This window comes from Bacteroides caecimuris, assembly GCF_001688725.2.
Lineage (GTDB): Bacteria > Bacteroidota > Bacteroidia > Bacteroidales > Bacteroidaceae > Bacteroides > Bacteroides caecimuris.
On sequence record NZ_CP015401.2, the window covers coordinates 3,905,344 to 3,963,014 of the forward strand.

General features: G+C 42.3%; 46 protein-coding genes, 3 tRNA genes and 2 pseudogenes (2 of these 51 only partly in view). 12 read left to right on the forward strand and 39 right to left on the reverse strand.

The annotated features are described in order from the left end of the window. The 9 genes and pseudogenes from A4V03_RS17040 to A4V03_RS17080 form a co-directional block, all read right to left on the reverse strand. Positions 1 to 83, reverse strand: the 5' portion of a protein-coding gene (locus A4V03_RS17040) for a hypothetical protein (protein WP_065539705.1). 637 nt of this gene lie to the left of the window's left edge; 83 of the gene's 720 nt are visible here — the first part of the coding sequence; it begins with the start codon at positions 81 to 83; its stop codon lies beyond the left edge, outside the window. 4 nt (positions 84 to 87) lie between these two features. Next, on the reverse strand, positions 88 to 1,014 hold the full coding sequence (locus A4V03_RS17045; RefSeq protein WP_055221611.1) for a relaxase/mobilization nuclease domain-containing protein: 927 nt from the start codon (positions 1,012 to 1,014) through the stop codon (positions 88 to 90). Then, positions 980 to 1,363, reverse strand: coding sequence for a MobC family plasmid mobilization relaxosome protein (locus tag A4V03_RS17050; protein WP_055221609.1), 384 nt, complete (start codon positions 1,361 to 1,363; stop codon positions 980 to 982). Before A4V03_RS17050 ends, A4V03_RS17045 begins: the two co-directional genes overlap by 35 nt. Before the next feature lie 146 nt (positions 1,364 to 1,509). Further along, the gene (locus tag A4V03_RS17055; RefSeq protein ID WP_065540485.1) at positions 1,510 to 2,475 is read right to left on the reverse strand and encodes a toprim domain-containing protein; all 966 of its coding nucleotides are present in this window, start codon (positions 2,473 to 2,475) and stop codon (positions 1,510 to 1,512) included. Between the two features lie 163 nt (positions 2,476 to 2,638). Beyond that, positions 2,639 to 3,712 (reverse strand): AAA family ATPase, encoded by a 1,074-nt coding sequence (locus A4V03_RS17060; protein WP_057098942.1) that lies wholly within the window; start codon positions 3,710 to 3,712, stop codon positions 2,639 to 2,641. A 5-nt stretch (positions 3,713 to 3,717) separates the two neighbouring features. Next, positions 3,718 to 4,005 (reverse strand): helix-turn-helix domain-containing protein, encoded by a 288-nt coding sequence (locus A4V03_RS17065; protein WP_005944327.1) that lies wholly within the window; start codon positions 4,003 to 4,005, stop codon positions 3,718 to 3,720. A gap of 124 nt (positions 4,006 to 4,129) precedes the next feature. Beyond that, positions 4,130 to 4,972: pseudogene (locus tag A4V03_RS17070) on the reverse strand (hypothetical protein); the annotation flags it as partial. 11 nt (positions 4,973 to 4,983) lie between these two features. After that, positions 4,984 to 5,961 (reverse strand): IS982 family transposase, encoded by a 978-nt coding sequence (locus A4V03_RS17075; RefSeq protein WP_065537559.1) that lies wholly within the window; start codon positions 5,959 to 5,961, stop codon positions 4,984 to 4,986. Between the two features lie 348 nt (positions 5,962 to 6,309). Then, positions 6,310 to 6,393: transfer RNA gene (locus A4V03_RS17080), tRNA-Leu, on the reverse strand. 164 nt (positions 6,394 to 6,557) lie between these two features. On the opposite strand from A4V03_RS17080, the gene A4V03_RS17085 reads away from it, so the two are divergent. Then, positions 6,558 to 7,640, forward strand: a complete 1,083-nt coding sequence (locus A4V03_RS17085; RefSeq protein WP_065539707.1) for a mannose-1-phosphate guanylyltransferase — start codon at positions 6,558 to 6,560, stop codon at positions 7,638 to 7,640. 164 nt (positions 7,641 to 7,804) lie between these two features. Here the strand turns inward: A4V03_RS17085 and A4V03_RS17090 are convergent, their stop codons facing one another. The 3 genes from A4V03_RS17090 to rpsO form a co-directional block, all read right to left on the reverse strand. Beyond that, positions 7,805 to 9,454 carry an AMP-binding protein gene (locus A4V03_RS17090; RefSeq protein WP_065539708.1) on the reverse strand — a complete coding sequence of 550 codons (1,650 nt, stop codon included), beginning with the start codon at positions 9,452 to 9,454 and terminating at the stop codon, positions 7,805 to 7,807. A gap of 63 nt (positions 9,455 to 9,517) precedes the next feature. Next, on the reverse strand, positions 9,518 to 10,093 hold the full coding sequence (locus A4V03_RS17095) for a helix-turn-helix domain-containing protein (protein ID WP_065539709.1): 576 nt from the start codon (positions 10,091 to 10,093) through the stop codon (positions 9,518 to 9,520). 185 nt (positions 10,094 to 10,278) lie between these two features. Continuing rightward, a complete protein-coding gene (gene rpsO, locus A4V03_RS17100; protein ID WP_004296393.1) occupies positions 10,279 to 10,548 on the reverse strand; it encodes a 30S ribosomal protein S15 in 270 nt (89 codons plus the stop codon). Between the two features lie 155 nt (positions 10,549 to 10,703). Between rpsO and typA the strand changes: the two genes are divergently transcribed. Then, complete coding sequence (gene typA, locus A4V03_RS17105; protein ID WP_004317549.1) at positions 10,704 to 12,503, forward strand: translational GTPase TypA; 1,800 nt, start codon at positions 10,704 to 10,706, stop codon at positions 12,501 to 12,503. Positions 12,504 to 12,593: 90 nt separating this feature from the next. Here the strand turns inward: typA and A4V03_RS17110 are convergent, their stop codons facing one another. The 3 genes and pseudogenes from A4V03_RS17110 to pckA form a co-directional block, all read right to left on the reverse strand. Then, complete coding sequence (locus tag A4V03_RS17110) at positions 12,594 to 13,118, reverse strand: chromate transporter (protein WP_004317547.1); 525 nt, start codon at positions 13,116 to 13,118, stop codon at positions 12,594 to 12,596. Beyond that, positions 13,115 to 13,240 (reverse strand): annotated as a pseudogene (locus A4V03_RS21725) (chromate transporter); the annotation flags it as partial. The pseudogene A4V03_RS21725 and the gene A4V03_RS17110, both read right to left, overlap by 4 nt. Positions 13,241 to 13,586: 346 nt before the next feature. Beyond that, positions 13,587 to 15,194, reverse strand: coding sequence for a phosphoenolpyruvate carboxykinase (ATP) (pckA, locus tag A4V03_RS17120; RefSeq protein WP_065539711.1), 1,608 nt, complete (start codon positions 15,192 to 15,194; stop codon positions 13,587 to 13,589). 286 nt (positions 15,195 to 15,480) lie between these two features. Here pckA and upp point away from each other — a divergent pair, with 286 nt between their 5' ends. Further along, entirely contained in the window at positions 15,481 to 16,134 is a 654-nt protein-coding gene (gene upp / locus A4V03_RS17125) for a uracil phosphoribosyltransferase (RefSeq protein ID WP_024987958.1), read from the forward strand. Between the two features lie 4 nt (positions 16,135 to 16,138). Here upp and A4V03_RS17130 read toward each other — a convergent pair whose 3' ends face one another. From A4V03_RS17130 to A4V03_RS17145, 4 genes are read right to left on the reverse strand one after another with little or no spacing between them, the layout of a single operon-like run. Then, the gene (locus A4V03_RS17130; RefSeq protein ID WP_065540486.1) at positions 16,139 to 17,014 is read right to left on the reverse strand and encodes a helix-turn-helix domain-containing protein; all 876 of its coding nucleotides are present in this window, start codon (positions 17,012 to 17,014) and stop codon (positions 16,139 to 16,141) included. A gap of 38 nt (positions 17,015 to 17,052) precedes the next feature. Further along, the gene (locus A4V03_RS17135; protein WP_065539712.1) at positions 17,053 to 18,690 is read right to left on the reverse strand and encodes an efflux MFS transporter permease; all 1,638 of its coding nucleotides are present in this window, start codon (positions 18,688 to 18,690) and stop codon (positions 17,053 to 17,055) included. 49 nt (positions 18,691 to 18,739) lie between these two features. Next, complete coding sequence (locus tag A4V03_RS17140) at positions 18,740 to 19,831, reverse strand: HlyD family secretion protein (RefSeq protein ID WP_065539713.1); 1,092 nt, start codon at positions 19,829 to 19,831, stop codon at positions 18,740 to 18,742. A 22-nt stretch (positions 19,832 to 19,853) separates the two neighbouring features. Continuing rightward, positions 19,854 to 21,185: a TolC family protein gene (locus A4V03_RS17145; protein WP_024987955.1), complete on the reverse strand. Its 1,332-nt coding sequence runs from the start codon at positions 21,183 to 21,185 to the stop codon at positions 19,854 to 19,856. Between the two features lie 287 nt (positions 21,186 to 21,472). Between A4V03_RS17145 and A4V03_RS20880 the strand changes: the two genes are divergently transcribed. The 3 genes from A4V03_RS20880 (at position 21,473) to tnpC (ending at position 24,065) form a co-directional block, all read left to right on the forward strand. Further along, positions 21,473 to 22,042, forward strand: a complete 570-nt coding sequence (locus A4V03_RS20880) for a hypothetical protein (RefSeq protein WP_065538285.1) — start codon at positions 21,473 to 21,475, stop codon at positions 22,040 to 22,042. After that, a complete protein-coding gene (gene tnpB, locus A4V03_RS17155; protein WP_065538284.1) occupies positions 22,029 to 22,385 on the forward strand; it encodes an IS66 family insertion sequence element accessory protein TnpB in 357 nt (118 codons plus the stop codon). The genes A4V03_RS20880 and tnpB overlap by 14 nt, the downstream gene beginning before the upstream one ends. Before the next feature lie 78 nt (positions 22,386 to 22,463). After that, positions 22,464 to 24,065: an IS66 family transposase gene (gene tnpC, locus A4V03_RS17160; protein WP_084081121.1), complete on the forward strand. Its 1,602-nt coding sequence runs from the start codon at positions 22,464 to 22,466 to the stop codon at positions 24,063 to 24,065. Between the two features lie 134 nt (positions 24,066 to 24,199). Here the strand turns inward: tnpC and A4V03_RS17165 are convergent, their stop codons facing one another. The 4 genes from A4V03_RS17165 to A4V03_RS17180 form a co-directional block, all read right to left on the reverse strand. Continuing rightward, positions 24,200 to 26,713 carry a YfhO family protein gene (locus A4V03_RS17165; RefSeq protein ID WP_065539714.1) on the reverse strand — a complete coding sequence of 838 codons (2,514 nt, stop codon included), beginning with the start codon at positions 26,711 to 26,713 and terminating at the stop codon, positions 24,200 to 24,202. Between the two features lie 168 nt (positions 26,714 to 26,881). Next, a complete protein-coding gene (gene ahcY / locus A4V03_RS17170) occupies positions 26,882 to 28,300 on the reverse strand; it encodes an adenosylhomocysteinase (RefSeq protein ID WP_024987950.1) in 1,419 nt (472 codons plus the stop codon). Between the two features lie 163 nt (positions 28,301 to 28,463). Continuing rightward, a complete protein-coding gene (locus tag A4V03_RS17175; RefSeq protein WP_065539715.1) occupies positions 28,464 to 30,152 on the reverse strand; it encodes a S41 family peptidase in 1,689 nt (562 codons plus the stop codon). A gap of 45 nt (positions 30,153 to 30,197) precedes the next feature. Continuing rightward, the gene (locus A4V03_RS17180) at positions 30,198 to 31,187 is read right to left on the reverse strand and encodes an adenosine kinase (RefSeq protein ID WP_065539716.1); all 990 of its coding nucleotides are present in this window, start codon (positions 31,185 to 31,187) and stop codon (positions 30,198 to 30,200) included. Positions 31,188 to 31,264: 77 nt separating this feature from the next. On the opposite strand from A4V03_RS17180, the gene A4V03_RS17185 reads away from it, so the two are divergent. Beyond that, positions 31,265 to 31,338: transfer RNA gene (locus A4V03_RS17185), tRNA-Asn, on the forward strand. 28 nt (positions 31,339 to 31,366) lie between these two features. After that, a tRNA-Asn gene (locus tag A4V03_RS17190) sits at positions 31,367 to 31,443 on the forward strand. Between the two features lie 251 nt (positions 31,444 to 31,694). Here the strand turns inward: A4V03_RS17190 and A4V03_RS17195 are convergent. The 15 genes from A4V03_RS17195 to A4V03_RS17265 form a co-directional block, all read right to left on the reverse strand. Next, positions 31,695 to 32,402 (reverse strand): ComF family protein, encoded by a 708-nt coding sequence (locus tag A4V03_RS17195; protein ID WP_065539717.1) that lies wholly within the window; start codon positions 32,400 to 32,402, stop codon positions 31,695 to 31,697. A gap of 43 nt (positions 32,403 to 32,445) precedes the next feature. After that, the gene (locus A4V03_RS17200; protein WP_065539718.1) at positions 32,446 to 33,249 is read right to left on the reverse strand and encodes an inositol monophosphatase family protein; all 804 of its coding nucleotides are present in this window, start codon (positions 33,247 to 33,249) and stop codon (positions 32,446 to 32,448) included. 240 nt (positions 33,250 to 33,489) lie between these two features. Then, positions 33,490 to 35,019 carry a hypothetical protein gene (locus A4V03_RS17205; RefSeq protein ID WP_065539719.1) on the reverse strand — a complete coding sequence of 510 codons (1,530 nt, stop codon included), beginning with the start codon at positions 35,017 to 35,019 and terminating at the stop codon, positions 33,490 to 33,492. Between the two features lie 13 nt (positions 35,020 to 35,032). Next, the gene (locus A4V03_RS17210; protein WP_065539720.1) at positions 35,033 to 35,812 is read right to left on the reverse strand and encodes a hypothetical protein; all 780 of its coding nucleotides are present in this window, start codon (positions 35,810 to 35,812) and stop codon (positions 35,033 to 35,035) included. A gap of 7 nt (positions 35,813 to 35,819) precedes the next feature. Then, positions 35,820 to 36,593, reverse strand: coding sequence for an endonuclease/exonuclease/phosphatase family protein (locus A4V03_RS17215; protein ID WP_065539721.1), 774 nt, complete (start codon positions 36,591 to 36,593; stop codon positions 35,820 to 35,822). A gap of 31 nt (positions 36,594 to 36,624) precedes the next feature. Further along, positions 36,625 to 37,581, reverse strand: a complete 957-nt coding sequence (locus A4V03_RS17220; protein ID WP_065539722.1) for a FecR family protein — start codon at positions 37,579 to 37,581, stop codon at positions 36,625 to 36,627. A gap of 108 nt (positions 37,582 to 37,689) precedes the next feature. Beyond that, positions 37,690 to 38,271 (reverse strand): RNA polymerase sigma factor, encoded by a 582-nt coding sequence (locus A4V03_RS17225; protein WP_004317492.1) that lies wholly within the window; start codon positions 38,269 to 38,271, stop codon positions 37,690 to 37,692. Positions 38,272 to 38,389: 118 nt separating this feature from the next. After that, the gene (locus tag A4V03_RS17230; RefSeq protein ID WP_065539723.1) at positions 38,390 to 40,573 is read right to left on the reverse strand and encodes an alpha-N-acetylglucosaminidase; all 2,184 of its coding nucleotides are present in this window, start codon (positions 40,571 to 40,573) and stop codon (positions 38,390 to 38,392) included. 6 nt (positions 40,574 to 40,579) lie between these two features. Continuing rightward, positions 40,580 to 41,665 (reverse strand): acyltransferase family protein, encoded by a 1,086-nt coding sequence (locus A4V03_RS17235; RefSeq protein WP_065539724.1) that lies wholly within the window; start codon positions 41,663 to 41,665, stop codon positions 40,580 to 40,582. Between the two features lie 14 nt (positions 41,666 to 41,679). After that, positions 41,680 to 42,936 (reverse strand): GntP family permease, encoded by a 1,257-nt coding sequence (locus A4V03_RS17240; RefSeq protein ID WP_065539725.1) that lies wholly within the window; start codon positions 42,934 to 42,936, stop codon positions 41,680 to 41,682. A 6-nt stretch (positions 42,937 to 42,942) separates the two neighbouring features. Further along, positions 42,943 to 44,085, reverse strand: a complete 1,143-nt coding sequence (locus A4V03_RS17245) for a glycerate kinase family protein (RefSeq protein ID WP_065539726.1) — start codon at positions 44,083 to 44,085, stop codon at positions 42,943 to 42,945. 8 nt (positions 44,086 to 44,093) lie between these two features. Beyond that, entirely contained in the window at positions 44,094 to 46,250 is a 2,157-nt protein-coding gene (locus A4V03_RS17250) for an alpha-N-acetylglucosaminidase (RefSeq protein WP_065539727.1), read from the reverse strand. A 28-nt stretch (positions 46,251 to 46,278) separates the two neighbouring features. Further along, a complete protein-coding gene (locus tag A4V03_RS17255; protein ID WP_084081178.1) occupies positions 46,279 to 47,070 on the reverse strand; it encodes an endonuclease/exonuclease/phosphatase family protein in 792 nt (263 codons plus the stop codon). Between the two features lie 19 nt (positions 47,071 to 47,089). Next, a complete protein-coding gene (locus A4V03_RS17260) occupies positions 47,090 to 48,823 on the reverse strand; it encodes a RagB/SusD family nutrient uptake outer membrane protein (protein WP_009038936.1) in 1,734 nt (577 codons plus the stop codon). 20 nt (positions 48,824 to 48,843) lie between these two features. Continuing rightward, a complete protein-coding gene (locus A4V03_RS17265; RefSeq protein WP_065539729.1) occupies positions 48,844 to 52,263 on the reverse strand; it encodes a TonB-dependent receptor in 3,420 nt (1,139 codons plus the stop codon). A 493-nt stretch (positions 52,264 to 52,756) separates the two neighbouring features. Here A4V03_RS17265 and A4V03_RS17270 point away from each other — a divergent pair, with 493 nt between their 5' ends. The 4 genes from A4V03_RS17270 to A4V03_RS17285 all read left to right on the forward strand — a co-directional run bounded on the left by A4V03_RS17270 (position 52,757) and on the right by A4V03_RS17285 (position 57,074). Continuing rightward, positions 52,757 to 53,908 (forward strand): ISAs1 family transposase, encoded by a 1,152-nt coding sequence (locus tag A4V03_RS17270; protein ID WP_065538162.1) that lies wholly within the window; start codon positions 52,757 to 52,759, stop codon positions 53,906 to 53,908. A 179-nt stretch (positions 53,909 to 54,087) separates the two neighbouring features. Further along, positions 54,088 to 55,239, forward strand: coding sequence for an ISAs1 family transposase (locus A4V03_RS17275; protein WP_065538162.1), 1,152 nt, complete (start codon positions 54,088 to 54,090; stop codon positions 55,237 to 55,239). 105 nt (positions 55,240 to 55,344) lie between these two features. After that, a complete protein-coding gene (locus tag A4V03_RS17280; protein WP_065539730.1) occupies positions 55,345 to 55,944 on the forward strand; it encodes an HU family DNA-binding protein in 600 nt (199 codons plus the stop codon). 647 nt (positions 55,945 to 56,591) lie between these two features. Beyond that, on the forward strand, positions 56,592 to 57,074 hold the full coding sequence (locus A4V03_RS17285; protein WP_065539731.1) for an HU family DNA-binding protein: 483 nt from the start codon (positions 56,592 to 56,594) through the stop codon (positions 57,072 to 57,074). A 71-nt stretch (positions 57,075 to 57,145) separates the two neighbouring features. On the opposite strand, the gene A4V03_RS17290 is transcribed toward A4V03_RS17285, so the two are convergent. Next, positions 57,146 to 57,671: the 3' portion of a LacI family DNA-binding transcriptional regulator gene (locus tag A4V03_RS17290; RefSeq protein WP_065539732.1), read on the reverse strand. Its footprint extends 491 nt past the window's final position; the window shows 526 of its 1,017 coding nt (coding positions 492-1,017); its start codon lies off the right edge, out of view; it ends in the stop codon at positions 57,146 to 57,148.

Consider the following 57,671-nt stretch of genomic DNA (forward strand, 5'->3'; position numbering starts at 1 on the left):
GCTGGCGTTACCTGTGCTTCCTGCTTCTCTTTCAGTTCTGTAACCATTGAGAGAAGCCCCTCTAAAATCAAATTTTCCTCCATACTCTTATAACTTTAGTTGTTTTTTCTTTTTTTTCTTCTTCTTTCTCAAAAAGGAATCATCGGGCATTTCATCAGCCGGGGCTGACAAACCGGAAAACAGACTGCCTAAACCTGCAATAAAAGAATTATCCGCTTTGTCGGATACTGATACCGATTTCTGAATAGGTGCGGTAATCGTCTGCTTATTGCTTCCGACTGTCGTCTGCCCTACATTCCCAAAACATTTATCCAGTTTGGAAAAACTGAAATTACGGTCTATTTCCGAACCCTTGAACGTGTATTCGCCTTTGGAAAAGGAAACGCCCTGTATCTCGCCCGTCTGCCCCTTATACTTGAACAGGATAGTAATACCCTTTTCCGCTAACCGTTCCTGTAACTGCTGCCAGTTCTTGGACTTTCCGATTTCATTCTTTACAGCGTTGTAAATCTCATATTTCGATTTGTCCGGCTCTTTCAAGCGGTGCTGCTTTACTTGTTCTTTTCCACCAGCGAAATAAAGCCCGTGTTTGGCTTTCAGCTTCTTGCATACTTGTTCGTTACGGTACATATCGTTCCTGTCCGAAATAGTCTTGCCGCTGTTGTCTATACGGTTGAACACGATATGCACGTGCGGATGCTCCCGGTCTTGATGGCGCACGATGATATACTGCGTATCGGTAATTTTCATTTCACGCATATATTCCTGCGCAAGCTGTATCATCTTCTCGTCTGTCAATTTGGGTGCATCCACTGCCGAATAGCTTAACGCAATATGTCCGACTGGCTTTTTCAAGTCGGGATTCATCCCGGTCTGCATACAGAAGCTGCGGATTATATCTCCCTGACTTTCTGTCAGTACCCCGTCCGCATGGAGCAAAGCCGCCTGTTCCTTGCCCAACACATAGTTTACGCAGCCCTTAAACCCGCTTCCCTTTTTTATTTTTCCAATCATCTGACAAATGGTTTATGATTTCAATAATCCGGTTTTTGAGCTTCACCAGTTCCACCGCCACCAGTGCGAAACCTCCAGCATTCGCCCGGTGCGCCAACTGGTTGATGTTGTTGGCTTCCCCTGCCAGTTTGCGGATGGTGTCCGCATCCTGCCTGTTCAGCCGGGGTATGACCTCTGCCGAAACAACTGCCTGCCGGACATACTCACTGACACGCAACCCGGCTTCTCCGGCTCTCTTTCTGATGGCGTAATACTGCAACTCGGTCAGTTTCGTACTGACAACCCGTTGCTGCTTCTCTATCCGTTTCTTTGCCGGACGTCCCCCCGGCTTATCCTTTATATTCGTCATAGGTTTTTACATTTAAATGGTATCTTAAAAATTGCGACCAACGGGAGAAATTTTCTTTGCGGTGAGCAAAGCAAGGTAGTTTCGGTTTACCGAAACATAACCTTGCTCTCCAAATTAAACCGCCTGTCGCTGGTAATCCTGCCGGACTAAATGCCCCTGCCCCTTTTCTGTCTTGGGGCGGCACGTTGTCCGGTTTCCTGCTTTATCTCCTGCGCTTGGCTGGTGCTGTTCTTCTGTTCCTGCTTCCTGCCGCACAGGTAATCGTTCAAGTCCGAATACCCCCTGTAATTGCCCGAGAAGTCACGCACACAGTAGGAGTATTCCAATTCGATAGCCCGTGTCGCTTCATATCCTGCCTTGTCATTGTCAAGCATACAGTGGATGCGTTCATACGGGTACAGCACGTCAATAGCTTTCGGCACATTGACAGTAGAGTTGAGTATGACATAATCCTGCCTGTCAAGGTCGGGCATGGTCGGGCAGTTCTTCATCCGGAGCGTGAGGAAAGAAAGATAGTCCATAAAACCCTCGAATACCAAACACTTCTCTCTCGGCTCTCCCTGCTGCCGTATATGGGTGATGTCTTTCGGGGCGATGCAGCCTTTGAAAAAGGAATTGCGAACCTCGTAACCTCCTGCCATGTTCGGGAAACCGATAGCAAAGAACGGTCTGCCGTTATTGGTAAAATGGAGTTCCTTACATTCTCTTTTTGCCAGTTCGATATTGATACCCCGTCCCTGCAAGTAACGGAGCAATGCCGGATGGGTCAAGTCACGGACTTCCAAATGTTGGAAACTCGGTTCCGTCCTACGCTGGAGAAAAGAAAAACTGACCGGGCGGACGTGCGGTGTCTGTTCCGCTATCCGGTTTAACAGGTATGGCAGGCTGTCGGAGTAATAGAGTTCCTTTGCCAGTGCGATGATGTTGCCGCCCTTGCCTGCGCCAAAGTCATACCAAAGGTTGCGGTCAGTGTTCACCTTGAAAGACGGTTCGTGTTCCTCCCTTAACGGTGATTTGTACCATAAGCCGTTGCCCTGCTGCTTGACAGGAGAGTAGCCTAAACTGTGCAGATAGTCTGCGATGGGTATTTGTTTCACATCTTCGATATTCATAACATTTTCTTTTTTGGGGACTAAAAAATAGTTGAAAAGTGCACCAGTCCTGTTTAGTCCGTTATATATATACCCGTACCATACTAAACCTGCCTGTTCCGATACAGGGAAATAGTAAGTCCATTCCTCTTGTATATACACCCGGACTAAACCAAACTGACTTTTAATAATGGAAATCGGGATTATAGCGGTAACCCTTGCCCTCTTTCACAATCATGCGCTTGTTCACAAGAAACTTGTTAAGTGACACAAGAACATTGCGTCCACGCTCGTAGCCGATACTCGCATAACCCTGTTTCAATGCCGCTATGACATTAGAATAGCCTTGTACCACCTGCTTGCCGAAACCGTTCTCCAACGCTTCCCGGTGTTGCTGTTCAGTCAGTTCCGTAAGCGGAAAATTCCTGTCCTGCTTAGGTTGTTGGAATACATAATCATCCACGATTTCGGGTAAAGCGTTGTCATTGATACGGAATGCGAACGGGTCAAATTCCCGGTCACGTATGTGCATCGCCTTTACCTCGCTTATGTTGCCGTCCTGCTGGCTTTTCGTGATTTGCAGGACGGTTTCAGCCTTGTTGTTCAGTTCCGTACCGATATGCCCCCTTGTGTTGTCATCCCCCTTGTTCAAATGCAGTACGGTATGGATATGCAGGTTATATCCGCTTGACCAGCGCATCAAGAGGTTGATTAGGTCAGTCGATTCGCTGGGGCTGTTGATGTCATACATCAAGTCACGGATTCCGTCAATGATGAGCAACCCCACATCGGGCATATTTTCAAGCATATAACCGATAATCTGTTTCCGCTTGTCGGGTGTCTGCTCCCTTAGCACGATGAAAACAAAATCGTCCCTGTCCTTGTCGGTAGGCAGTCCGGCAAGCCGCAAAATACGCTCCATGACCTTGTGGCAATGGTATTTGCTCTGCTCGGTATCTACATAGAGGATTTTCCGTTTGTTCGGTGGCAGGTATGCCGAATACTTCAGTACCTCGTCATTCTTCAACGCTGCCGCAACGATAGCGGAAATGTTGAATGTCTTTTTGCTCTTGGCTTTACCCGTGGATGCGCTGAAATTACCCAGCGTGCCAATGGTAGAGCCGTTCACCCAAAGTATTTCGGGCGGTACTTCGTAAGTGTCCGTCACCTTTAGATGAATGGTTTTCCAAAGGGCTGCGAAATCCTCTTTCTGCATGGTGATGTCCTGCCCGGCTTCTGTCGCTTTTCTATTTTCCATAGCCGTTATTTCTTTAGAGGACGGTTAAGGATATACTTCTGCGCTTCCTGCTCTATCTGCGCCTGCGTCTTGACCGGATTCTGACGCAACCATGCTTCCAACTCCGCTTTCTCAAAATAAAGCATTTTGCCCTGCGGCTTGTAATGGGGTATCAAGTTACCCGAAGTCAGCTTGTACAGGTAACTTTTAGAAAGGTTCAAGAACTTGCTCGCTTCATCGAAGCTAAGCACGTTCTTTGAAAGGAACAACATCTTTTCGAGTTCGGAAACTCTTAACTCTAAATTTTTTTCCATATTGTTTAGGAATTTAGGTGAAACAATATGAAGGTGCGCACCCTCGTTTTTTTGTTAACGAGGGCAAAGTTAAGAGCTTGAAAATGAAGTCTAATTGACCTTTGTTTGAGCGTTCAATCTATGCTCAACCTTTTTGCAGTTGTTTGATGTATTTGTCTATGATTTCATATCCTTTCGGATAGATGTTTTTCGCTTGGTCTGTCGCACTCGACAGGTCAGTACGTGTAAGCGGTTCACCTTTTATCTTCTTCAATATCAGCTTATTGTTTGCTATGACAGACTGCCATTCATAAACGATGTAATTATAACAGCTAAGTTGCATCATAAGATAGGCTAACAGACGGGTATTATTAACTTTCAATACCCCATTCAGTTTGCAGTTGAAAAAATCGGTAAGTATTTTGGCACTGACGGTAGTAGTAAACATATTCGCTTCATTCACACAGTCGGTCAGAAGTTTGATTTCATTAGCTTTCAACGTGGACTTGAAAGGATTGCTTTTGCCCACAATCTTGGTTGGATTAGTATCTGCACTTTCCTCTTTCTCTTTTGGCAAGGCTTGCTCTTGGATGGCAACCGCATCTGTATGGTAATTGCTTTCCTGTTCTTGCAGATAGCGCAAATATTTGGAAAGCACGACAAGATTAACGATAATGGACAAATAAGGAAGCCGCCCATCATAACAGGACGGTTCATGCAAATATGCATCCATATCAAAATCAGAGCAGCGGAAACCGATATACTTTTTTCTTTCATCAGAATTCAAGTCCTCAAAATAACCGCTTTCCCACAAAAAATCGGGAATATCCATATCCAATACAATGTTACGCACGACACGGTATTTTTGTTGGATGGCTACAATATTTTCAGTCACACGGAAAATTTCTTGCCGCAAATAATCCTTTAGCTGAGCTTGCGTCAAATATTCACGTTTTAAAAATAGTGCATCTATTTTAGTTTTATAACCTGTTGGTTGAATTAAATTAGAGAATATTTTATCTGCCCAATCGGACGATGATTAACGAAATTGACATATTGCATGAACGTCATTGCAGCGATTTTGCCTGCCATTCGGGTGAAAAGACCGCAGGATTGCTTTGCGTAGTTTCGTATCATCATAAGATTGTCGTTGAGTTGAGAAAATATCGTTTCGATACGTTTACGGAACCTCTTGTATGCCCATGTGGGCGGACGCCAGTTTTTCTGATTAAGCCGATATGGAACTTCAAGAGTGATATTTGCTGCCTCAAAGAGATTCTTCTGAATCTCAGCACTGAGATAGCCTTTGTCTCCAAGCATCATGCAATCATGATATTCCCAGCGTACGTCCTTGAGATAATGAAGGTCATGGACGCTTGCGGCAGTCATGTCAAAGGAATGGATAACACCACGTATTCCGCAGACTGCATGGAGCTTATATCCATAGTAATGCAAGCCTTGCGAAGCGCAGTATCCCCAGTCAGGAGCCGCATCGGGATTGTCTTGTCCCATGGTGCATCGTTTCGCCCGTGCGTTCTGGCATACCTTTACAGGTTTGGAATCAATGCAGAACACATCTTCGGATCCATCAATGGCTCCGGCTACATCCTTGCGGATTTCTTCTGCAAGTCGTGCTGTAAACTTACGTCGGGCATTGAACTGTCTCCGACTGATCAGGTTTGGAAAATCCTCCTTACACTCATTATGCAATCGATGAAAAAGAAGATTCTCGCTGTCGAATCCGAAGGCTTCGGCGGTTATGCCGAGAGCAATTACTTCGAGGTCCGAGAACTTGGGGACAACGCCACATCTTGGGACGTTTCCGAGTTCATTAACACGATTTCCAGCGAAATCCTTGCATATTCCGAGGATTCTGACGAAATTTGCTATGAAGTTGCGCATAAGCAGTGCAATAGTACTTAGTAGTTTGGTCACCACTAATTTACTAATAATCTGTGAATTGTGCAACTTTTTCATTTGTAGATATTTAAAACTTTAATTCAACCAACGAGTTTTTATAGTCATGAGCTATACAACTATCTAATATCTTCTGTATTCCTCTGAAATTGGTTTCTATATGATTTTCCATAATCGTGTGCCTTTAAACGTTCTTACTACAAATATAAGGTAAGAATCTCACTTTTCCCGAAAACATCGGCAATAATAAGGAAGAAAAGACAGGATAAGAGTTAAGAAATTATAAAGATACAGGGAGAAAAATTATAAAAGTACACCTTTTCTTTGTATTCGTCATTCAGTACACATTTAGTACGCCCTATAAAAGCAGAAAACCCTGACAATCAGGTGATTATCAGGGTTTATTCGTACCCAGACCCGGGGTCGAACCGGGATGGAAGTGAATCCACTGGTGTTTGAGACCAGCGCGTCTACCGATTCCGCCATCTGGGCGCATACTTGATTTCTCAATTGCGGTGCAAAGATACAACATTATTTTGATTCCACAATAGTTTGGCAAAAAAAAGGAGAAAAAAATAATAAAACATGGCTTAAACACTTCTCTATTCAGAGAATAAACCGTACATTAGCAGAAACTTTAAAATAGAGTCACTGTCATGACAAACAAGGATAATTATTGCGTGATTATGGGTGGCGGCATTGGCAGCCGCTTTTGGCCGTTCAGCCGCAAAACATTGCCCAAACAATTTTTAGATTTCTTCGGAACCGGTCGCTCACTCTTACAGCAGACTTTTGACCGCTTCCAAAAGGTTGTTCCAACAGAAAATATTCTTATCGTTACCAATGCAATGTATGCAGACTTAGTGAAGGAGCAGTTGCCGGAAGTGAGCGAAGATCAGATTTTACTGGAACCGGCTAGAAGAAATACCGCCCCATGTATCGCATGGGCTTCCTATCATATCAGGGCACTGAATCCAAACGCCAATATCGTAGTCGCTCCCTCGGATCACCTGATTTTAAAAGAGGATGAATTTCTTGCCGCTATTGAAAAAGGACTGGATTTTGTTTCACGCTCAGAGAAACTGCTGACATTAGGAATCAAGCCCAACCGCCCCGAAACCGGATACGGATATATACAAATCGACGAACCTGCTGGAGATAACTTCTACAAAGTAAAAACATTCACCGAAAAACCGGAACTGGAATTAGCCAAAGTATTTGTGGAGAGCGGAGAATTTTACTGGAACTCCGGATTGTTTATGTGGAATGTAAATTCTATCATTAAAGCAAACGAAGAATTACTACCGGAATTGGCTTCCAAGCTGGCACCGGGAAGAGATATTTATACTACTGACGAGGAAAAAGCATTTATTGAGGAAAATTTCCCTGCATGTCCCAATGTATCCATCGACATAGGCATCATGGAGAAAGCGAATAATGTATATGTATCTTTAGGAGATTTCGGCTGGTCTGACCTTGGAACATGGGGGTCGCTTTATGATTTGTCGGAAAGAGATTCGGAGGGTAATGTTACCCTGAAATGCCATTCACTTATCTATAATAGTAAGGATAATATGGTGGTGCTTCCGAAAGGAAAACTGGCGGTGATTGACGGACTGGAAGGATATTTGATAGCCGAATCGGACAACGTCCTGCTGATTTGCCGCAAAGACGAAGAACACGCCATCCGCAAATATGTAAATGATGCCCAAATACAATTGGGTGATGATTTTATTTAATGGATTGAATCAAAGGCCGAGCGGAACAGCTCAAGCTCAGATTAAATAATCATACAAAAAGTAAACGGTGAACGCACTGCAAGCAATTATGCTGTTTGTTCACCGTTCTCTGTTTTTATAATCGAATAAAACTTTGTGTATCTTAACTCCTCACTCGTATATGTTTAGATAATCTCTATCCCCTGCTCTTTGCAAAGTTGCAGCCCCAGGTCTTTCAGTCTGAACTTTTGAATCTTTCCACTGCCCGTCATCGGGAATTCGTTCACAAAGAAGATATATTTTGGTATTTTATAGCGGGATATTTTATTTCTACAGAAGTCGCGCACGTCCTCCGCCTGCATCGTCACACCTTCCTGCAAGATGATAAACGCCCCGACAGCCTCACCGTATTTTTTTGAAGGGATACCCGCTACCTGAACATCTTTCACTCCGTCAAGTTTATAAAGGAACTCTTCGATTTCACGTGGATAAATATTTTCTCCACCGCGAATAATCATATCTTTGATTCGTCCGGTAATCCGGTAGTTTCCATCTTCATCTTTTATACCCAGGTCGCCGGAATGCAGGAAGTTGTTGGCATCAAGCACCTCGGCGGTTGCTTCGGGATTCTTATAATATCCCTTCATCGTGTTATAGCCACGATTGCACATCTCACCTTGTACGCCGACCGGACACTCCTCGCCTGTTTCCGGATCGAGCACCTTCACTTCCGTAAATTCAAAATCACGACCTACCGTATTGCAACGTACATCGAACGGGTCGTCAATACGGGTGGCCGTCATACCCGGAGCAGCCTCTGTCAATCCGTAGACGCTGGTCACCTTCATATACATTTTCTCTTCTACCTGCTTCATCAGTTCGACAGGACACAGCGAACCTGCCATAATACCTGTACGAAGACAAGACATATCAAAGAGATCGAACATCGGATGATGCAATTCGGCAATAAACATAGTCGGCACTCCGTAAAGAGCCGTACAACGTTCTTTATGAATAGAAGCCAACACAACCAACGGGTCAAAACGCTCAACCATCACTTGTGTACAACCATGGGTCAGACAGTTCATGGTAGCCAGTACAACTCCAAAACAATGGAACAACGGGACGCAACAGCAGAGTTTGTCATCCGCCGTAAACTTCATGTGCTCACCGGTCAGAAAACCGTTATTGGAAATATTATAATGCGTCAGCATCACTCCTTTCGGAAAACCGGTAGTCCCTGACGTATATTGCATATTTACCACATCATGGCAGCTAACCTTGCTCTTGAGTTTGTTCAAACGATCATCAGCCACATTATCCCCCAGCAACAGAATCTCAGCCGTGTTATACATTCCACGATGTTTTTCCTGCCCCACATACACTACATTCTTCATGTACGGAAAACGCTCACTCTTTAAATGTCCGCGTTCGCAAGTTTTCAACTCGGGCAGCATTGTGTAGGTCATCTGTACGAAGTCGCTGTCCTTCTCACCATTCACGATACAGAGAGTATGCATATCCGAGTTCTGGCAAAGATATTCCAGTTCGGATTGCTTATAGTTCGTATTTACAGTAACATATACCGCCCCAATCTTGGCACAGGCATATAGCAATGTCAGCCAGTCGGGCACATTAGCAGCCCAGATACCGACATGCGTACCTCGCTCCACACCGATGGCGATAAGCCCTTTTGCCATATCATCCACACGACGATTAAACTGGCTCCAGGTAAAACGGAGATTACGGTCGGAATATACAATATATTCTTTATCAGGAGTCTCTTCAGCCCAGTGTTCCAGCCACTGTCCCAAAGTACGGTCAAATAATTGCATGGAGTTCTTTCTATACTTAATACTTAATACTTGATATTTAATACTTGATATTTAATACTTAACTCAAATCGGTGTGTAAATTACTGCCAGGATTTTTGCAGCCTGTCCCTCATAAGCATGTACATGATGAGGTACAATGGAATCATAATAAATGCTATCACCTTCTTCCAGCAGATAGGTATTTTTACCATAGCTGATTTCCATGATACCTTCCATAACCATGATAAACTCCTCTCCTTCATGAGAAGAAAGCACGAAGTCAGTATCTTCTGTCGGCATCACATCAATTATAAACGGTTCCATGTGACGGTCCGCCTTCGACTTGGACAGTGAATGATATTCCATGTGTTTGCGAGAATGAATCGCATTATTGGAAAAACTGATCGCATCCTTGGCTTCTTTCTTACGGCATACTACCGGTCCCACTTCATCCTGATCATCAAGGAAAGTACCCAAACGTACTCCCAACACACGCGCAATCTTAATCAGCGGTGCGAGAGAAGGTATATCAATGTTATTCTCAATACGTTCAACCTGTTCGATAGCCAATCCTGAACGTTGTGCCAACTCTTCTATGCTTATTGATTTATCTTCGCGGAGGGCTTTAATTTTCTCGCCAACAATCTTACTTGTATCCATTTTGAAAGCATTTTAGTTATCAAAGGTGATAAATTATAATAATTAAGCTGCAAAAATAGCAAAATCTTTAGATGAATACAATTATAACCGAAGAAAATACGATTGTCAGGAAGAAAAAGAAGAAACTAAAAAAAGCCGCTCCTCTATCATGAGGAACGGCTTTAAATCTTTTCGCGGCAAGCAGATTACTTACGCAAACCGAGCTCTTTAACAATAGCACGATATCTTTCGATATCTCTTGCTTTCAGGTAGTCGAGTAAGCGACGACGCTTACCTACCAACATTGTTAACGCTCTTTCAGTACTATAATCTTTTCTGTTGAGCTTCATGTGCTCAGTCAGGTGAGAAATACGGTAGGAAAACAATGCCACTTGGGCCTCAGCTGAGCCGGTGTCAGTGTTAGACTTTCCGTACTTTCCGAAGATTTCTTGCTTTTTAGCAGCGTCTAAATACATAATTCTTAGAATTTTAATTGATAAATTATTCTTTTGAGCGTGCAAAGATAGGCATTATCCTTATATCACACAACGATTTACAAGAAAAAATTGCTATCATTGCACATATTTCTAATCCTATTTTCGTACCTTTGCAGCCAAATAATAGGTATTATATGCAAAATATTCGAAACATTGCAATCATTGCCCATGTTGACCATGGGAAAACAACGCTGGTTGACAAGATGCTATTGGCCGGAAATTTATTCCGCAGCAACCAAAATAGTGGTGAACTTATCCTGGATAACAACGATTTGGAACGCGAACGTGGTATAACGATTCTTTCCAAAAACGTATCCATCAATTACAACGGTACAAAAATTAATATTATTGATACTCCGGGACACAGCGACTTCGGTGGTGAGGTAGAACGTGTATTGAATATGGCCGATGGCTGTATTCTGTTGGTAGATGCCTTCGAAGGTCCGATGCCCCAGACTCGTTTCGTACTGCAAAAGGCGCTCGAAATCGGTTTGAAACCCATTGTGGTAGTTAATAAGGTAGATAAACCTAACTGCCGCCCGGAAGAAGTTTACGAGATGGTTTTCGACTTGATGTTCAGCTTGAACGCAACGGAAGATCAGCTGGACTTCCCCGTGATTTATGGTTCCGCCAAAAACAACTGGATGAGCACCGACTGGCAGCAACAAACTGACAGCATCACTCCGCTACTGGATTGTATCGTCGAAAACATTCCGGCACCGCAACAGTTGGAAGGTACTCCCCAGATGTTGATTACTTCTCTGGATTATTCTTCTTATACCGGTCGTATTGCCGTAGGTCGCGTACATCGTGGTACATTAAAAGAAGGTATGAATATAACGCTTGTGAAACGTAACGGCGATATGTTCAAGAGCAAAATTAAAGAACTCCATGTTTTCGAAGGTTTAGGCCGTGTGAAAACAAATGAGGTTTCTTCCGGTGACATCTGCGCGCTGGTAGGTATTGACGGATTCGAGATTGGAGATACAGTTTGTGATTTCGAAAGTCCGGAAGCACTGCCACCTATCGCAATTGATGAACCAACCATGAGTATGTTGTTTGCTATCAACGATTCTCCTTTCTTCGGTAAGGACGGTAAGTTTGTGACTTCACGCCACATTCACGACCGCTTGATGAAAGAGCTTGACAAGAACCTGGCTCTCCGCGTAAGAAAGAGTGAAGAAGACGGTAAATGGATTGTTTCCGGCCGTGGTGTACTCCACCTTTCTGTATTGATTGAAACAATGCGCCGCGAAGGATACGAGTTGCAGGTAGGTCAGCCACAGGTTATCTTCAGAGAAATCGACGGTGTGAAATGCGAACCGATTGAAGAGTTGACCATCAACGTACCGGAAGAATATTCCAGCAAGATTATTGATATGGTTACCCGCCGTAAAGGTGAAATGGTAAAGATGGAAAATACAGGCGAACGCATCAATCTCGAATTCAACATGCCTTCACGCGGTATCATCGGTTTGCGTACCAATGTACTGACAGCTTCTGCCGGTGAAGCCATTATGGCACACCGTTTCAAAGAATATCAGCCGCACAAAGGAGAAATTGAACGTCGTACCAATGGTTCTATGATTGCTATGGAAAGCGGAACAGCTTTTGCTTATGCCATCGACAAATTACAGGATCGCGGTAAGTTCTTTATTTTCCCGCAGGACGAAGTCTATGCAGGACAGGTAGTAGGCGAGCACTCTCATGACAACGACTTGGTTATCAACGTAACCAAATCGAAGAAGCTGACGAATATGCGTGCTTCCGGTTCGGATGACAAAGTACGTCTGATTCCGCCTATCCAGTTCTCACTTGAAGAAGCATTGGAATATATTAAGGAAGACGAATACGTGGAAGTTACTCCAAAGGCAATGCGCATGCGTAAAGTGATTTTGGACGAAATCGAACGTAAACGTGCCAACAAGAACTAACCATTCTTTCATTATATTATAATAGAAATCCCGGTGAAACGCTGTGTTTTACCGGGATTTCATTTTTTCCTGCAAATATTACAAACATTACTAATACAACAACAATCCTACCACACCCGCCAGACAAATCAACAGGATAGGGTGAAGATTCCATTTCCATGTAACCAAAAAGGCTGCCGCAAAAATACCGATACTTTTATAGTCCATAAAATTTTCTCTATTCATCATAAGCAATGCAGCCGAAGCAATCAGAGCAACCGACATAGGTAACAGTCCGGACATAGCCGCCTTAATATACTTGTTATCCTTACACTTCGCAAAGAAATAAGAAATGAGCAACACCAGAATAAAAGAAGGTAAACAAACCGCTACCGTAGCTAGCACCGCTCCCCACACGCTTTGCGTTACCGCATACCCTACATAAGTAGCACTATTGATACCAATCGGCCCTGGAGTCATTTGCGAAATCGCCACCACATCCGTAAACTGCTGGGGAGTCAGCCAATGATGAATATCCACTATCTCGTGTTGAATAAGGGAAAGCATCGCATATCCGCCTCCAAAACCGAACATACCTATTTTAAGATACACCCAAAGTAATTGCAAATATATCATACCTCTTTATTCATTATTTTTTCTTTCAACCACAACGTATATACCAATCCTCCCAGAATTCCTGCCAACACAATATAAATAGGAGACAGTCCAAACTGCCAAATCAAAAGAGTAGCTATGGCATAGCCACCACCAATAGTAAACATTCCAATCTTCGCAAACGTCACGAACAATTTCAAATACTCTAATACCATTCCTACTTTCTAATTTTCCGACATTTTCTATTTATTTTCTAATAAGCCCTTCAGCCACATCATATTCAATCCGGCAGTTACATTCCTTCACTGTTTTAAAGTTTGCCTGTATCCAGATACGTCATAGCTATCATTAAAAGTAAATAACTCCATTTTGACAAATATAGAAAAAAAACAAAACAGACAATATTCCTTTTCATAGAAAGACACAGTATAGCAATAAAAAAGGCGGTTCGAAATCGAACCGCCTTCCAGATTATATCTGATTCTCCAATTAGAGTTTCGGACCAGCAGCAACCAAAGCCTTACCAGCTTCGTTGCCAGTAAATTTAGCGAAGTTCTTAATGAAACGTCCAGCCAAATCTTTTGCTTTTTCTTCCCATTTGCAAGCACATTCGTAAGTGTCGCGCGGGTCAAGAATCTTCGGATCAACACCCGGAAGTTCTGTAGGAACAACAAAGTCGAAGAAAGGAATAACCTTAGTAGGAGCTTTGTCGATAGAACCGCTAAGGATAGCGTCGATGATACCACGAGTATCTTTGATAGAGATACGTTTGCCTGTACCATTCCAACCTGTGTTAACCAAATATGCCTTAGCACCAGTCATCTCCATCTTCTTAACCAGTTCTTCTGCATATTTAGTCGGGTGCAATGACAAGAAAGCAGCACCGAAGCAGGCAGAGAATGTCGGAGTCGGTTCAGTGATACCACGTTCTGTACCAGCCAATTTAGCTGTAAATCCAGACAAGAAGTAGTATTGAGCCTGTTCCGGGTTCAGGATAGATACTGGAGGCAATACACCGAATGCATCAGCAGACAAGAAGATAACTTGTTTTGCGTGAGGACCTTTAGAAACCGGTTTAACGATGTTTTCGATGTGATAGATAGGATAAGAAACACGAGTGTTTTCAGTCACGCTCTTGTCAGTGAAATCAATCTTACCGTTAGCATCAACAGTTACGTTTTCAAGTAAAGCGTCACGTTTGATAGCATTGTAGATATCCGGTTCGCTATCTTTATCCAAGTTGATAACCTTAGCGTAGCAACCACCTTCGTAGTTGAATACACCTTCGTTATCCCATCCGTGTTCGTCATCACCGATCAATTTACGTTTCGGGTCAGTAGACAAAGTAGTCTTACCTGTACCAGACAATCCGAAGAAGATAGCAGAGCTAGTTCCTTCCATATCAGTGTTAGCAGAGCAGTGCATAGAAGCGATACCACGAAGCGGGTTCATGTAGTTCATAATAGAGAACATACCTTTCTTCATTTCACCACCGTACCAAGTATTCAGGATTACTTGTTCTTTAGTCTTCAGGTTGAATACTGTAGCAGTTTCAGAGTTCAAGCCCAGTTCTTTGTAGTTGTCAACTTTTGCTTTAGAAGCGTTGAAGCATACGAAATCAGGTTCTCCGTAGTTAGCAAGTTCTTCAGCTGTCGGGCGAATGAACATGTTAGTTACGAAGTGAGCCTGCCAAGCTACTTCCATGATGAAACGTACTTTCATACGAGTAGCTTCGTTAGCACCACAGAAAGTATCAACAACGAACAAACGTTTGCCGGAAAGTTGTTTTACAGCTTTAGCTTTCAAGTCAGCCCAAGCTTCTTCAGAACATGGTTTGTTGTCGTTTTTATATTCTTCGGAAGTCCACCATACAGAATCAGCAGAAGCTTCATTTTTAACGAAGAATTTATCTTTAGGAGAACGACCGGTGTAGATACCTGTCATTACGTTCACAGCGCCTAATTCAGTAACTTGACCTTTTTCAAAGCCTTCCAGACTCGGTTTTGTTTCTTCAGCGAACAAAACGTCATAAGACGGATTGTGCAAAATCTCGGTCACACCTGTGATACCGTACTTGCTTAAATCTAAATTTGCCATTTTCTTTGAATTAATTAAAAATTGGTATTTTGTTTTATTATCTCTTTTCACCTTTAATTAAGAAGGGGATTGGGAACACCCCCTTGTAAATCCGGGTACAAAAGTAACACTTTCTTTGGAAAGGAAGAAGGTATTAGAGAAATTTTTCCCTAATTGAATCTCTTTTATAAATTCCTAACAATATCTGCAAACTGAACGTTGCAATTTGAAAGATTATCACTTACTTTGCAAGTCAGTATGCTAGCAATGCTGTGAAAATAAGATTAAAATCTGAATAAAAAATAATATGAAAGTAATTGATTTTGGCCAAACTAATTCGATTCTAAACCAGTACATATCCGAAATCAGGAATGTAGAAGTGCAAAATGACCGCCTGCGTTTCCGCCGTAATATCGAGCGTATCGGAGAAATCATGGCTTACGAAATGAGTAAAGAGTTTCAATACTCGGTAAAGAACATCCAGACACCATTGGGCATCGCTCCGGTCAGCACGCCGGACAACCAATTAGTAATCAGCACTATTCTACGTGCCGGTCTGCCTTTCCATCAAGGTTTTCTCAGTTATTTCGACGGGGCGGAGAATGCGTTTGTTTCCGCTTACCGCAAATATAAAGATACGCTAAAATTCGATATACACATAGAATATATCGCTTCTCCCCGCATTGATGACAAAACGCTGATTATCACCGACCCTATGCTGGCAACAGGAGGAAGTATGGAGCTTAGTTACCAAGCAATGCTGACTAAAGGACACCCTGCCGAAATTCATGTTGCTTCGATTATCGCCAGCCAAAAGGCTATCGATCATATAAAGAATGTATTTCCTGAAGACAAGACAACAATCTGGTGCGCAGCCATTGATCCTGAAATCAACGAACATTCTTACATTGTTCCGGGACTGGGCGATGCAGGCGATCTTGCCTATGGTGAAAAAGAATAAACGTTTAAAGATCCTTCCGATATTGCTGCGGTGAAACCCCAACCTGCTTCTTAAAGAACGTACCGAAATAGGAAGCATTGGGGAAACCGAAGGCATTTGAAATCTCCTGAATATCCTTCTGCGTATTTTTAAGTAATGAGATGCTCTTACGAATGATAGCTTTGAATACAAGTTCCTGCACGGTATATCCGCAGATACTTTTAGAAACGGCAGAAAGATATTTAGGAGACAAACACAATTTATCCGCATAAAACTCAACACCCCGTTCCTGCATATAATATTTTTCGATTAACTGGATCAAATGAATAAAGACTTCGTTTTTGCGTCCTCCCACTTCCTGCCCGTCATTGACGAGTTTGCGATTATAAATAGAGCAAATCCTGTACGTCAATGCAAGTAGAAGTAATTTCTGTTCATAAAGTTTAAATGAATTTTCCTCTGACTGTAACACATTGTCCAATAAGGACATATACTTTACTACCTCTTCTTCCTCACCAGTAGACCAGACACAAGAAGGTTCTTCGGGAGTAAGGCGGGAATACATATACATGGAAACAACCAGATTCCCCATAATATCCCGGATAGGTTCTATCTGATAGATCAAAATCCGCACCTCCATGTCTTCCGACTCTTGCAAAACCTGAAACTCACCGTCTTCGGGAATAAACAAACTTTCGCCTGCTTCTGCTAAATGCTTTTTCTGATTAAGCGAAAACTGGAAATTACCCTGGTGGCAAATAATCAGCCCTAGTCCTTTCATTTGGAAAGGTTTCTTCAGTGAGGGGGGAAAATTTATAAATATCCCTTCGGAGCTACATATATTTTTCCCACTTAACAAATCGCGATCAAACTGCAATAAACGTTCTTGTCCGCTATCCATCATACTAATATATTAACAGATCATTATCAAAAACGACGCTAAGTTAGCAATTTTCGTTTAGGATAAGGAACAACAAGCACAAATATCATACAAATTAATCCACCATAAATTGTCCATCCCGCCATCTCTTTGAGTGCAGAGAGCGTGGCCTGCACCTGAATACGCCCCTTGGTAGCTATAGCAGCCATGTTACGGGCTTCCGTCTCACTCTTTCCCTGATATTTCATACCCTGTATCGTACCAAGGTAAGAAGTGGAAGCATCCGGATTAAGCAGGTCCACATTTTGCGCATAACGGGTTATATAGTGTTGCTGCCGCTCTTGCAAAACATTGGTATAAATTGCTCCGCCAATACTCGGTCCTACCACCATACGCACGGTAAGCATAATGCAGATCCAGGTGGAAAGATATTTAAAAGGCATACGTTGATTGGCATAAGCAGCCGTCAGCGCATACAGAATCATCATGCCTGTGGCACGGATGATAACTGCATATTTCAGACGCTCGTAAACTCCTGCTGTCTGTACCTCGAAATACATGAAAACAGCTGATAAAGACAGGAAGAAGAATCCCATCGCAAACAGATACTTAAAATGTAATCCTTTACCTCCCAACGCCATAGCAATCACGGCACCAATAGCATAACCTACCATACACCAATTACCTAATGAAGCATTTTGCAAATTATCGAGATGCATCCCCACTCCTGCAAACACATTGACAAACATAGCACTGGAGTTTATCACCATCAATAATAAGTAAAGTAATGCTCCCATACGTATAGTACGCAGTTTGAACGCATCCAGCAAAACATAAGGCGACCGGCGCGTTACGTCCATATATAGAAAAATTCCCGCAAACAGAATACTTACAGCTGTCGCCCAACGGATAGATTCGTCATCATACCAGTCGAGCACTTTTCCATAAACCAGCACATACGTAAGACAAGTCAGCGAAATGCAAAATGCAGTGACATTGCCGAACTTACGGAAATTAATAGGAAACCTTCCGGGAAACTTATAATTCGGCATGGTAATCAACAAAAGCAAAATAGAAATCAGAAGAATCCCCATCATAAAGTAATACACATATTTCCATTCATATTCAAAGGACAGCCAAGCCGTCAATGCCGTGCCCGACTGTCCTAGAATCATAAAAAACAGATAAACAGCCGGCTGACTCACACATCTTTCAATGTCCAATTTATTCCAACCGGCAGTATCCTTCGGCTCCAACCCCGGAGTAATATTGCGGGTAGCTTCCATTCCACCCGCATACCAAATGAGTGTGAACAGATTGACCATCATCAGTACCATACGCAAGAAACCCGTCAAAAGACTACAAAGCGCCAGCAGAAAAACGCTGTCTGTCTTTGCACAGATATAACTGAATATATACATGAACGCAAACCCGACAATACACATCATCTTCTCCCGCCGCACACACACCAACTGATATAGGAAAGGAGCAAAGGCTGCCATACCAATAGAAGTAACAAAGTTGGCAAACTGGATATGCTCGGATATAATGCCAAGCCCGCTCATCATTTCGGTGCTATTCACCGAATAAACCCCGCCTACCGTAAGAATCGGCAGAAAGAAAAATAACAGAATGATAATGCCCAACGGTTTGGGCATCCAGCTATAGAAAGGATAATTTTTAGGATAAGAGGGCATTAATCTTTGATTTATGAATTATGATTTATGAATTATAGGTGCACGGTGGTTAGAGTTTGGCTTTCACTACTACCATCATGCCTGCTGCTAATCGTTCGTTGTCTTCTTTCGATAAATCGGTGAAGTCGATGCGTACGGGGATGCGCTGTTGGATCTTCACAAAGTTACCTGCGGAGTTATCGGTCGGCACTAATGAATATTTGGAGCCGGTAGCTCCTGATATAGAGGTGACTTTGCCTTTAAACTCTTTATCGCTAATGGCATCTACTGTGACAAATACTTCCTGTCCGATATGCAGGTTCTCGATTTGTGTCTCCTTATAATTGGCAACGATCCATTTCTGGGTATCAGGAAGAATATAGGTGATGGTCTGCCCTGCCGAAATAAACTGTCCTTCCTCTAATGAGCGACGGCCGAGTTTTCCGTCACAAGGAGCTATTACAACCGTATAGGAAAGATTCAACCGGGCCATTTCGAGCGCAGCTGTTGCTCTTTGAATAGCCGCTTCGGTATTCATGCGACGGTAGGACACTTCATCTACACCGGAAAGAGCTGCTTTTTTCTGCCTTTTCGTAGCTTCCAGCTTCTTACGCGTAGCTTCATAATCAGTGACAATCTGTTCAAGTTGGATAGGAGTAGCCGCATTTCGTTTCACGAGGTTCTCATATCGTTTCCGGTCTTTTTCCAGTTTCGCCAACCGTACTTCAATTTCGGCAATAGACGCATCGTAAACAGATGCTGTTGTCTGCGTGGTATTGAGTGTAGCATTGATGACGGTCGCACCGGCTTGCGCATCTTTCAAGGCAGCTTCAGCCTCCATTACGCGAATTTTATATTCACGATCATCCAGTACCAGCAAAGTATCTCCTTTATGTACCTCCTGATGTTCTGTAAAGTAGATTTTGTCAATGTAACCTGAAGCACGTAGATTGATAGGAGACACATATTGTTCTATTTGTGCGTCGTTACTAGTCTCCGTCTGGCTATAATTCAAAAAAAGGCAGATCACTTCAATCACTCCCCAAATAATAATAGCCACTCCAAGAAGGCTGATAGCAATCTGCCAGCGACGAAGTTTCTTCATTTTTTTTGCTTTCTCCTGATGAGCAGCGGAAGGAAGGTTATTTTCCATTGTTTCCATATTTATGATTGTTATTTGCGTATTATTTGACTAATGATTCTATTTGTCCGGTCAGTTTAAGCAGCATCAGGTTAGTCACCCGATAATTATAATGTGCGCTGATATAGTTGTTTTGAGCTTCACTCATCTGCATTTCATCTTGCAGCACTTCCGTCATAGAAGCAATGCCTTCCCGGTAACGGTCGGAAGTGACTGCGTACACATCTTCGGCAAGCAAGTAGTTATCCTTCTGTTTCTTAAAGTTACGCTGATTGTTCATCAGGTCGTTCACAGCATTCAGATATTGAGTTTGCAAATTCTTCCGGGCGTCTTCCCATGCCAATCTTTTATTCTCTATATCGATCATCGCCTTCTTTATTTTATAGGTTTTATCCAGTCCGTCGAAAATCGGAATACGCAAGGTTAGTCCCACTCCATAGGAACGAAACCATTGATTGGACGGACCGGAGTGGAACCAATGATAACCTTTATCCGTATATGCAGCATATCGCCAGCTGCCTGTCAGACTAAGAGAAGGGATATATCCATTAGTAATGATCTTCTTTTGACGTTCCGCCAGTTGCACTTGCGATTGTGAGAGTTGAAGTTCATAGATATTTTCCGACAAGCCAGTCAGGGCTACCGTAGTAATGCTATCGGCATTTACAGGTGTCAGCGCGATTTCCTTTTCAGCCGGATAATCCATAATGTATTTCAGCATATTCAACTGCTGTTTCATCATTGCTTGTGCATTGTCATATTGCACCTTCAGATTTTCCAAATTGATATTGACTCTTTTCAGATCGACTTCCATAGACATTCCGTTATCGAAGAAAGCCTGTGTAATATCTCTCAATTCTTCCAGACGGGTGATATTTGCTTTTATCAGCATGATTTGTTCGGCCGTGACCTGTCCGAGATAATACATCTTACTGATTTGAAGAATAACATCTTCCCTGGCTTTTCCATAAGACAGACGACTGATTTCTTCCATCACTTTAGCTATGGACATAGAAGTATAAAGAGTCTGATTGAAAAGCGGCATCTGCATTTCCAGTCCTGCATTAGCAGAATGTTGCAATGTTTTCGTTATATTATAGGGAACTCCGTAAGATGAACCGTCTGTGACTGACACTGGAGGATCAAAATTGTTATTATAACCGGCTATCGCATTAATTTGCGGCAGCAGCTTCGAACGGTTTTCAGATACGCCATATTTACTTTTTTGTATTTCTTTACGTTTCCCTTCTAACGACAAGTTATTGTCAATACCAATGCGGAGACAATCCTCTAATGTCAGAATCTCTACCTCCTGTGTGTTTCCACGTAACACGAACAAGAAAAAAAAGGAAAAAATGAATAGTAGTCTTTTCATAACACAATGCTCTATTATTGGCTACAAATTTAGTAGCTTACAGCATAATAAGACTATCCACAAACTATTTGTTTATATTCATATTTTCCTTTTTCAATGAACAAGCAATAGACAACCACTCTCATAAAACATCACACTTAATATGTTTCTATGAACAGCGTTTGTTTTTTCATATTTTTTTAGTGAATGAAAAATAAGGGCGGCGCCCTTTGTGAGGGTACAACCGTCCGCGATAGCGTATTGAAGCCTGCCTGTAAAGTTTCTAACTTTGCCCTAAAAATTGATTTATGGGAAAAGTTGAACTTTACAGGCAGGTTTTCTTGTCATTCAAGCAACTGTGTGCCGAAGGAAGACAGCCGTCTTCGTTCCGAGCCTATTGCATAGCCAACGGTGTAGATCAGAGTCAGATGCGGCAATTGCTCAAGAGCGAGTTTCAGGATATAAAGACCTTGCCGGGATATTGTTGCGTAAATAGTCGCCTTTACGGGGAAATTTATGAGCGGTTCAAGCAATTATGCGCACAAGGCAGACAGCCCGGGACCTTATCTTCTTATTGCAGGAGTTTTGGTGTAACATACGGTCAGTTGCATTCTTATTTGTATCGGAAGCATTTACGTGTGGCCGGATTGCCCGGATATACAGGACCGACAGGCACGGGTAACAATAAGTCTGAGGAGGTGCCTTTCGAGGATGTCATCTTTGAGGAGGCCGGTTTTCTTCCGGCTGACACGGGCAATGTGATAACAGTAAAGGTCGACGGTCATGTGGCGGTCAGCTTTCCAGCTGATACTGATGTTGCTGTCATTGCAAAGTTCGTCAGAAAGATGGGAAAGGAGGTCGGTCATGTGGGGTCTTGAGCAGGGGTTACGGCTATGGGTATGCCAGCAGCCGGTGTCGATGCGTTACGGCATACGCGGTCTGACCCAGATGGTGTGGTCGTGGAAGGGGCACTCTCCGGCATCGGGCGATGTGTATGTGTTTTTCTCCAAAGACCGCAAGTCCATGAAGGCTCTGAAATGGGATGGTGACGGATTTTTGATGTACACAAAAAGACTGTCGCAAGGTCGTTTCCGGGAGGTACTTAAAAAGGGCGATGACGGCGTGCGCAGGCTCCAATGGGACGATTTCTATATGCTGATGAGGGGGCTCACGCCTGTGAAGGTGACGGTCGAGAATCGCTTCAGAATGGCTGTAAAATAAGGCTTAATAATTTGTTAATCAAATAAATAAATGGTGTAGAAAGTTGCAAATGTCAGATATTTTTTGTAACTTTACACCATGAAAAAGAACGAGTTGATAGAGTTTTTGCAACGTCAGATCGAGTATCTTCAAGGACAACTTGACGAGGCGTTGTCCTCTGTCAGCTCTCTTACTTTATCCAATGAAAAACTCCAGTCAACCAACGACAGACTGGTGGCAACAGTAGATGAGCTGCGCAAACAGATAGCCTCGTTGGAGGATGCTGTAAAAGGGAAAGGCGCGGAACTAAGCAAAGAAAAAGCTGCTCGTCAGGCCGTGCAGCGTCTGCAGGGCTCGCCGTCAGAGCGCCAGACAAAACCGATGCCGGCTCCTGCCGTATCAGAAACTCCGGAACAGAGGCCACAGAAGAAACGCACCAACAATGGAGCCAGGAGAAAGACCCATCCCGAGTGCGAGGTAGAGACGGTTGTGGTGGAGCCGGACAGCCCCGACTTCAATCCCGAGGCGGCGACGTTTATCGGCGAGTGCGATGTCGTGCGCTACGTCATGGAGCCGATGCGCTTCAAGAAAATAATCTACAAGGTACGCAAATATGTGCAGGACGAGAAAATATACAAAGGCTCTGCTCCCGCCACGCCGCTGCTGAACTCGCAGTATACATCCTCCTTCATTGCCGGACTCGCCGAGCTACGCTATCTCCACTGCATGCCACTTGAAAATGCAGTCGAATACTTCCGTGCCCACGGCTTCGACCTTGACAAAGGCACGGCACAAAAACTGATCAGCAAGGTAAGGGTTCATCTGGAGAATCTGTACAAGGCTCTCGGGCCGGCAGTTGTCGAAGACAATTATATCTGTGGTGACGAGACCTATCAGAAAGTGCGGCTGCAGGTGGCCACTCCCTCGGGCAGGAAGATCAAAAAGGGCTACATCTGGGTGTTCGTCGGCATGACAACCGGGCTTGTATACTTCTTCTATGATGACGGTTCCCGCTCTGCCGAAGTCTTCAAGCAGCATATCAAAGGCTTCAACGGAGCGTTCCAATGCGATTGTTACTCGGGATACCGGCATATCGGAATCGGTGAGATGAGCGGGATAAAACGCTTGCCATGCCTGCAGCATATAAAGCGGAAGTTCCTCGACCTGAAAGACAATCCGCAGGCGCAGGAAATAGCAAAGCTCTTCGGACTCCTTTACCACTTCGAGCATCAGCACCGCATAGGCAAAGACGGATGGACGGCGGAAAAGCACCTTGAGTGGAGACAACGATACTCCAAAGTGATGCTCGAGAAAATCCGCATGAGACTGACAGCGGTCAAAAATCGCATCGGCGTGCCACCCGACGACCCGCTGCTTGCCGCCACCGAACATGCGCTTAAACAATGGGACGTGATACCACGCATCTTCGCCTCACCCACCTACAGACTTGACAACAACAAAGTCGAGCGAATCAACCGCTACATATCCCTGACCCGTCGCCGACTGACAATCGGCTCCCACTCCGGAGCCGAAGCCGCCGCCCTGTACCACTCGCTGGCCATCACCTGCCATCAGTGCGGAGTCAACGTCTTCGACTACTTCTGTGACATCATCGACCGATGTGCCGCATGGCCGCCAAACACCCCGATCGAAAAATACCGCGACCTGCTTCCCGACCGCTGGAAACCCTCACAAAAATAGCCGCCCAAAATCCGGACGGCTTTCTTTTTATGGCTTACCTGCTATCGCGGACGGTTGTACTTGTGAGGAGGAGTGCCGCCCTTATTTTATAACCTTACCATACATTATGAAGGTTAATGACTATTACATTTCGCTTAAGACTTCTTCGCAATCTTGTTCCGCTGCGTCCACGCAAGGACCATAACTCCGATCAGCAACAAAGCCAGTGCTGCATAAGCAATACTTTCTGTAACCTGTATGCTTTGCGGGTCAAACCACATTTCGATGGTATGTTCTCCTGCCGGTACATTTATCGCACGCAAGATATAATCTGCACGGGCAATATCGACGGGCTGACCGTCAATAGTCGCCTGCCATCCCGGATAATATATTTCGGAGAAGACAACAACTCCGTCTTTAGGAGTGAAAGCATTGTAAGCCAGACGATTCGGCTCATAACTAGTCAACTGGATGGTAGATAGAGAATCTTTATATCCTTCTGTCACACCTTTCAATTGTTCTTTAAACTTCACATCCACTACGGCTGTTTCCATTGGAAGAATATCATTCAAAGCGTCGATTTCTTCATTTGCATTATTTACATACTGTACCTTGTCTACGAACCACGCATTGCCGTATGCATAAGGATTTACCACAGGAACAGCCTGCCCTTGCTCGCCGGCAGGGAAAATGAAGTATTTTGTATTCAGCATATTCAGTACACGGAATTTGGAAGCGTCTACACTGTCCATCTGTCCGCCGGCAGTAGCCACCGCCTGATAGGTTTCCTGCATCTCGGGCATGATATGATGATCTATCATTTCCTGATAGCGACGGAGCTTCGCTGCATGATAGCCACCGACACTCTTATGCCAGTATGCCGTGTTGTTTTCATTAAACGTATTACCGGGGAAACCTATAAAGTTCAACACACGATAATTTAAAGTAGTATCCTGAAGGATCATCTCATCCGCCTGTGTTTTAACAAACGCTTCTGTCTGTTTGGATTTCGGCACAAACTGTTCGTCATTCAAATAGCGTTTATTGATGCTCCACATATCTATCAGACATAAAAGCGCAATACCAGCCAGTGTGAAAGAAGCTTTCAACTTCCGCTGTTGATAAAGGAATAAAAGCACGCAACCTATCACGATAATAAAGAAACTGCGCCATGCATCCGAAGCAATAATAGCTTTACGCATTTCAGTCAGGTTTGCCACAAGCGGAGCCAAATGTTCGGCTGGAAGTCCTTGTTTCAAGGCAGCCATCTCTTGTGTCGTAATAAAACCGGAGAAGAAAATACCTGGAGCAACAGCTAAAATCAACGCAACACCGGCAGTCAGTATCAAAGTGGCAATCGCCCCTCCACGGTTTTCTTTCAACTTCAGCGTATCCGGCTTACTCAAAATCTCTTTCAAGGCAAAAATCGCCAACAAAGGAATGGTAAATTCAGCAATCACCAGAATGGAAGACACGGCACGGAACTTATTGTACATCGGAACGTAATCAATAAAGAAGTCTGTCAGTCCCATGAAATTCTTTCCCCATGAAAGCAGAATCGAGAAGATAGTAGCTCCCAACAATGCCCATTTCAGAGGACCTTTCACTATGAAACAACCCAATATGAACAAGAACATCACAAATGCCCCGACATATACAGGACCGGCTGTCCACGGTTGCTCACCGAAATATTGCGGCAACTGCGAATAAATACTGTTATACATTGGATTGGCCTTTGCCATAGCAGCTTCGCTTTGCGACATCGTAGATCCTGATCCTCCTCCTTTTACGTTCGGAACCAGCAATGTCAATGTCTCGCCAATACCATAACTCCAATTGGTTATGTAGTCGCGATCCAACCCGCTACTTGTCTGGCTGGCCGCAGCGCCCTCCTGCTTCAATTCGCTCTTGCCGCGCATCGTCTCCTTACTATATTCATAAGTATGATACAGATTGGAGATATTGATGCAAACTCCTACCACGGCAGCCAATGCCAAAATTGCGCTGGCCTTGAAGAAATGAGGGAGTTCTTTCTTTTTATAAGCATCTTCAAAATACGCTCCCACGAAAAACAGGATCACAAACATGAAATAATAGCTCATCTGAATGTGATTCGATTGAATCTGAAGGGCAATGAACAACGCTGTAATAATTCCGCCCAACAAGTATTTTTTCCGGTAAGCCAGAACAACACCCGCAATCGTGGGCGGGATATAAGCCAACGTCACAAACTTCCAAATGTGCCCTGCCGGTATCAGAATGAAGAAATAGGAAGAAAAAGCCCATATCACTCCGCCCAATCCTGCCAGCCAAGCCGATATTCCGAAAGCGCGCAAAAGGATATAGAATCCGAGCATCATAATAAAAGTCAGCACCACATAATCCGGGAGAAAGAGGCGATAAACCTTCTCCACCCCTTTCAGTGACGTTGTTGAGTCGTAACTCGGAGACATCTGATAGGTAGGCATACCTCCAAAAATCGAATTTGTCCAACGCGTACGTTCTCCGGTACGTTCGAGATACTCTTTCGATTCTTGTCCCGCACCGACTCCGGCAGCCGTGTCATGCTGAAACAAGATACGACCTTCGATATCAGCCGGGAAAAAGTAAGCGAAAGAAAGAATGATAAAAGCCAGAATGGCTATTAAGTCGGGAAGAAACTTTTTCATTTACGATGACACGATTTACTATTTACAATTGAAGTCTGAATATAAAAATAAATACGATCTGACAATCTAACATTTACAATTAACAACGGTGGAATATTGATAACAACGAAATATCAGTATCCCACATTTATCAACCATAAATAGTAAATCGTCAAATCGTAAATCAAATTAGTATCTATAATGATCTGCTTTATAAGGTCCGTCCACTGACACACCAATATAGGCAGCCTGTTCAGGAGTCAGCTTGGTCAGTTTCACACCAATCTTTTCAAGATGCAGGCGGGCCACTTCTTCGTCCAGATGCTTCGGCAAGCGATATACATTGATATCATATTTCTTATTGAACAGTTCTATCTGTGCCAATGTCTGATTCGTGAACGAGTTACTCATCACGAATGACGGGTGTCCGGTTGCGCATCCCAGATTTACCAGACGGCCGTCAGCAAGCAGAATGATGCTGTGACCATCCGGGAAATAATAACGGTCTACTTGTGGTTTGATGTTCACACATTTGATGCCTGGATAACGTTTCAAAGCATCTACCTGAATTTCATTATCGAAATGACCGATGTTGCAAACGATAGACTGATCTTTCATTTTCTCCATGTGGTCGATACGGATAATATCAATATTACCTGTGGTAGTCACGAAAATGTTGCCTTCCGTGCAAGCTTCTTCCATAGTCACTACTTCAAAGCCTTCCATAGCAGCCTGCAATGCACAAATCGGGTCTACTTCCGTCACCAGCACTCGCGCTCCGTAAGAACGCATAGAATGAGAACAGCCTTTACCCACATCACCATAACCACATACTACCACCACTTTTCCGGCAATCATCACGTCCGTTGCACGCTTGATACCATCAGCCAACGATTCACGGCAGCCATAGAGGTTGTCAAACTTAGATTTTGTGACCGAATCATTCACATTGAATGCCGGGAACAACAGTTTCCCTTCTTCCTGCATCTGATATAAACGGTGTACGCCTGTCGTAGTCTCTTCAGATACGCCGCGCACTTCTTCCGCTACACGATGCCAACGAGTACTGTCTTCTGCCAATACTTTCTTCAAGATTGCATTCAGTTCTATTTCGTCCTCTGCATGCACTTCTTTATCCAATACGGCAGCATTATTCTCCGCATCATAACCTACGTGAATCATCATCGTTGCGTCACCGCCATCATCAACAATCACATTCGGCCCTTTGCCACCGGCAAAGCTCAATGCCTGCAACGTACACCACCAATAATCAGCAAGGGTCTCTCCCTTCCATGCAAACACAGGCACACCCGCAGCAGCGATTGCAGCCGCCGCATGATCCTGCGTTGAATATATATTACAAGAGCACCAACGTACTTCAGCTCCTAAAGCCACTAACGTTTCAATCAACACAGCCGTCTGAATGGTCATGTGCAACGATCCCATAATGCGGGCACCTTTTAACGGTTTGGATTCTCCATACTTTTCGCGAAGAGCCATCAGGCCGGGCATTTCTTTTTCTGCCAAATCGATTTCCTTGCGTCCGAAATCAGCAAGTGTAATGTCTGCCACCTTGTAGGGCAGAGTAGAGAATAATTCTGTAGACATATTGTAAATCATTTATATATAATGGATGCAAAGATAGAACATTCTGATTAGTAGGGCAAAAGCTATCCATTTTTTTTATATTATAATAACTAGGTATAAAAAACGCGACCTGTCAATGACAAAGCCGCGTTTTCTCTATGAATTATATTTGAAAAATATTTTTTTATTTCTTAGCAGCCGGGGCACTAAGCATTTCTTTGTATTTCACCGGATCATTCAGTATTTTCATCGCTTCCTTCAAACCGTCATCATCCTTCAACTGCTGGATGATATTACCACGTTGATAATAATAACGTTTGATAATTTCAGTAGCAATCATTTTCTTTATATCGGTAGAGAAATAATCCAAGTCACGGTCGAGATTATGGTTCAACTTCTTCTCTAGCGCTTTGAATTCCTCTGAAGCGTCATCCATGTATCCTTCAAACTCGACAGCTTCTTTCAATGTTTTCAGAATTTTCTCACTCTGTTGGTCATACTTGAAGTCAGCTTTCTTCACCAATGCTTTAAAATCGTTATAATCAGCATCTGTCACCTCAAACTTCTCTGGAGCAACGATAGTGGGATGTTTCAAACAATACTGCGTTGCATAATCGAAAATCAGATTATCGCGTACCAGATAGAATAGGATATTCGGCAATTTCTCCTGTTTGATCGTAATATCCGGCATTACACCCCCCCCGTCACGGACTTCACGTCCGGCAGCTGTATAGAAAACCTTAGTTAAACTGTCGGGAATAGTGCCGACACTTCCATCTTCATTACGATGTTTGTAATCAATAGCCTGCACGCAACGGCCGCTCGGAATATAATATTTGGAGGTAGTCACTTTCATCGTTCCACCGTATGGCAAAGAACGGGGAACCTGCACCAACCCTTTTCCAAAAGTACGGTTACCAACGATCACAGCACGGTCGAGATCCTGCAAAGACCCGGATAAGATTTCAGAAGCAGAAGCTGTTCCGCTATTTACCAGTACGGCAATCGGAATATCCAAATCCAACGGCTCACGCAACGTTTTATAAGTGTTACTGGCCTGTTTGATTTTTCCTTTGGTCGTCACAATTACTTTTCCACGCGGCAAGAAATAATTCGCAATTTCTACTGCTTCATCCAACAGTCCGCCGCCATTACTACGAAGGTCTATCACCAATGAAGTGGCACCCTGTTTCTTCAAATCCAAAAACGCTTTCTTAAATTCTTTGGAAGGATTGCCGGAAAAAGTACTAAGGCTGATGTAACCTATATTGTTATCCAGTACGGCAGTATAAGGTATTGCCGGATTTTGAATAGACTCACGCACAATTGTGAACTCCATCGGCGTACGTCCGCCTTTCACATTCGGACGCTCAATCTTCAACTTAAAGCTGGTACCTGCCTGTCCGCGCAACATCTGGCTGACTTCCGCATTATTCTTACCGGCAAGGTCTTTTCCGTCAATCTCCATCAGGATATCTCCCGCTTTCAGTCCGGCTTTTGCAGCAGGTGTTCCCTCGAAAGGTTCGGAAATCATCGAACGCTTTAGTTTCGTATTATAAGCAATGTAAGAACCTATACCACCGAATGATCCTTTAATCATTTGTTCCAACTCACTCTGATCTTCTTCCGGATAATATTCCGTATAAGGATCTAAGGTGTAAAGCATATTATCGATTCCTTCCCGAATCGTTTTATTCGGATCGATGGTATCTACATAGAACATATCCAGTTCTTTCACAATCGCATTAAATATATCCAGATTCTTTGCAATCTGGAAATTACGGTCGTCTCCGCTCTTGAAACTAAAGAAAGCAACTGTGGCTATCACCGCTACTGCAACAATAGCTATCTGCCTGTTCAGCAATTTTTTCATACCTCTTTCAATCTAAATGAGTCGTAAAAGTAGCTCAATCCTTTGTTATTCCGCCAGAATCCTGTTAATATTTAACTTAATTTCATCCCAGCGTTCCTGTGGTATCGTTGTTCCGATTACCTGAATAACATTTCCCGAGAGAATAGAACCTATTTTTGCACATTTATCCAACGAATATCCGCAAGTCAATCCGTATAAGAAGCCGGAAGCAAAATAGTCACCGGCGCTGGTAGTATCTACCACTTTCTGAACCGGAATGGCCGAAACCTTTATCTCCTCCGTCCCTTTTCGGATGTAAGAGCCATTTGCTCCTACTTTTACAATGGCAATGCTGCATTTCTTGGCAATCATTCCCAAGGCTTCTTTCGGCTCCTTGCCGGTAAAGGCTCTCGCTTCTTCTTCGTTTGCAAAAACGATGTCGACATATTTGCTTATTAATAAAGAGAAGAATTCCAGATCATTGGCCACAATGTTATAACTAGCCATATCCAGACAAATCTGCAAACCTGCTTCCTTAGCCAGTTCAATAGCATGAAGAATCATTTCATGATCCTGAACGAGGTAGCCTTCTATGAATAGGTATGCGTAACCTTTAAACATATCCAGCGTCAGTTCTTCCGCTCTCAAAGAAGCGGCTGCTCCCAAATAGGTTCCAAAAGTGCGCTCCCCATCCGGTGAAATAAAAGTGGATGCCACGCCGGAAGGTAGTCGGTCCGAGGTCAATAATTTGTCTTCAATCTTATTTTTCTGCAGATTTTCACGAAAAAATTCTCCATAATGATCATTTCCCACTTTTCCGATAAATCCTGTTCCGGCACCCAAACAAGCCAGTCCGAGGATGGCATTTCCTGCCGATCCGCCTGTTGCCAAGTGGGTTTTCATCTGTGAAAATTTTGCGTTAATCTGCTGTAACTTAGCGTCATCGATGAGCTGCATGCTTCCTTTGGGTAAACCCATTTCATCCAAAAGAGTATCATCCTTCAGGGTTGCGAGTACGTCTACCAGGGCGTTGCCCAATCCTATTATTTTGTCCATTTCAAATATTTTTTTTGCAAAGATATTGCATATTTCAAAAAAACCTACTACTTTTGCATCGCAATTGAGAAAAACATTCTTCCTTAGCTCAGTCGGTTAGAGCATCTGACTGTTAATCAGAGGGTCCTTGGTTCAAGTCCAAGAGGAAGAGCAAAGTTGAAAATCTTGATTGCAAATATTCTTCCTTAGCTCAGTCGGTTAGAGCATCTGACTGTTAATCAGAGGGTCCTTGGTTCAAGTCCAAGAGGAAGAGCCAGAGTAGACAAGCCACCTATTTGGGTGGCTTTTTCTTTTTCAAGACTTTGTAATTCGTTGGAAATCGGGATCAGTCCGAAAACCCTGTGGGACATAATATTTTGAAAAAATTCCAATATTGCAATGTAAGAATACAGATTCTTTTAAGGCATTATAAATTAAGTATGTCAGACAACCGCTTGATTGGGTACCAGTATTATAACTCATCGTTTACGATTAATCACCCACAGGGTTTTCGGACTGACCCCATATTTACTCCACCATTGCCAACGTCAATATACTAATCCGTATGTCCTCCACATCTACCAGACAGGAAGCACATGCCAGAGTAGTAGAACCGGTAGTCAACACATCATCCACTATCAGTATGTGTTTTCCTGCAAGTGTTTCGGGATGCTGAAGTTCAAAGATACCTTCCACATTATCCCGACGTTCAAACACAGATTTGCGCGTTTGCGTTTCCGTATTTTTCTTACGTAATATTAATTCTGTATCGATGGGGATCCCTGTTACAGCAGCAATACCACGGGCAATCCACTCACTCTGATTATAACCACGTATTTGCTGTTTTTTCTTATGAAGCGGTATGGGGATTATCACATCAATTCCCTGAAAAAAATTGGAAGACAAAAGTTCGGCAGCCATATACCGCCCCATAATTGCACCTATTTCCTTTTGTCCACCATATTTCAACCGATGAAGAATCAACCGGAAGTCGCTTCCTTTCTCATAAAAGAAAAAAGAAGTAGCCCGTTCCAAAGGGATTTGTCCCCAGAAGAGCCGTTCTACCGGATTATCTTTTCGAAGATGATAATTAGTACGGGGTAGATTGATATTACATACTGTACAAATACATTCCTCACCCTTTGCTAACGGCCGGCCGCAAACAACGCAGCAACGGGGAAATAGCAAAGATAAGAAGGAACTAAGCCAGTCTTTGATAAGAAGTGTGTGTTTCATAATAATAGAGATTTAAAGTTGCAATAGCACCTACATATTGCAACTACATATTCAATGGAGGAACTTCTAACAGGAGTTTCTGAAAGAAAGGATGAAGATTTCCATTCGTTGCAATAATATGATGTCCTTCTATGAAATGATCCTCACCATAAAAGTCAGTCACCTTTCCTCCCGCCTCCTGAACAATCAGTGCTGCCGCAGAATAATCCCATTTTCCGAGAAATGCTTCCATCCAAGCATCAAAACGCCCAATAGCCACATAGCAGATTGCGGCAGCAGCCGAGCCATTCATTCGAATACCGCCCACTACCCCATAAAGCTGATCGATGAGATGAAGAGCAGTCTGTTTATATTGCAGATGATTATAAGGTAATTCTGTAATGACAAATGCATCTTTGATGTCCTCAACGTTCGACACATGAATTTCTTCACCATTCATAAACGCTTTTCCGCCTTTCCAGGCATAAAAACATTCATCCCGGCAAACTTCATAAACGACACCTAAAAGAAGTTCGGTACGGCTACGTAAAGCGATGGACACACAATAAGGAGCCTCATCATGAATATAATTCGTGGTTCCATCCAAGGGGTCAATCACCCAACAGTAGGGTTCATCCTGATAAGTGGCAGAGCCTTCTTCTGTAATGAATCCCGCTTCAGGCAATAAAGCAGTAAGGGCTTTCACCACTCGCACTTCAGATTCTTTATCTACATAAGACACATAATCATGTGCATGTTTTTCCACCACACGCTCACGACGGAAGTTCTTTCGTTCTTCTCTCAAAAAATATCCAACTTCGGTAGCAATCCGGCATACATCAGTTGTAAGCTGCTTTAAATCCAACATTTATTATTCAAATTAAAAAGTGCTCCGAAGTTATAGCTTTTCCTGCAAAAAGCATAAAGGACAATAATATTTTCGTGTTTGATACGCAAATTAATGAGACAACATCAAAACTATTATAACCAATATTTAAAAAAACATCTAAAAACAAGGCCGACTCATTTTCTTTTATGAGCCGACCTTTCTTTACTTTTACATCAAAATATAAATGTATTGTCCTTTATTCCTTAATTTATAACAACATTACTTCTGAACCACAATTTTCAACTTACAGGTACGTCCATAGAGTAATGCCACACCGTCATAAGTGAGTCCGGTTATGCCAGCTCCCGAATAGGCTGGCCCCTGGCTTCCTACCACTCCTGTAGGAGTAGCTATTTTACATCCTCCGGCAACTAACGCATCGGTATCATTTGCGGCTTCAATGACATGAATGACACCATATTTGCCCGCCGCAGTAACAAAGGCAATATAAGAACCGTCTTTTATCTGCAAACTACAAGGATCATTCGGATATCCATCAGATGCATTGACTCTTTGCATTAACATATCGGCACCTCCTTTAGCTATACTTTCCAATACATTCAACGCCTCAAAAGTCTTGACGTCCGAAGCCGCGTTCGCCATCATCACATCAATACCAAGATCAGTAACCTTATCATCAGGTATAAGAGTAAACAACGTTTTGTTGGTAGCAACACCTGCCGGTTTAATCCAGTCATTCACATCATAAGCTCTCCCTATCGGCCCTCCATTAATTCTTGATGCACTGACAAAGGAGAAACCTCTGTTTTTAACGGCAACAAAGCTTGGATTTCTCCATATATTGATGAAAGCAAAGTCTACGCCATTTGCCTTTGAACCATATCCTTTAATTTCCTTCAAGCTTAATACATATTTCTGCACACCCCGTATCATTATTCCCTCTATGGAGAAAATATAAGGTTGATCCGGTTCTGTTGAATGTTCCCATTCGGGTGCCATTTCGATATCGTTGAAAACAAGCGCAACATTATTGTCAACACCCTCAAAACCTTCGATATTGATAATCTTTTCCTCTTTCAACCCCTCTATATCTTCTACCACAATCTTGATTCCATTGGTCTCTTTATTGTCTACGACAGTTTTCAGGATAAATTCCATTTCCAACGGATTGCCTGATACCGGAATAGTCGTATATTCCTTCAGGTCACCCAGTACTTTATTACACAATGTATGTTTTATAGACTTAATGCCCACAGCAGAACGAATCACCACAGACAGAGAAACCTCTTCATCGGGTACTAAAACAGGGAAATCTGATGGTTCGGTGAATATTTGGGATGGAAGTTTAGTTATCTTTTTAATAGGTATTACCTTTTGTGCCGTTTTTGTCAAAACATCCGTTGATGTTACCAGTATCCCGGCTGCTTCACGCGTGTTGACCTTGACATTCAAGTCAAATTCAAGTGTCATATCAGTTTGCAGAGTATCTATCTTTAAACGTTGACGTTCAGTCGCGTTTATCTCTTCATATTCTCCATTCTCATCCATCTTCAACAAGGTAGCATATATACTGTGTATACCCACAGCAGAGAAACTTCTGGCAGATACAGTCACCGTCGAGTTATATTCCACCACATCTATTTCGGAAGGAGAAGTGAGCTCTACAGTAGGTGGCGGATATGCGTTGTCGTCCGAATAATCGGACTCACTATCACTACAATTTGTCAACAACAAACCCCATGGAAGGGCAAGTATCAGGATCATTATATTTTTGATATATTGCTTCATGACCGTTCATTTTTTATTTTAAAGATTCGATTTGTAATTGAAAACAATGTAAATCTCCGCTTACACTTGTTTCGGTTACCCCCCTAAAAGCCCATTTGTGTGAAGTCAGGACAAATATACAATACTCGGAGTCTCTATTTCTATTTTCCACTTCTACGAAAGAATAGGTATCAGAAGTTAAGTTAGAAGTAATTGCCGACTCAAGATTAGGCAATAACGCACGTTTAACAGTGCCTACCAGAACCGTCTGTTCGTTTACCTTTTTCTTGAAAACGTCGACAGCCGGAGCTATCAGGTCTTCACTATTTAATGATACAGAACAGAAGAGCATATCTATTCCGTTCACTGCTTCTGTTTTTGTTTCAAGATATCTGCAATCGTTTTTTACTACATATTGTGTCATTTCGGAAATAGTAGAAGGAAAAAGAACCGTACTGCCGATTATCTTTTTCTCTCCGTTACTATAGCTGACAGGTACAAACACCGGCACTTTCTTACTCTCTCTAGCAGTCTCCGTACCCGTATTTATGATTGCAGTTTGCCCATAGACAGCGTTCGTCCTGTCCAACAATGCCACTGAATGAACAGTGTTTCTGATAGATGACGCCACCTCTTTATAACTACAAGAGCTAAATAAATTTTGCCCTGACAAGTGCGCATAAACCAACACGTTAGTTGTTCTGAACCGGTTCCATTCCGGAATATCTTCTCCCTTGTTATCCTCATCACTACACGAAACGAACAGGCAAGAGATGACACATATAAATAGCAGATATAGATAGTTTGATTTCATATTTCATTCATTTTACAAATTCAACTTCAGCAAACAAAGCCCTGTGGTCAGAAACTTCCGGATTAGATAAAACTTTAAACGACTTCACTTGCCACTTATTCTGTGGAAGTCCGAATATATAATCAATCTTGATTGTCGGCTGATCTGCCGGATAGGTGAATGTATCATCGCAGATTCTCTGCCAATTCTTCATGACTTCACAAATCACATTAGAGTCGGTCCGGGCATTAAAATCTCCCCCCAGCAGTGTCGGGGTATCTCCCGTACCAATCCGTTCATTAATCTGTTCGGCCATTGCACTCCTTATCAGGTCCGTCGAATGATCCAGGTGAGTCGTTCCTATCCTGATTACGTCTGAAGTTCCCGGTTCCTGAATATCTACATATAATAGCGTCCGGGGTTCTTTGGCCCCGTCTATCCCTTCAAAAGTTTTGTTATTGATATAAACAAAAGGATATTTTGAAAGGATAGCTACTCCATATTCTCCACCACCAGTATCCATCGCTTTCCCGAATACGGAAAACAATCCCAACTCCGCAGCCAGTTGAGTGGTGAAATCCTGATTTTTGTTCCTTTTTGTGTTGTAATCTATCTCTTGCAACATTACAACATCCGGATTGTATTTCCTGATAAATGCAGCATACTCCTTCACCGAGTAACCGGTCATTTCCCCGGACATCCGGCAATTATAGCTCATTATTTTAAGAGCCTGCGCATACGTACTTTGATACGCAAAAAAGAAAAGGCATACCCATACAATGGGCTTTAAAAGTGCTTTCATAAATTTGTTTTTGTTATTAGATTAAGTTTACTTATTCAACGGTATATGTATATTCTGATATTTTTTTAAAGCTAACCGGTGTTATGGATTGCATCACCTCCAACACATAGTTCAAATCGTTCCCTTTACAAACGAAGTCGTACGTAAACGAAGCAATCTTTTCGTTTTTAACTGTAATCTCTATATCAAAATGACGCGAGAGTGTTGTAAGCACCTCTTTCAATGATGCATTTCTGAAAATAAGCCGGTTACTCTTCCAACTCGAAGCATCATCGTGATATCTATCAGTTTTTATTTTTATTACATTACTCCTTTTTTCATAAACTGCAGTTTGTCCGGGAAGCATTTGCTGCATAGGCCTGCGGCTTTGCACATGCCCGATATTTATACTTCCTTCGTCGAGTGTAGTTTTGATTACCTTATCCGAAGCGTATGCTTTTACATTGAAACACGTTCCCGTCACTTGTATTTTCACATTCTCGGCAAGTACCTGAAAAGGGGATTTCTTGTTTTCTGCTATCTCAAAATAAGCCTCTCCTTCCAGCGTAACATTCCTGTTGTATCTTGCAAACTGTTCCGGATAGGTCAATTTAGAATCGGCATTTAACCACACCCGGCTACCATCAGGAAGTAATACGAGTAGCTTCTCCCCCCTTACAGCACAGACCTCCCGATAAACAAGGTTTGCCTCATTATGACTTTGATAGAAATTATATCCCACACCTATCACTAGCAAAACAATTGCACAGGCTACCGTCCACTTAAAGAACAATGGCATCCTTATTCTCCTGTTCTTTCGTTTTTCTTCCCGCATCACGGCTTCCTGAATATTCTTATAAATGCGATATTCATCAAAAGGAGGCAATTCTCTGTCGCCCAATTCGAGCTGTTTGCCTTCTATTATCCTCTGAATGTCGTCATCCATATATTTCCCGATGCCGTCAACTACTTCAAAGTCCTGATTTATATGTTTCTTTTTTGATTTCATATTTCAATATCTATTAGTAATACACACTGTTACAAAAAAGTATTATACAGACTACGTTAAACCGTGTTAATTCAAAAGAACGTTCCATATCAGCAAAAAGTGATAAAACTACATCATACAATAAAGCAACAATAGGCTAAGCTCTCCCACTGTCGCGCGAATCTGCTTCAAAGATTGGCTATATTGAAATTTAATTGTATTGATCGAAAGATTAAGTTTATCGGCTATTTCCTGATTGGAGTATTTTCCCGAAACTTTCATTTCAAAAACCTTGCGGCGTTGCGGCGAAAGTTGCTCAAGAGCTTGCTGTATGATGTTCATTTGTTCTTGTTTAAGGTTTTCGTTTTGAGAATTGTCTTCCAATTCCAAAACCATTGAAAGGCAATCCTCAAGTAAATAGATATTTTTCTTTGAGTCTCTCAACGTATTGAGCAGATCGTTCTTCAACATCGTAAAAAGGTATCTGTTTATGGGTTTTGTTTCGTCGATCTCTTCTTTTTTCAGCCAGAGTTTTAAGAATAAGTTCTGCACAGCATCTTCAGCCAATTCCTTATTCAGCAAATATTTAAATGCCAAAGAAAAGGTCTGCGCCGCATACGTCTTGTATACAATACTAAATGCCAGCTGGTTCCCCTCTTTCAGAGCCTTAACCAAAGCTTGGGCTTCATCCTGTGAGTATTTCTGGGACATCTTAATCATTTTAAATATGAAAATAAAAAGCTTATTATATCAAGTCCTTACTTTCAAATATATTAATTCTTTCTGATATAGCATGATTCGCGAGCAACAAATGAAACAGGCCTCTTATTTATTTCACCAGTCTTTGATATTTGCTGAATAAAAAGGTGGAGAATGATAATAATCCGTCAGTTGTTGAATGAACATCTTTTCGAGTATCCTTCCGATCAGTTGCATTTACCCAACTTTCTTCTATTTCTTTTAATTCATCTTCAAGTTGCTTCTGATCCACCTCTACACCTTCCCCGACCGCTTTGATGAATGTATTGATATACACCTCCCAGCGCTTTGCATAATAATCACTTATCAGTCCTGCCCACGAACGACTAGCATAATCGTTCAGGCTTCCACCCCAAGTAGTAATCAAGTTGCGAGCATTCTTTTCATAATAGTCTTTCAACTGGGGAGAATCTCCCATCTTCCGCGCATCATCAATCCATTTATCCAGCGAACAGTAAGGATGAAAGGCATTCAGCTTATCCAAATCATTCAATATCTCCTTCATTTTTTCGCCGCAAGCTTTCAAAGCCTGATAATCTTTGGCTTCAACCATCCTGTCAAACTCCATTTTCACATCAAGAAAGTAGTTTCCAAGCACCTGTCTGCCTACAGTAATCAAATCCAGGCGAAAAGCATCTCTCCGGTCAGAAGGTGCCTCATTCAGTTTTCTCCAGACCTCTAGTAGTTCAACATTGCTATACACATTACTTGTCCGTTTTTCACTGTTCTTATTCAATGCAGGGCGATACCCGGGTAAAGTACCCAATGTGCGCGGCACCTGTACATAAATGTCATTGAATAATCGTTTCCAAGCATCGCGCACAGACAGCGACACACATCCCACATGTCTGTCAGCCAGACATTCAATCCATTTATTATCACCTACATTCAGGTTCCATGCTTTCTCAAGAATGTATTCGTAGGGAAATTGCATCACATCCAATCCTTCCAGCGTAGAGCCGATTCCTTTAAGATTGCCTCCACCGTTAATGAGAGCATTCTCAAGTCGCGCGCCACTTTCTTTGACGTTACCTGTCAAAGTTGTGTTTCCCCCGAAATTGCCCAGATAACACCAAATATAGGGCTGATTATGAAAATGCTCTGTTCTTTTCCATAATTCAACATTTTCACAATGATAATCAAGTAATATCATTTTATTCTGTGGCACTCCTGTCAGCAAAGCCTTCATTCGCTCGGAAGTCCATTTATCTTTATCAAAATAAAACATCCACGTCATTTGCATCCATTGGGCTTTGGGATCGGCAGCCGTCAATGTAGCGTACATATCCGATGCTATCTTCCGCAAATATTCGGGTTCGAAACTGGGCGGGTCAACCTCGTTGAAAGGATCTAAACCATAAATATGATCGGTTCCGAAAAGTTTTTTTTGTTCATCAAGAAATAGCTTCTGAATTTTCGCAAACAAAGCATCGTTAGGGTTCAGAAAATTACAACGGTATGCATCAGCAAAGCCGGCCCATTTGCCCAAATGTTGAATATCGGCCTCGGGATAGATCCGTTTTAAATCGGCAGGTACATGTCCGGCAAAGGCTGGTAATACGGGCTTCATATTCAGTTCACGCTCACGTGCGAGTATTTTTTTCTGCAAGCTTACCTGGTGTTCCAGCCATTCCATTGGCAACGGACCGTTCCAGCGATCTATGTTAGCCATCCGATGCCAGGGCAGATACGGCGGTCCCGTGAAGTAAGAGCGTATTTCGATGTCCGACATTCCCATTTTCGACCAAACTTTATACCACACAGCTTCTTGTCCGGTAATGGCCAAAGGCATATTTATACCATTAAGGGCCATCCAGTCAATAAAGCGCTCCCATTCTTTCCATTGCCACCAAGGCATCGTGTAACCATACGTGCAGTAATTCAGGAAAAAACGAGTATCCACTCGCGCTTCCGAAACCACCTTCTCACCAACCATCGGCAATTCTTCAGGAATTTCAACGGCTATATCCGCATACCATGACACTGTAGTGAGACAGTAATATTTCAAGTAATGGTTCAGTCCCATCGCCATTGAATTGGCGTTGTTTCCACTGATTACAATTTTATCTTTTACGGACTCTATCGTAAAGCAGTCTTTCTCTCCTTTCAACTTTTGAAACTGAAAACTCTCGATGTATGATGGAAGCAAACGTTTCAATAATGCTTCCGCAACAGCTACGTCTTTGTCTTTAGCCTGAAGAACCAACGACATAAACAACATAACCAGACACGTGTATACACTTTTTCTTTTCATTCTGATTTATAATTTTATATAGATTTTTCTTTTTAACAAAACATACCCCAACAGCCCATTGAACAACAGGAAAAATACACCGTACATAAATGAACCGAAGTAATTTCCGAATAACGGGTTAAGCAAATTACTGAACACAGCCGTATGGATATGCCAATGCACAAGCAATCCTCCGGCTATGCAGCTAAACACATAAATTACAAGCGGATTCGCTCCAAATGCTTTGAAAAACGAAAACCACTTTTTATTCTGCTTTACATCAATGATATAAAGCAGCAATGCCAATGACAATGCCGCAATCCCACAAGTGAGCAAAACGAACGAAGGAGACCACAAACGTTTGTTCAAAGGACAGGCATAGCTTAACAAATAGCCGACAAACAACAGCGTGGTACCTATAAGAAATAGATTCAGCATCCGGCGGTCATTGTCTTTAATGTCAATGATTATCTTTCCGCAAACAAAACCGATCATCACTTGAGACACAGCGGGAATCGTACTAAGTATCCCCTCGGGATCGACAAACTGGCGGCCCTGAAGATACATGTGGTTAGATCCTAAAATAGCCGAATCAATCATCCCGACGATATTATCCGCACTCTTTTCAAATCCGTTTCCAAATAACTGAAAAATAAAGTAGACAACCAGCAAGATAATAGCTAATGGCATAAACCTCTTATGCGGTATTGTTACAGCCAACAAGGCTGTAATACCATAACAAATCCCAAGCCGTTGCATAACTCCCATCAACCGGAGCTGACTCAAATCAAAATAGTTACCACTATCGATTGATGTAATGAACCACTCCATAACCAGACCTATAAATATTAATAAGAGACTTCTTTTTATGATTTTCGCAATGGCCGGTCGACACTGGAAGTTATACTTACACAAGGAAATGTAGGTCGAAATCCCCATCAGGAACATAAACATCGGAAAGACCAGATCGGCCGGCGAAAAGCCATCCCACTTGGCATGTGCAAACACAGCATAGTTATAGCCACACTTTCCTGTGTTGTTGACCAAGATCATCCCGGCAACAGTAATACCCCGAAGTACATCAAGCGAAAGTAACCGTTTGTTCGGATTCATAATATTTGATTCTTTTAATTACTTATTATATATAAAATAGTCGTTCCGGCAGCTAACACTATCCCTATAAGCGATTCATAAGGTATCAGCTTCAGACGTTCCTTAAAATTGAGTTCGCATACGCCTCCTGTCGCATAAAAGAACGAACCATGTGGCAAATGGTCAAGAACTGTAGCTCCGGAATTAATCATAGCCGCTCCCCAAATTGCAGAAATGCCTATAGCCAATATCGTTTCAGCAAACGAAGAAGAAGCCAGTGTCGCTCCGGCTGTTGTCGATGCGGTAGCCGCCGACATCAACGCGCCTGATATAGGAGCAATCAATGCATCACTCATATGAGCATGATCCAATCCTGTAAGAATCCAATCTTTCAAAGAAGAGTTCTTTATGATACCGGCAATAGTTCCGGTTCCTATCAACAGAATAGCTACCACAGACATCTTTTGCAGTCCATATTCTATACTGGGAAGAATATTTTTCCATTGTTTCATACAGATAGCACCACATAAACCACCTACCGGCAAAGCTATCAAAGGGTCAATATTGATTCCTGCCGCAGGACGTAATGCCAATAAAACAATCGTAACAACAGGAGCAATCAGACTGGTTCTTAACGAGGGCAGATTTCTCTCTTCCTCTTTATCCTCTGTTTGCATCATCGTTTTTTTGTTTTTTACCGATTGAGGCATTAGATGGACAATAACGAAAACAGTGAAAAACAGACCGATCACTGCCGGCAAGATATTGGCAAACATTACAGCCGATAGATCTGCATTAAAATTTCCGGCTGCTATAATGGTGTTCGGGTTAGGTGATATGATATTTCCACATTTACCTCCCCCGATCATAGCAATAAGCAATACAGATGGAGACAGGTTTAGACGCTTGCCTATCGAAAGAGCCACCGGCGCAACGGTTATCACAGCCACATCAATAAAGACGCCTACCGTACAAAGCAACATCGTTGCGAGTGACAATGCCATAAATACCCGTTTTTCACCCATTTTGTTTATAATCGCATTGGAGATGACCGTGGTAGCCCCGGTTTGTATTAATATGCCTGACAAGACTCCGGCTGTCAGAATCCGCAATACCGCCGGGGTGACCTCTTTCACCCCTTCGGTCATCACCGTAACAGTCTCATTTAAAGATAGTCCTCCCAACAACCCTCCGACTATCGCTCCGATAATCAGACTGTATGTCGGAGAAAGCTTTCTTATGATTAACAGTATGGATAATGAAAGCCCGATTAATGCGCCTATCGCTGTCATTGAGTATTATTTAGTAAATTGTTTTATGATTCTCACCACCTGTCGCACCGTTCTCTCTATATTTTCTTTCGTAAACTCCGGTTGCATCGCCTCTTCAAGTGTTACCGGAAAAGGTTGAATAGGCAGTACGGCAGTAAACCCCATCCTATTAAGCGCTTCGGTGGCTTCGACCGCTCCCCCCAACGCTATCACCGGAACCTGACATTTCTCACCGACACGTAAAATTCCGTCCAGCGCCTTTCCCATACCAGTCTGGCGATCCAGTTTCCCCTCTCCGGTCAGTATCAGGTCTGCCTGTCGGACGACCTCCTCGAAACGAAGCGTTTTCAATATAACTTCTATTCCGGATTGCAATTCTGCATTCAAAAACGGAAGCAAGCCGCCTCCCATTCCTCCAGCTGCTCCAGCACCGGGAAGCTGGGATATATCCATATTTGTATATTCCTTTATCACCTGTGCATAATGCCGCAACCCATTGTCCAACTCTATCACTTGCAACATAGTTGCCCCTTTTTGGGGAGCATATACATAGGCCGCACCCTCTTCTCCAAAAAATAGGTTACTAACATCACAGGCAATCGTAAATTTACTTTCCTTCAATGCCGGATTTAATTGGAAAATATCTATTTGATGAACTTTTATCAGATTTTCGCCGACAGGCTCCAACTCATCGTTTCCGCTATCTAAAAAGCGTGCACCTAAAGCCTTCAGCATACCTATTCCCGCATCATTCGTAGCACTTCCGCCGATCCCGATAATGAATTCCCGACACCCGCGTTTTAATGCGTCAGCAACCATTTCTCCAACTCCATAAGTCGTAGTCTTCATGGGATTTCTTCGATTTGAATCAATCAATGGCAGACCGCAGGCCGAGGCCATTTCGATAATAGCCATCGCACCATTGTTTACGATACCATACGATACTTCAATTGGCTTCATGAATGGATCATGCACCCGACATGACACCGTTTGGGCATGAAGGGCAGAGCATAGAGCTTCTGTAGTCCCTTCGCCGCCATCAGCTATGGGGAAACGTATAATCTGACAGTCGGGTAATTCCTCCTGAATCGCTTTTTCGGCAGCTTTCGCTATCTCGAAAGAACCGACCGAACCTTTAAACGAGTCGAATGCCAATACAATCTTTTTCATAAAAGCTATCACTTATTTGTTTTCTCTATTAAACTCAATGCAGCCTCGACCGGATCATCAAACGGAGTTGTACTGTTACTCCAAGGAGATGTAATCCATTGCTCCTCCCATTCTCGGATTTTATTCCGGTCTTTTGTGAAATAGAGCTGTATACGAGGGATATAGTAGTCTTTAATCAATCCGCTCCAGAAACGGGCAGCATAATCTTCCTGAATACCACCCCAACTTGTAATCAAGCGTTTGGCATTTGCTTCATAAGCATCTTTTTCCTGAAGAGTTGTTCCGCTATTGCGCGCAAGTTCCACCCATTCTTCTAATCGATATAAAGGATGAGAAGCCAACAGCCTGTCAACGTCCATCAACAAATCAACAGTTTGTTGCAGATTACGTTGCGCTGCGAGAACACGATTCTCCGAATCATCTTTCAAGGCCTGTTTATAAAAATTTTCAGCTTTAGCCGCTACATAATACGAAACAAACTCTATGAGGTCGTTTCTGTATAATTCAGAGCTTTTCAGTTCGTCAGCACAACTGGCATACAAACGTATAGCCTGCAAGTAATCATCACTAAGGTCGATTTTACTGATCCGCCGTTGATCAGGAATTACAGTTTGCCAGGTAAAACGGGGGTATGAATATAAAGAACTATATGCTGTTTTCCGAAAAAGCTTCCAAGCTTCCTCCATGGCATCGGGATATCCTCCATAACGGGCCTCACAGTATATCTTCATCCAATCGTCCAGGTCGATACTATCTGATGACCATCCCATATCGGCTAACAGTTCGTAAACAACCTCATTGCTTTCGAGTCCTTCAGGGGCAGAACCGAACCCAATCAAGTTACCTTTATTAGCTGCACGTAACGCTTTGACCGAGGAGCTTGCATACATATCCAAGTCTCCTGTCATGGTGTTTTTCCCACCAAAGTTGGGTACATAGCTGAATATCCATTTCTTTCCGTAAAATCCATCATGTACTTTCCATGTTTGTTCGGTGTTCCATACCCATTTCGGATAATCATTGCCCAAATCAATGATAATCATTTTATCATCAGGTACATTGCTTAACAAGGCTTTAAGCGATTCTTTATCCCAGAATGAATGTTGATATCCGAATGTCCATCCCTGTGTAACCCAAACGGCATCCGGGTTTCCGGCTGTAATTGATTTATAGATCGTTTCTCCATACTCGGCCAATAACTTATATTTCGCTTCTTTATCCTCCTTATCGATAGGCAGCTCCATCTCGTTAAAACTGTCCGAGAGATAATACGTATTTTCTCCAAACTCTTTTTCCCACTCTTCGACAAACAGTTTGCCTATCTCTTCGAAAAAAGGTGAATCCGGTGGCAATACATAGGCGTTGTACTCTTCATCAAAACCACCCCACCGCATGTGCCGGAATTGTGTGTCGGGATGTTTCTGGACGAATCCTTCCGGCACGAAACCTGCAAACGCAGGTGCTATGGGCTGCATACCCAACTCGCGCATACGGGTCAGGATTTGATGCTGCAAAGCGATTTGGTTCTGTTGCCATGCATCAGATAAGGGACCGTCCCACTTGTTCAGATTGCCCATGCGATGCCAGGGAAGGTGTGCGGGGGCAGTGAAAAACTCACGGATTTCTTCTTTGTTCAATCCCATACGCAGCCATACCCGTTCCGCAATGGCTTCGCTGGCCACAGTAGCCAAAGGCATATTTACACCATAAAGAGCCATCCTGTCAATTTCCTTTTCCCAACGCTCCCAGTCCCAGTAAGGGGTAGTGTAGCCGAATGTACAAACATTAAGGAAATAGCGCAACTCATAAGGGGACACCTGTTCATACAGTTCATAATCGGGCCATGGCATCACCGACGTTATGTGTTCACCACTCCATGTTTTCATACTCTTGCAGGCCTCTTTCATGTACGTATGAAAAGCGTAACAGATAGCAACGGAGCTGCTTCCCCTTAGGGTAAGCCGGCCGTCGCTTGCTATCACTTCGAATATATCTTTACCGTCGGATGGTTCGATATATTCAAAGTGGATAGACTGTGCTCTTTCCCCAATCTGACGTTCTATTAACTGTTTGGCGGGGGTGGTAATATCCGTCTTGGGCTTGTGGCATGAGCAGAAAAAAAGCGTTGCTGAAATCAGTAAATACTTGATTATTGTATGTATCATAGAAAATCATAAATGTTATAAGTGAGTATCAATATTTTTTCTTCGATGCTTCTTTCACATATTCCAGTTCCGTAATAATCGGTAAATGGTCTGACAAAAGCGACTGAACAGTTTGTGTACTAATCACACGCCATCCTTTTTGCGGGTAAGCAAACAAGTAATCGATTTTAATCACAGGTTTCCATGCCGGCATTCCAAAATCATCGTTGCTTGCAGCAAACCAGCTATCCATACCACGTATTGCCTCGGAGTAATGACGCGCGTTGAAATCACCTCCCAAAATTACAGGATATTTATAATTTTTGAAATGCCCGGTAATAAATTCTATTTGCTCTGCCCGTGTTTCTTGAGAGTTGACATCCAGATGCGTAGAGGTAAAAACAATGGTATCATTACCCATTTCGAATAATCCCTCCAGCATGGCCCGCCTCTCATGCTCTTTGACCGGATGGGGCAGCATTATCTTTTGGACAGAAATATATGGATATTTACTTAACATCCCAATACCGTAATAACCGGTAGAATAGTCAATCGTTTTTCCGTAAAGCCCAAACATCCCTGTATGATAGGCAAGTTCGGATATAAAATCCTTCCCCTTCTGATGCGGGGTACGCTTACGGTCTGTTTTGCTATCCACTTCCTGAAGCGCCACAAAATCAGGCTTGAAAGATTTGATGTGATGAGCAAGTTCCTCTAAAGATGCCAGTTCGCCAAATCTTAAATTATAGGTCATTACCCGCACCCGTAGAGTATCTTGCGCATAGGCAACGCCCAAAGTCAGGCATAAAAACAATAATAAATATTTCTTCATTGAATACATGGTTTCTATTTTTTAATGATTACTTTTCCCAGCCCGGATTTTGTCCTAACAGAGGATTCTTCTGGCGCTCGGGATTAGGCACGGGCCACAAATAATGTTTCGTTGCGTCGAAGTAGCGTGCTCCGCCTTCCGCAGTAGACTTTTCGTAGATAACATCACCAAACTCATCCACTCCGGTATCGGGATACGGGTTGGCGCCCAAATCATTCATACAAACTTTCAGGCTGGGACCGGTGATGGCACGTCCAAAGCGAAGTTCGCCTTCACGCCAGCGCATCACATCGGCGTATCTTGTTCCTTCACCTGCCAACTCAATGCGGCGTTCTCTTCTCAATTCGGTTTCGAGATCCATCCCCCATGCGCTAAGTTCGTCAAGGTTCATACGATGCATATTCACACGATCTCTAAGCCTGTTGATGGAGTAATCAATCTGTGTTTGTGTCAGTTTCTTGCCTTGTAGTTCGAAAGTGGCTTCGGCATAAATCAGCAAGATTTCGGCAAAGCGGATGACATTGAGATTCCCATGTCCACCCACACTTGAGCCGGCCAAATCAATATCGTTATACTTTTTCAGATAGAAACCTGTACGGCTATTTGCCCCCACACGGTTATTATCTTGCAATGAAGCAAAACGAGGCAGATTAAATATCTCGTTGGCCTTATCCGTATCAGGATCACCGTCATCTCCTCCCGGCCATTTGTCACCCGGAGCATATAAAGTCATCTTCATTCTAGGATCTCTGTTCTGGAAGTAATCCACATAATGCTCTTCAGGCGACTTGTATAACGATGAGGTCTGCACACCGGTCTTTTTATAATATTCCAATCCGGTTTTTGCCGGTTTACCGTCTGTACACAGATAAGCATCCACTAACGACTTCGTTGGATTGAGGCGTATATAGTCTGTCGGACTGCAAGTTTCATTGGGCAGACTTTGTGTACGGATTTCAGGTACAAAAAGACTATATACGATAGCTTCGATATTTTTCGGATCATTCTCGACATCCCCTTCGTGATGAAATAGTTTTTCGTATTCATACAGGCCATAGGGACTGTTTTCGATGATATATTCACTCGTTTTTGCAGCCAGTTCCCATCTTTCGTTTTGCAAAGCAATACGTGCCAATATAGCTAAAGCGCCCCAGCGGTCGAGTCTTCCCAGTTTATCGCCCGTATACCTTTCTTCAGGCATACGCTCTGCCGCCCATTTCAAATCCTCGACGAGCTGGTCAATGACTTTCTCTCTGGGAGTACGTTCGATATATGCATCTTCGGGCTGGATGACTTCTCCTACCCAGGGTACATCACCCCAAAATGTCGTGAGGTAAAAGTACATAAGCGCCCGGATGGTTTTTACTTCTGCGGCATAAACGTCCTTCTTATTTTGAGCTACCTGCGCTTTATTATAGTTGTCCAGAAAATTATTGCAGCGATAAATATAGCTATACGCTCCTGTCCAATAGGTAGTGAAAGGGAAGCCGTCAGTATAAGAGTGCTTGCCTCCCGAAACCTTACTTAGTCCACTAGTAATATTCCCCCACATAACAGTTTCGGCCGTCGATTCACTCCAATTCACGAGATAGTCTTTTTGTAAAGCTTCGTAACAGGGAGGCAAGGCATTTTTAAGCTGATCTTCATTCACCCAGAATGTTACATTGTCCGGCTCGTTAGGGTTCGTTCTATCCAGAAAATCACTACATGAGGTAACTATGCCAAATAAAGCAATGATTAAAAAGTATTTTGAGTATTTCATCTTTATAGTCGTTTAATAGGTTAGAATGTTATTGATAATCCAAAAACATAGGTTTTTACTTGCGGGTAAACATCTCCGCTGGTGGTCCTCACTTCAGGGTCATAAGCTCCGAAGTAATCGGTTTTAGTAAACAAGTTATCTGCCGAAGCATATACTCTAAGACTATTAATGCCAAGAGGTGCCACCATTCGGGCAGGAAAACGATAACCTATCTGAATATTCTTCAGACGCAAGTACGATGCATCCTCTTTCCAGTAGTCACTGAAGAGCCTGTTGTGCTCCTGCGACTGATAAAGTCTGGGATAAGAAGCATTTGGATTCATAGGCGTCCATCTGTCAAGATGCTCTTTTTTAGGGATTGAGTAGTCATTGATAAACGCATGCCGAGCCTCATCCTCAAGGTAACCGGCAACTTTGCCTACGCCTTGCAAATAGAAACTGAAATCAATGCCTTTCCATTCCAAACCACCCTTGATTGCATAGGTGTAATGGGGCTCTTTCTCGCCAAACACCACTTTGTCGTAGTCATCAATTACCCCGTCGGGAGCGCCGTCAGGACCACTGATGTCCCGATACTTAATATCTCCGGGCTGTACAATGCCGTTTTGTGATGCAACAAGAGGAAATTTTGGTTTCTGGTACTTACCTGTAGTTGTATTCACTGATTCAAAGTCATACACTTGCGCCAGCCCATCAGTCAGATAACCATAGAAAGCACCTATCGGATCACCTACCCGACGATACGAACCGGAAGCCGTACTGGTCAGCGACTCCGGAGTTCCACCCAAATCGGTAATCTTATTACGGGCGTCCGACAGATTGAACCCGAAATTGTAATTTACATTTCCGATCTTATCACGCCATGACAGATTAAGTTCCCATCCTTTGACATCAATCTTACCAAGATTGACATAACCTACGTTACTACTGGAAACCCCGACAATAGCCGGAACATCGGGACGAACCAATGCATCAATATTTTCTTTCTTATACCAATCAAAGTCCACATTCAGTCTATTGTTCAAAAAACTAAGGTCTACTCCGAAATTAAGCATGCGGATGGTTTCCCACTTGATGTCGGGATTACCGATTTTGTTTTGCCAAAGTCCCATAACAGGTGTATTAGAAGCTCCGATAGGATAAGACTCTTCGGTTATGATAGGTGACAAGTAGGGGTAGTAATTACCGGGAATGTTTTGATTTCCCAATTCACCCCAGGAAGCACGCAGCTTACCCGAACTCAATACCGAAGTAGCGAACTCCATGAATTTTTCACGTGAGAAGTTCCATCCTGCCGAGAACGATGGAAAATATCCCCAACGATTGCCCTTGGCAAATCTTGAAGTTCCGTCGGCACGCAGGTTAGCTTCAAACAGGTATTTACCGTCAAAAGCATAGTTGACACGACCAAAGTAAGAACGCAAAGCCCACTCGTCTTTTGTTCCGCTATTCATAAAATTAATCATTCCGGCGCTAATAACGTGAATATCCTCAACCATCACATTATCACGCGTAGCACCCAGTGTGCTTCTGTTTTCCCACTCTTGCGAAAATCCCATCAATGCTCCCAACTCGTGGCGTCCTATGGTCTTATTAAAGTTCAGGGTGAATTGCAACGTTTGGGTCATAACGTCAAGATGGCTTTGTGAGATATAGTCCTTGGCATCTTCATTTGCTTTCAACGGGCTACCGTCCGAGTAATAAGACAACATCTTCGGGTTAAACTCATCCACTTGGCGGGTATATATATTTGCAGAGTACTGCATACCTACGTTCAGTCCGTCTATAATTTTGAGATCTGCATTGAAAATACCATTGAGCACGCGTGTTTTCCGTTCTTCCATTCCCGACTCATAAGCTACCTGCAAGGGGTTACGTACCGAACCGTACGACCAGTTCTCACTATCTACCATCCGGCCATTCTCGTCAGGAATTTGCCACATGACGGGAAGTAACGGAGACATACGCTGTGACAGGCGGAATACTCCTGATGTGCCGCTATAACCTAAGTCCTTTTTATAGAAATCGACATAGCTCATCTGTCCGGTCAGTTTCAGACGATCATACACCTCCGTGTTTACACTGATACGCGCATTATGTCTCTTGGAACTATATCCGTCACCTACAACCAGTCCATCCTGATCCAGGAAACCATACGACATAAAAAATCCGGTTTTCTCGCTTCCACCCCGTGCACTTACATTATGCCCTGTCTGAAAAGCTCGGCTTTTGTATATTTCGTCAATCCAGTCTGTATTGGAATATTCGTTGGGATACAGTCCCGAATCATATTTATCGAAAGCCTCTTGTGTATAGGGCTTGGAAAATCCGGCAGCACTCATGGCTTCGTTGGAGAGTTCCATGTATTCCCTTCCGTTAACAAGTTTGGGCAATGCTGTGGGAGTCTGGAATCCGGCATATCCGTTATATTGGAATACTACACGTTCTTTCTTTTCTCCCTTTTTAGTCGTTACAAGAATAACACCGTTAGCGGCACGTGCTCCATAAATGGCCGATGAGGCGGCATCTTTCAGTACGGATACGCTTTCGATGTCCGAAGGATTCAATAAGTTGATGTCTCCCCCGGCTACTCCATCAATCAAGATCAAAGGTGCTGTACTACTGTTGATGGTTCCCGTACCACGAATGTTGATACTGGGCACAGCACCCGGTTGTCCCGAAGAGGAAACGATACTAACTCCAGGCAACAATCCTTGCAGACCCGTAGTTACGTTAGTAATAGGTCGGTTCTCGATAGCCTCCGCTTTGACCATAGATACAGCACCTGTTACATTCACTTTCTTTTGTACGCCATAGCCTACAACTACTACATCTTCCAGGCTGACAGCATTCTCTTTCATCACTACGTTTACTGTCGTTGCTTTCGCTATGACGCTTTCTTCACGGTAGCCGACGTATGAGTACCGAAGTGTACTTCCATAGGGTACCTTGATGGAATACTGACCATTGATATCGGTGATTGTACCTGTAGTCGATCCTTTTACCGATACGGTGGCTCCGATGATCGGTTCCGTATTCTCGTCAGTAACTTTACCTTTCACATACAGTTCCTTCTTCTCTCCTTGTGAATCAACAGGTTCAGTTTTATTTTGATATTCTTTATTATAAAATAAAATACTGTCATCCAGGAAACGGAACCCAATGTTAGTCCCTTTTAGCAAAAGAGTTAGTGCTTTGTTTACATCTGTGTCTTTTACCTCCAATGACACTTTCCTACTCGTATCCACAAATTCTTTACTATAGGCTACATTCATCGATGCCTTCTCTGCTATCTGACTGATAGCTTCTTTAAGAGGAAGCTCTTTGATACTAACCGATATTTTTTGCTGTTGTGCATAAACAAAAACTGTGACAAATATGCACATTAAGGTTACAATACACCTTCTGCCGGTGGATGAAAAAGGAGAATCTTTTTCCATAATATTAGTCTTTAAAGTTAATAGTTCAATATCTATTAGCTAATACACAAGAGGTATTAAAAAGTATTACAGCAAATAAGTTAATGAATATTAATTCAGGAAATATAGGAGAACTTGCCGGAAATCAATCCATACTTGATAAAAAAGAAAGAAAACACTTCAAAGGTATCGTTTTTAGAAGAAAATATAAAGGGGGGATATCGTATTTTCTCATTTAATGCATAAATTAGTGTCTTTACCTGAAATAATTAATACCTTTGAGTGCATGAATTAATTCATTTGACTATAGTGTTTCTTTCGTTAGAGTATAGTCAAATAAAAGAAGTACTATAGTCAACAGGGCAGACGCATTATATTTTGTCTATCAATTAGTCAACTATTATCTATATTTCATTTTTATTATTTGTCTTATTATTAATCTATTAATATTTTGTATATTAATTATTTATTTGTATTTTTGTTGTATTGAATTTAAACAAAAATAAACCCTAAAATGAGCTTAATTAGTCTTTGTAAACAACTTGAAGATCCTCGTATTGACCGAAAAAAAGAACACTCTTTGGAAGTCATCGTTTATATAGCCTTGTGTGCTGTAATCTGTGGAAGTGAAAGCTGGAATGAAATAGAACGGTTCGGTATTTGTAAGTTTGACTTCTTTAAACGTCGTTTTCCTGATTTAGTAAAGATCCCAAGTCATGACACTTTCAATCGTTTTTTCAGTTTACTCAAACCCGGTTATTTTGAATTGGTCTTTCGTGATTGGGTATCTGAGCTTTGTGGTAAGTATGAAGGGGTTGTTGCTATAGACGGTAAAATGCTTCGTGGAGCAAGTAAGTGCAGCAAAGACAATCCCTTTGGCAAAAAAGGATTCAAGCTTCATATGGTTAGTGCCTGGGCTGTTTCCAATGGAATCAGTATGGGTCAGGTAAAAGTAGATGATAAAAGCAATGAAATCACCGCTATTCCTTCTCTTATAAAATCTCTGGATTTGCAGGATTGCATAGTGACAATTGATGCTATTGCATGCCAAACAGATATTGCCGAAGTAATAATAGAAAATAATGCAGACTATATTCTGGCATTAAAGGCCAATCAAAAAAACAGGTTAATGGATGTGGAACGATGGCTAGACGAGATGGATGGTGTTGATATTGATCGGCCGGTATACCGTTCACACTATGGAAAATATGTCACAGAGGAGGTTTCTCATGGGAGAATTGAGACTCGTGAATGTCTGGTTTATAGCCCGGGAAAGATTATGGAATCAATGCTGAAAGATAAATTTGAGGGGGTCAAGTCCATCGTAAGAATTAGTACCGAAAGACTGGAGGTAGCCACTAAAAAACTTTCCGTAGAAAAAAGATATTACATTACTTCACTAGGGCTAAAACCGAAAGAAATTTCAGAGGCTATAAGATCGCATTGGGATATAGAAAACAGGCTACATTGGCAGTTAGACGTATCGTTTAGAGAAGACGCAGGAAGGAAAGTAGGTAATGCTGCGCAAAATTTTTCTTTAATTAATAAGATGGCCCTTTATATCATCAAACAAGATGAAACAAAGGGCAGTGTAGCAGCCAAAAGAAAAAACGCAGGATGGAATGATGAATATTTGTTCAAACTATTAAATAAGATAAAAATATAATGCGTTTGCCCTGCTATAGTCAACAGGGCAGACGCATTATATTTTGTCTATCAATTAGTCAACTATTATCTATATTTCATTTTTATTATTTGTCTTATTATTAATCTATTAATATTTTGTATATTAATTATTTATTTGTATTTTTGTTGTATTGAATTTAAACAAAAATAAACCCTAAAATGAGCTTAATTAGTCTTTGTAAACAACTTGAAGATCCTCGTATTGACCGAAAAAAAGAACACTCTTTGGAAGTCATCGTTTATATAGCCTTGTGTGCTGTAATCTGTGGAAGTGAAAGCTGGAATGAAATAGAACGGTTCGGTATTTGTAAGTTTGACTTCTTTAAACGTCGTTTTCCTGATTTAGTAAAGATCCCAAGTCATGACACTTTCAATCGTTTTTTCAGTTTACTCAAACCCGGTTATTTTGAATTGGTCTTTCGTGATTGGGTATCTGAGCTTTGTGGTAAGTATGAAGGGGTTGTTGCTATAGACGGTAAAATGCTTCGTGGAGCAAGTAAGTGCAGCAAAGACAATCCCTTTGGCAAAAAAGGATTCAAGCTTCATATGGTTAGTGCCTGGGCTGTTTCCAATGGAATCAGTATGGGTCAGGTAAAAGTAGATGATAAAAGCAATGAAATCACCGCTATTCCTTCTCTTATAAAATCTCTGGATTTGCAGGATTGCATAGTGACAATTGATGCTATTGCATGCCAAACAGATATTGCCGAAGTAATAATAGAAAATAATGCAGACTATATTCTGGCATTAAAGGCCAATCAAAAAAACAGGTTAATGGATGTGGAACGATGGCTAGACGAGATGGATGGTGTTGATATTGATCGGCCGGTATACCGTTCACACTATGGAAAATATGTCACAGAGGAGGTTTCTCATGGGAGAATTGAGACTCGTGAATGTCTGGTTTATAGCCCGGGAAAGATTATGGAATCAATGCTGAAAGATAAATTTGAGGGGGTCAAGTCCATCGTAAGAATTAGTACCGAAAGACTGGAGGTAGCCACTAAAAAACTTTCCGTAGAAAAAAGATATTACATTACTTCACTAGGGCTAAAACCGAAAGAAATTTCAGAGGCTATAAGATCGCATTGGGATATAGAAAACAGGCTACATTGGCAGTTAGACGTATCGTTTAGAGAAGACGCAGGAAGGAAAGTAGGTAATGCTGCGCAAAATTTTTCTTTAATTAATAAGATGGCCCTTTATATCATCAAACAAGATGAAACAAAGGGCAGTGTAGCAGCCAAAAGAAAAAACGCAGGATGGAATGATGAATATTTGTTCAAACTATTAAATAAGATAAAAATATAATGCGTTTGCCCTGCTATAGTCAACATTTTAAATGACTATAGTCAAACGAATAAAATCATGTAGCCGGAGACAATATTTACTGAATAACTAAAAACAAAATAAGATATGAGTGTTTATTATGATCTTTATGCCAGTGGCAACCCACAAAAAAAGGATGAGCAGCAACCACTTCACGCACGAGTGATTCCATCAGGAACTCTTGATGCTAAGAAGTTTATAGAATTAGTATCTAAAAGCAACGGCTTCAGTCAGGCTACCATTGAAGGATGCTTGCAAGCAGTCACCGATGAGTTACAACATTGGTTGAAACAAGGCTGGATTGTGGAAGTCGGAGAATTAGGTTATTTCTCCTTATCGCTGAAATGCGACCATCCGGTAATGGAGAAGAAAGAAATCCGCTCTCCTTCCATCCACCTGAATAAAGTGAACCTTCGCATCAACAAGAAATTCCGTGAGAGTTTGGAACCATTGCCGTTGGAACGCATGGAATCGCCTTACCGAAGCAATGGCAATCCCGATGAAGACAAATGCCGTAGCATCCTTATGCAACATCTGGATGAACAAGGTTGCATCACTTGTGTCGATTTCACGAGACTGGCCGGCATAAGCCGGTACAAGGCAACTATACTGTTAAATACCTATTTAGAAGAGGGAATTATACGAAAATACGGAGGAGGAAAGACGGTGGTATATTTAAAAAGATAATTGGCATTAACTCTTCTGGGCAGTTGGATTCAGTGAAACATCTCCGGAATTAGAGGAACGTTTTCCATTATTATTTCCTTTAATTCAGGAAACAATTTAAATCTTTGTCATGTAAAACAGGAAACTCCATGAGAAAAGATATCATTAAGTCGCTATTGCTATCAAGCAAATTGAAAGGCTTGTTGGAAGCCACTTCTGTACTGGATGCGAAAATCTTATCATTATCACGAAGGGGAGCGTAAAATAAAATGTGTCAAAAGTTTAAGAAATCCGCAAAAATGGTCTTAAACTTTTGACACATTCATTTTTTACTATTCAAAGCGAACTTCAGAGATACCTACGGATTTTCCCTGTCGAGCATCTATATTCAAACGTATAGCCTCTACTTCAACAAGTGCCCTGTCATAATCATGGAGTCCAGTCAGTACGTCAACCTATGCCATAATCCTCATAAAAAAGGAGACCGAGCCTATGTAAACATTATAAAACACACAAGTACTTATCGCACAAAGTTTTACTTCAATATTAATTATTTTATTAACGCACTTCTTCAAAATCGCTTGCACAGCAAATTCCGATACCATATCTTTGCAACGTGATCACAAAATAATAACTAGATTTACTAACGATTAAAACTATTAAGAATTATGGCACTGAAATATGTAGTCAAGAAAACAACCTTTGGCTTTGATAAGGAAAAAGCCGAAAAATATGTAGCAAGACCATTCAACGTGGTTACTGTTGATTTTAAAATGCTATGCGATCAGGTTACAAAAGTAGGATTCGTTCCACGCGGTACTGTAAAATCAGTACTCGACGGATTGATAGATTCGTTGATAACCTATATGGAAATCGGAGCTTCAGTAAGCCTTGGAGAATTCGGAACATTTCGTCCATCTTTCGGGTGCAAAAGTCAGGATGATGAAAAGGAAGTGACTACGGACACCCTAAAGAATCGTAAAATAATTTTCACTCCCGGAAGTATGTTTAAAGACATGATAAAGTCAGTAAGTATCCAAAAATTGGATAGTTCTAAAAGCAATAGTTCCGGTATGCCTGGCAATGGAAATGGAGGCAACGGAGAAGGTGGAAATGAAGGCGGCGGTGAAGCACCGGATCCGGCAGCATAAGAAACGGTATTAATATGTAAAAAATCGGGCTTGACATTGTTCAAGCCCGATTTGTTCTATTATCTAAAATACTACTTTCTATCAGTTAACACCTTTATCGAATCCCGTTTTATAATATTAGGTTTCAAAAGAATCTCCGAATGTAGTTCAGTTTCTTCCAAAATCTTCTGCATCAACATTTTTACAGCAATAATGCCAATATTCTCCAGTGATTGTGCAATACGAGTTATAGGAGGATTTAGATAGTCCAGATATAAGTTATCATCAAACGAAATGATAGACATATCTTGAGGAATTCTCACTTTATGCTCATTTAATGCTTTGACGGCTCCCAAAAGAATTGTACTACTTAACGCAAATATAGCAGTAGGCTTTGTGGTAGAGTTCAGAGCCAACTTAGTCTCAATATAACCATTCTGAATCGAGAACTCATTTCCTCTTATCATTGCGTTATCCTGATAACCAGCTTCGCGAAGCGCATCAAGATACCCGCGCACACGTTCCTTAGTTGTTATAGAAATATCCGGTCCCTGAATACAGAGAATCTTACTATGCCCCGATTCTAATAATAATTTCGTTGCCTGATAAGCTCCTACA

What these genes read in the sequence shown, in the direction of transcription:
- A4V03_RS17045 (WP_055221611.1), bottom strand. Translation starts at nt 1,014, where the DNA reads ATGATTGGAAAAATAAAAAAGGGAAGCGGGTTTAAGGGCTGCGTAAAC.
- A4V03_RS17050 (WP_055221609.1), bottom strand. Translation starts at nt 1,363, where the DNA reads ATGACGAATATAAAGGATAAGCCGGGGGGACGTCCGGCAAAGAAACGG.
- A4V03_RS17055 (WP_065540485.1), bottom strand. Translation starts at nt 2,475, where the DNA reads ATGAATATCGAAGATGTGAAACAAATACCCATCGCAGACTATCTGCAC.
- A4V03_RS17060 (WP_057098942.1), bottom strand. Translation starts at nt 3,712, where the DNA reads ATGGAAAATAGAAAAGCGACAGAAGCCGGGCAGGACATCACCATGCAG.
- A4V03_RS17065 (WP_005944327.1), bottom strand. Translation starts at nt 4,005, where the DNA reads ATGGAAAAAAATTTAGAGTTAAGAGTTTCCGAACTCGAAAAGATGTTG.
- A4V03_RS17075 (WP_065537559.1), bottom strand. Translation starts at nt 5,961, where the DNA reads ATGAAAAAGTTGCACAATTCACAGATTATTAGTAAATTAGTGGTGACC.
- A4V03_RS17085 (WP_065539707.1), top strand. Translation starts at nt 6,558, where the DNA reads ATGACAAACAAGGATAATTATTGCGTGATTATGGGTGGCGGCATTGGC.
- A4V03_RS17090 (WP_065539708.1), bottom strand. Translation starts at nt 9,454, where the DNA reads ATGCAATTATTTGACCGTACTTTGGGACAGTGGCTGGAACACTGGGCT.
- A4V03_RS17095 (WP_065539709.1), bottom strand. Translation starts at nt 10,093, where the DNA reads ATGGATACAAGTAAGATTGTTGGCGAGAAAATTAAAGCCCTCCGCGAA.
- rpsO (WP_004296393.1), bottom strand. Translation starts at nt 10,548, where the DNA reads ATGTATTTAGACGCTGCTAAAAAGCAAGAAATCTTCGGAAAGTACGGA.
- typA (WP_004317549.1), top strand. Translation starts at nt 10,704, where the DNA reads ATGCAAAATATTCGAAACATTGCAATCATTGCCCATGTTGACCATGGG.
- A4V03_RS17110 (WP_004317547.1), bottom strand. Translation starts at nt 13,118, where the DNA reads ATGATATATTTGCAATTACTTTGGGTGTATCTTAAAATAGGTATGTTC.
- pckA (WP_065539711.1), bottom strand. Translation starts at nt 15,194, where the DNA reads ATGGCAAATTTAGATTTAAGCAAGTACGGTATCACAGGTGTGACCGAG.
- upp (WP_024987958.1), top strand. Translation starts at nt 15,481, where the DNA reads ATGAAAGTAATTGATTTTGGCCAAACTAATTCGATTCTAAACCAGTAC.
- A4V03_RS17130 (WP_065540486.1), bottom strand. Translation starts at nt 17,014, where the DNA reads ATGGATAGCGGACAAGAACGTTTATTGCAGTTTGATCGCGATTTGTTA.
- A4V03_RS17135 (WP_065539712.1), bottom strand. Translation starts at nt 18,690, where the DNA reads ATGCCCTCTTATCCTAAAAATTATCCTTTCTATAGCTGGATGCCCAAA.
- A4V03_RS17140 (WP_065539713.1), bottom strand. Translation starts at nt 19,831, where the DNA reads ATGGAAACAATGGAAAATAACCTTCCTTCCGCTGCTCATCAGGAGAAA.
- A4V03_RS17145 (WP_024987955.1), bottom strand. Translation starts at nt 21,185, where the DNA reads ATGAAAAGACTACTATTCATTTTTTCCTTTTTTTTCTTGTTCGTGTTA.
- A4V03_RS20880 (WP_065538285.1), top strand. Translation starts at nt 21,473, where the DNA reads ATGGGAAAAGTTGAACTTTACAGGCAGGTTTTCTTGTCATTCAAGCAA.
- tnpB (WP_065538284.1), top strand. Translation starts at nt 22,029, where the DNA reads ATGTGGGGTCTTGAGCAGGGGTTACGGCTATGGGTATGCCAGCAGCCG.
- tnpC (WP_084081121.1), top strand. Translation starts at nt 22,464, where the DNA reads ATGAAAAAGAACGAGTTGATAGAGTTTTTGCAACGTCAGATCGAGTAT.
- A4V03_RS17165 (WP_065539714.1), bottom strand. Translation starts at nt 26,713, where the DNA reads ATGAAAAAGTTTCTTCCCGACTTAATAGCCATTCTGGCTTTTATCATT.
- ahcY (WP_024987950.1), bottom strand. Translation starts at nt 28,300, where the DNA reads ATGTCTACAGAATTATTCTCTACTCTGCCCTACAAGGTGGCAGACATT.
- A4V03_RS17175 (WP_065539715.1), bottom strand. Translation starts at nt 30,152, where the DNA reads ATGAAAAAATTGCTGAACAGGCAGATAGCTATTGTTGCAGTAGCGGTG.
- A4V03_RS17180 (WP_065539716.1), bottom strand. Translation starts at nt 31,187, where the DNA reads ATGGACAAAATAATAGGATTGGGCAACGCCCTGGTAGACGTACTCGCA.
- A4V03_RS17195 (WP_065539717.1), bottom strand. Translation starts at nt 32,402, where the DNA reads ATGAAACACACACTTCTTATCAAAGACTGGCTTAGTTCCTTCTTATCT.
- A4V03_RS17200 (WP_065539718.1), bottom strand. Translation starts at nt 33,249, where the DNA reads ATGTTGGATTTAAAGCAGCTTACAACTGATGTATGCCGGATTGCTACC.
- A4V03_RS17205 (WP_065539719.1), bottom strand. Translation starts at nt 35,019, where the DNA reads ATGAAGCAATATATCAAAAATATAATGATCCTGATACTTGCCCTTCCA.
- A4V03_RS17210 (WP_065539720.1), bottom strand. Translation starts at nt 35,812, where the DNA reads ATGAAATCAAACTATCTATATCTGCTATTTATATGTGTCATCTCTTGC.
- A4V03_RS17215 (WP_065539721.1), bottom strand. Translation starts at nt 36,593, where the DNA reads ATGAAAGCACTTTTAAAGCCCATTGTATGGGTATGCCTTTTCTTTTTT.
- A4V03_RS17220 (WP_065539722.1), bottom strand. Translation starts at nt 37,581, where the DNA reads ATGAAATCAAAAAAGAAACATATAAATCAGGACTTTGAAGTAGTTGAC.
- A4V03_RS17225 (WP_004317492.1), bottom strand. Translation starts at nt 38,271, where the DNA reads ATGTCCCAGAAATACTCACAGGATGAAGCCCAAGCTTTGGTTAAGGCT.
- A4V03_RS17230 (WP_065539723.1), bottom strand. Translation starts at nt 40,573, where the DNA reads ATGAAAAGAAAAAGTGTATACACGTGTCTGGTTATGTTGTTTATGTCG.
- A4V03_RS17235 (WP_065539724.1), bottom strand. Translation starts at nt 41,665, where the DNA reads ATGAATCCGAACAAACGGTTACTTTCGCTTGATGTACTTCGGGGTATT.
- A4V03_RS17240 (WP_065539725.1), bottom strand. Translation starts at nt 42,936, where the DNA reads ATGACAGCGATAGGCGCATTAATCGGGCTTTCATTATCCATACTGTTA.
- A4V03_RS17245 (WP_065539726.1), bottom strand. Translation starts at nt 44,085, where the DNA reads ATGAAAAAGATTGTATTGGCATTCGACTCGTTTAAAGGTTCGGTCGGT.
- A4V03_RS17250 (WP_065539727.1), bottom strand. Translation starts at nt 46,250, where the DNA reads ATGATACATACAATAATCAAGTATTTACTGATTTCAGCAACGCTTTTT.
- A4V03_RS17255 (WP_084081178.1), bottom strand. Translation starts at nt 47,070, where the DNA reads ATGTATTCAATGAAGAAATATTTATTATTGTTTTTATGCCTGACTTTG.
- A4V03_RS17260 (WP_009038936.1), bottom strand. Translation starts at nt 48,823, where the DNA reads ATGAAATACTCAAAATACTTTTTAATCATTGCTTTATTTGGCATAGTT.
- A4V03_RS17265 (WP_065539729.1), bottom strand. Translation starts at nt 52,263, where the DNA reads ATGGAAAAAGATTCTCCTTTTTCATCCACCGGCAGAAGGTGTATTGTA.
- A4V03_RS17270 (WP_065538162.1), top strand. Translation starts at nt 52,757, where the DNA reads ATGAGCTTAATTAGTCTTTGTAAACAACTTGAAGATCCTCGTATTGAC.
- A4V03_RS17275 (WP_065538162.1), top strand. Translation starts at nt 54,088, where the DNA reads ATGAGCTTAATTAGTCTTTGTAAACAACTTGAAGATCCTCGTATTGAC.
- A4V03_RS17280 (WP_065539730.1), top strand. Translation starts at nt 55,345, where the DNA reads ATGAGTGTTTATTATGATCTTTATGCCAGTGGCAACCCACAAAAAAAG.
- A4V03_RS17285 (WP_065539731.1), top strand. Translation starts at nt 56,592, where the DNA reads ATGGCACTGAAATATGTAGTCAAGAAAACAACCTTTGGCTTTGATAAG.